A 45,765-nucleotide genomic window follows, 5' to 3' on the forward strand; every position below is an offset into this window, starting at 1 on the left:
TTGGCATTCCCCAATACAACTTCCTCAATTCGTTCCATTGGTAGTTGCGGATTACGATCTATTAGAGCCTTGATTACGATGGCACCTAAATCATCAGGACGAATATTTTTTAAAGCACCCTTATATCTACCAATTGGCGTTCTTAATGCGTCCACAATTACAACATCTCTCATTTTTTTACCATCTCGCTATCATTTGTATAATCATATACACCACGTCCTGTTTTCCTACCTAGACGCCCCGCCTTTACATATTGTTCTAACAACGGTGCTGGTCTAAATTTCTCACCTAATGTTTCGTGTAAGTACTTCAAGTTATTAAGTCGTGTATCGAGCCCAACAAGATCCCCTAATTCCAGTGGCCCCATCGGATAATTGAGACCGAGCTTAATAGCCTTATCAATATCCTCAGCTGATGCAACGCCCTCTTGAAGCATATAGAATGCCTCATTGCCAACCATCGCGCTTATCCTACTTGTTACAAAGCCAGGAAACTCATTTACTTCGACTGTTTCCTTTCCCATTCTTTCTGCAACTTTTCTAATTAGACCTACCGTATTAGCTGACGTTTCCAGTCCTTTTACAATTTCAACCAGTCTCATTCGATGAACTGGGTTAAAAAAATGCATTGCTGCAACCCGTTCCGGTCGTTTTGTATAGGACCCTAATTCAGTAGGACTAATAGTAGATGTATTGGAAGCAATCACTACTTGTTGAGGTGAAAAAACGTCTACTATTTCTAACACTTGTTTTTTTAAATCTCGTTTTTCGGGAACTGCTTCGATCACAAAATCTGTTTCTTGGACAACAGTTTGTAGGTCAGTGGAGGTATGTAACGAATGGAATAATTTTTCGACAGAGGTATGCGAAATTTTACCTCGAGCTACTGCTTTTTCTGCTATCGTATTCAATTCAGCTAAAGCATTTGCCAACTGTTCTTTGGAGACATCTACAAGAGTCGTCTGAAAGCCAGCAAGGGCAGAGACATAGGCAATGCCTCTCCCCATTACACCAGCTCCAACGACAGTAATTTTATCTATTGTCATTGGTCTGCATTCCCTTCTATCAATCTATAACACTTATACACCAAATGGGTTAATCGGTTTTGGTCCGTAATAAGAAAGGACACTCTTATCTTCCATATATAAATCGAGAGTTTCTACTGTTAGCTCACGGCCAAATCCAGATTGCTTATACCCTCCGAATGGTGTACCAGGGAAAGCAGAAAATGGACTATTTATCATCACGATACCTGCTTGGATTTGGTGTGCTACACGAGTTGCTCTAGCCTGGTTTGTTGTCCAAACGGCAGAACCAAGACCATATTCCGTATCATTTGCACGTTTGATAACGTCACGTTCATCTGTGAACTTCTCAACAACTACCACTGGACCAAAGATTTCTTCCCGAACAACCTTCATATCCGGTGTTACATCTGTAATAATGGTTGGTTCATACCAATGTCCATTTTCAAATCCTTCTATCTTCAACTCTTTTCCACCTGTAAGAATCGTAGCCCCCTCTTCACGGGCAGATTGTACATAGGAGTCAATTATTTCTAATTGATTTCGACTGATAATTGAACCGACATGGGTTTCCTTATCAAAAGGATCACCTAGTCTTAATTTCTGTGTTCTAGCAACGAATTGTTCCATAAATTCATCATAAATTGCTTCATGGACAAATAGACGAGATCTAGCCTCACACGATTGTCCGGTATTAAAGAAAATGCCGAATATAGATCCAGCAACAGCAGCTTCTAAGTCCGCGTCTTCAAAGATAATGCTTGGTGACTTTCCACCTAACTCTAGTGTTAATCGCTTCAATGTACTTGAAGCCTTTTCCATGATATCTCTACCTGTAGGTGTAGAGCCTGTAAAGGCAACTTTATTCACATCGTTATGGGTTACAAGATAATCTCCAACAACTGAGCCTGCTCCAGGAATCGTGTTCACTACTCCTTCTGGAACTCCTGCCTCATGACAGATTTCATTCAGAATAATAGCAGTTATTGGAGTTAAGCTTGCAGGCTTCACGACAACAGAACAACCAGCGGCAATAGCAGGTGCGATTTTCCATGCTGCCATCATCATCGGATAGTTCCAAGGAATAATCTGCGCACATACTCCAACCGGTTCCTTATGTGTATAGTTAAAGAAACCATTCGGCATATTATTGACGGTGCCACGGTGACCAACAATAGCTCCTGCATAGAACTCAAAATCCTCTATAGCCTGGTTTATTTGCACTTGAGCCGCTCCGATAGATTTCCCGCTATTCAGTACTTCTAGCTCTACTAACTCATTGAATCTATTCCGCATTATAGATGCTATTTTATTTAGAACACGTGCACGTCTTCCTACTGGATATTTACGCCACTTCCCATTTTCAAAAGCGTTCCTTGCAGCTTGCACTGCCTTTTCTGCATCTTCCACAGAAGCTTTAGCGATTGTAGCAATCACTTCCCCTTTCGCAGGATCAAAGGTTTCAAATACATCACCTGATACACTTTCCACACGTTCACCATTTATAATCATGGCATAATGCTTACGTTTCATTTCACCTACTGAAGCTATCTTCTCGGACAATAATTGTTCCATTGTAATTCCTCCTTATTTGCCAAAGTTCGGTTTTCGTTTCTCCATAAATGCTTTGAGTCCTTCTTGGTGATCAGCTGACATCCCAGCTATTCTTTGAGCGAAAGCTTCCCGCTCTAAAAACGTGTCAAATTCGGAATGCATACTATCCAACATATACCGTTTGATTAATGAAAAAGCTTTGGTCGGTAAGGATGCAATCTGCGCTGCAAATTCTGTTACTTGATTATCCCAACTATCTTCAGAAATCACTTTCGTTACTAGACCTAATTCCTGTGCTTCTTGGGCACTTATTGGACTACCTAGAACAGTGATTTCCATCGCTTTTGCATAGCCAACTATTCGTGGTAACAAATATAGAAAACCTGAATCAGGTATGAGTCCTATATTCATAAAGGCACTTACCAACTTGGCACTTTCCTTTATTAGGCGGAAATCACTCGCAAGTGCAAGCCCCATCCCAGCTCCAGCAGCAGTACCATTAATAGCCGCAATAATTGGTTTTGGGGTATCCTTTACTGCTTTTAACATTGGATGATATCGTTCACGAAGGAAGGCTGCATGATTGGTATTCTCATCCACACCAGCCAAATCCTGACCAGAGCAAAATGCCTTCCCTTCGCCAGTAATCACAATGCATCGAACAGCCTCATCCTTTGTTGCCTGTTTTAACGCCTTTATAATTTCCTTATTCATCTGTTCTGTAAATGCGTTGTAGGCACTTGGGCGGTTTAGTACAATGGTGGCAATATGATCATGTTCCTTATAAAGAATTGTCTCGTATCCCATCTACTCACACCCCCTTAAACGATGGTGGGCGTTTTTCAGAGAAAGCTTGCATGCCTTCTTTCTGATCCTCAGAAGCAAAGGTTAAATAAAAGTTTTTCCGTTCTAATGTTTTACCTTCTTTTAAGCTTTCATCAAGAGCAGTGTACACTGCTTCCTTAATCATCCGAATAGAGATTGGTGGCTGCTTTGCCAATTGGTGTGCCAGCCGCATTGTTTCCTCCACTACTAATTCTCTAGCTACAATACGATTGATTATCCCATTTTCAAAAGCTACACTTGCGGACATTTGTTCCCCTAACCAGATCCACTCAAGTGCCTTTTTAGTTCCAAGAGCCTTTGTTAAGAATTGTGTTCCTCCAGCACCAGGCATTACACCAAGCTTCACCTCGGGAAAACCAAAACGTGCATCATCCGCAGCAATAATTAGATCACAATGAAGGGCTAGTTCAAATCCACCACCAAGTGCAAATCCATTAACAGCAGCAAGTATAGGCTTTTTAATTAAGCTAATTTTGTCCCATTCTGCAAAAGGGTTTGCTAATTCTAAAGTAAGAGGGGTCTCTTCTATCATCTCGTCAATATCAGCCCCTGCAGCAAATGCTTGCTCACTTCCTCGCAATACAATGACCCTGACAGAAGGGTCTCTATCAAACATTTCAAGCTGCCCTACTATTTCCTCAACCATTTTCCGGTTTAGTGCATTGAGTACTTTGGGACGATTTAGTTGAATAATTCCTACACTTTCATCTATATACGATTGAATGTACTTATTCATTTACCTCTTCACCAATCATTAAGGTGACAATATCACCTGCAAATTTCATGACATCCCTACCGGAAGCCTTGCCTTCATCGGTTTTCATTGCCTGTTGTAATGCTTCATGACTTTCATAATACATCTCACATAATAAATAAAATTCACTCTCACCCATTGGAGAACCTACTATTCTAGTAACCTCCATTTTTTGTAGCCCAGGAATCTTACTTGTTATTGGTGCATGCGTGTTGAAATAATGCTCATCGAATGCATCCTTGTCTTTTGGTTGTTTGTATAAAGCGATTAATTTTACCATTTCTATTCCCCCTAATAATTTGTTGGAAGTGGTTTAACCACTGGCTTCATTGCTTCAAATGGATTTCTACAGGCACTGCAATATAAGATACTTCTACATGCGGTAGGACCGAATACATTTTCCATGGACGTATAATCGGATTCACAGTACGGACAATTAACGGTCCATTCATCCCCTGGACGATAATTTTCCGGTGGAGGTGCGATTCCATGTTTTTTTAGCTCTTCTTTACCTTTCTCCGTTATCGAATCCGTAGACCATTGGATTTCTAGGGTGAATTTAACATTGCAAGCCTCGACCCAATCTAGCTCTTCTATTGCCTTTTTCACATTTAATTCAATAAAGTCTAGTGCTGGACACCCTGCAAATGTCGGTACCATTTGGATATTCACTTGACCAGAATCAATACGCACTTCATGAACCATTCCTAAATCATAGACACTAACAGAAGGGAGTTCAGGGTCATCAACTGTTTTTAATACAGAATATAATTCTTCTATTAAATCTTTTTCTTCACGCAATGTCTCGCCTCCTCTCCTTCAATTCTATTCCGTTGTTTCTTTGTACATGCCTTTACCAAGCTGCAGATTTATCACTATTGTAGACTTCTGCTAAAGTGTCTAAAGCTTGAACTAAGTCAGCAGTGTGCTCACCATTCCTGCCGCTACCGTACCTTTTACCAAGAGTAGCGTTAGGCACATCTAATAAGACTTCTGTAATTTCCTTTTGCCATCTATCTAATAATTCCTCTTCGCCAATCGTTATAAGATGGTGCTTTCTCATATCTGTAGCTAGGGTTCCTAGTTCTAAAACATCTCCAAACTCCTCCCACGCTTCCAGCACACGTTGTTTTATTTTATTTTTTGCCTCTTCCGTAGAGGATTGCAGCTGCTGTATCCACAATTTCCAATGTGCTAAATGGTAAGGATGCTCCATTAACACTTTTCTAGCAACATATGCTAGAGGCTGATACGAGCTGTTTGCAATCGCTTCCAATTTTGTTTTTTTGAATGTTTCATAGAAGAAGTTTCGCACCACAGCCAATGCCCAATCATAATAAGGATCCTCTAAATATTTCCCTTCCCCATTACGCTTTTCAAGATACGTACCATTACGACGTTCCTCTACTTTTCTACCATGGGCTAAATCATCTGCCTTTCCATCACCAAGTTCTTCTAGCAGATTGTAATACATTACCGCATGGCCCATTGTATTTTGTGTAATAGAAGAGTAAGCTACATCTTCTTCGACATGGGGGGCTAGCCCTAACCATTCAGCTCCTCTAAAGGAAATTAACAAATCATCATCTGCTAATTGATAAAGTAGTTCCTTTAAGGCCTTTAAATATTCTGGATTTTGTTTAGCTTGTTCTGCTGTCTCCACTATTGGATTCATTTTCGCTTCACCTCTTTCCAAGACATGATTTCTTTCTCATCTAACATGCCTTGTTCCTTCTCCTTCCATTTCTGCCTGAGATAGCCATATCCTTTTGTTGTACGATATTCCTTATTATCCAAACGTTTAGTCCAATTCTGTCTTTCTTCACTAGACATTTTGCGAACATCATTTTGCTTTACTACCCATATATCAATTACTTCTTCTCGGCGCATAAAGTTTTCTTGGGCCATCATCATTGCCATTTCCTTATTTGGTGCCAATAAACTAAATTGGTGTTGCATCGGTGCTTTATTACCTCTTCTACTAAACACCTCATACACCTGATAGAAGTCGGATTCCTTCGCCATTTTTGTTCCTCCCAACTTTTTTAAACGCTAACTGGTTCTGTTGCTAAGGCAGTTCTTACCCAACGATTATTTTCATACGCAATCTCTCTAAGACGTAATCGCTCTTTTGAACGTGGGCCTTTATTACGAATGATTTCTTTAAAGACTTCCCAGTCAGGTTGCTTGTAAATCCATTTTTCCTGTTCTTGATCATAACGAATGGTCTCATCCGGTACTGTCAGACCCAGCGAAAATACCCTCGGCATATACTTAGAAAGAAATGCTTGTCGCAACTCTTCATTCGTACTCTTTCGAATTTTATATTGAATCATAATATCTTGTTTAGAAGATCCAGTTGTCTCAGCAGAAGCAGGGCCAAAAAACATGAGAAGTGCTGGCCACCAACGATTTAATGATTCTTGTAAAATGTCCCTTTGATATTGGTTGCCTTCCGCAAGTGCCATGATAATTGATTCCCCATGTTGAGCATGAAACACTTCTTCTTGGCAAATACGTTGTAACGCGCGTTGATATGGACCATAGGAGGCATCTAGCATATTGGTTTGGGAAATGATCGCTGCACCATCTACCAACCAACCGACCATTCCTGCATCTGCCCAAGTCTTTGTTGGCATATGAAAGACATTATGAAATTTCAGGTCTCCATTTAATAAGTCCTCCATAATATTCTCCCTCGTCTTGCCGTATGGCTTCATTAAGTCCTCAGCAACGCGTAACAGAAGCTGGCCATGCCCCATCTCATCCTGAACCTTCGCCATAATCCCTAGCTTTCTTCTTAATGTAGGTGCTTTTGGCACCCATTCCTTCTCAGGTAATGCACCCATAATTTCCGATATTCCATGCATAGAGATTAGCTTAATCAATGCTTGACGATAATCCTCTGGCATCCAGTCATCGGCTTCGATTTTCTCTCCTGCCTCTATACGCGCCATAAATGCATCATATTTCTCTTGATCCTGTTCCACGTAAGCAGTTGTCTTGGAATCCCCATCTTCCACATAGTTATACATGGTACCACCCTTTCATAACGTTTCTTTAACGTTATCATAACAAAGTGTTATACTAATGACAATATGATAATTTCAAATTTTCTCAACAATGTACCAGAATATTGTTGTGAAGCATATTTAGTTGAATATATTCTATATATCTCCAAGTAAAGAATAACGGTATTTTAAATGACGTTATATTTCTATTAGTTTATAGACTAATAGTCAAATTTGTTTATTCCACTAGAAAACTATTATTTTCGAACTATTTTTGTTAAAATTCTTACTAATGGTAGTACCATCGATAAGATACTCTGTTCGCTCATTTTTTGTGCGATCAAAAGTATTAGTAGAGAGAGAGGAACCCTTTCATGGAAAATCAATTTAATACAAGATCAATGATTTTCACCCTTTTCGGTGATTACATAAGGCATTATGATAACGTCATCTGGACGGGTAGTTTAATTCGTTTGCTGGAGGAATTTGGGCATAATGAACAGTCGGTTCGAGCAGCACTATCTCGAATGAGTAAACAAGGATGGATACAGGCTGAAAAGGTAGGTAATAAAAGCTATTATTCTCTTACTGAACGTGGTCAAGCACGAATGGAAGAGGCTTCGAAGAGGATTTACAAAACAGAACATCCTTCGTGGGATGGACAATGGAGAATACTGGTTTATACGATTCCAGAAAACAAACGACATCTACGTGATGAATTACGAAAAGAATTGGTCTGGAGCGGATTTGGGTTGTTATCCAATAGTTGCTGGATAACACCAAACCCATTAGAAGAACAAGTTAATCGCTTAATTGAGAAATACGATATAAGTGAATACGTGTCTTTCTTCAACGCTTCCTATATTGGCAAGAATAGCCAAGATGAGCTAATTCAAAAATGTTGGAATCTTGATGAGGTAAATGAGAAGTACCAGTTATTTATACAGGAATATAGCCAAAAATATGTAATTGATAAGAATAAGATTGAGAAAGGCGAGCTGACAGATGGAAGCTGCTTTGTTAAGTCAGCAATGCTCGTCCACCAATATCGTAAATTTTTATTTATCGACCCGAACTTACCACAAGAATTATTACCTGCGAAATGGCTTGGTGATTCTGCAGCATCCTTGTTTAATGACTACTATAAAATGCTAACAGAACCAGCAAAACGTTTCTTTAAAGAAGTATTTGAACTGGGTGAGATAGATAAAATATTGAAGTAAAATATTAAGCACTAGGATGCTTTTCTCTCCTAGTGCTTTAAACAATTTATCCATTCCATTCTTCGGCTAAAATTGCGTAATAATATTCGTCCCACCAGTCCTCACCGTTTGGGATACACTTTTTGAAAAAACCCTCCCTCCTCATACCAATCTTCTCCATAACCCGATAGGATACGATGTTCTCCGGTTGACAAGTCGCTATTATTCTATGTAACTTCATCACTTCAAACCCGTGTTTTAGTATTGCACTTGCAGCTTCTGATGCATATCCTTTATTATAATATTTCGGATTAAACACCCAACCTATTTCATAGGTATGTTCACCGAAATATTTGTGGAATATGATATGACCTATCAAAGCATGATTTTCTTTTAGAATTACTGGAAAATACTTAGCTTTTTCATCGACATTCTCACTCACGAATTTCTTCGTATCTTCTTCTGAAGACGCTCCGTCTGGTATATACCTCATGACGGAATCAGCTGATGTATACTCATAAACACTTTTCCAATCATCATATTTAAAGTATCTTATCTGCAATCTTTCAGTTGTTATGTTCAAATTCCGCTTCCCCCATACAATATTCTATGCACACGTATTTTATCTAACAGTTGCTGATCTATTGCACTTCATGATTCAATTTCTATCTCCACAAATAAAGAGCCCAAATTGGCTCTTTATTTAGGAGGAATTTATACATCTAATGAATACCTTTTAGCAATAGTAAGCCGCACCAACAATAATTAGTAAGATAAACAGTACAACAATTAACACGAAACTATCATTATAACCATAGTTACTCACGAAGAGCCACCTCCAATTAGCTAATGGATACTATAAAATATTCATTTTTCCGCTAATTGCCTGGGCATGAATCCTGATATTGTGTAATTTATATGATGCTGTTTTTCTTTATTATAGTATGTTTGTACAGTTACAATCACTCATTTTTGCTGAATAAGTACTGAAGATACACAAGTAGCAACCTTCTTATCCTGTTGTATAAGATCTGCTGTAATATATGCCAAGGTTCTCCCAATCTTTTCAACTTTAGCTATGATGTCAATTTCTCCTTCAAATGCTGGACGATGAAACGTTGTATCTAAATCAATCGAAACAAACCCCTGTTGTTCCGTTAGTTTTGATGCGATAGCATATGCCATTAATATATCAGCCGCAGAGGATAAAAACCCTCCCATTACGACACCTAGACCATTTATGTATTTATTATCTACTTTCCATATCCCATTAGCAACACCATTTTCCGCAGAAATCACACTTACTTGCATCGTTAGGTCACACGGAGGCGGAATTAGCCCCCCAGTAACAACTTCCTGTAAATCCGTAATTGAGTATTTCATTATTTTCCATCTCCAATACTTTTTTATCTTGATATAAAATTTTATCTATCGTTATTAAAACGTTATTATGATAGTAAATCCCACTAGCGTTATTGTCAATACTATCTGAATTTAATCGGTAGTTTGTCTATTTTAATCATTTTGTTAACATGGTGTTACATGACGGAAAATCCCGCATTTACTAACTAAAATGTAGGAGAAGGGACTATAAGACGTAATATTTTGAATTTATATTGACTTTCTTTCTGATTATTTTTATTATTTATATATCAAATAATTATATCCCGTTTCAATTTCGTTATATATATTATCGTTAATTAATTTGATTTAAATTTCTAAAAAGGAGACATACAAATGAAAAAAGAAGAAATAGTTGATATGTTGATTATCGGCGCTGGACCTGTAGGACTTTTCACCGCTTTTTACGCCGGCATGCGTGAAGCCACTGTCAAACTGGTTGATAGTATGCCTGAGGTTGGTGGTCAATTATCCGCGTTATATCCGGATAAATACATCTATGATGTTGCTGGATTTCCCGGTGTAAAGGCGAAAGATTTAGTTCAAGAGTTGTATAAGCAAGCATTAACTTTTACCCCTACTATATGTTTAAATGAACAAGTCCAACAGATAACACCATTAGAAGACGGGACATTTGAGATTTACACCTCAAAGGCTATTCACTTATCTAGAAGTATCATTATCACAGCTGGCGCAGGGGCGTTTGAACCTAGAAGATTGAAAAACGCTAATGCAAAGGACTATGAAAATAAGACATTACACTACTTTGTAAATGATTTAGAACAATTCAGAGGAAAACGAGTACTAGTGTGCGGTGGCGGTGACTCCGCAGTTGATTGGGCATTAGCATTAGAACCCATTGCACAAGATGTTACGCTCATCCATCGCCGAGAAGACTTTCGGGCTCACGAAAGTAGTATATCAAACCTAAAAGCATCCTCCGTTACAATCCGTACACCATTTGAATTAGCCGAGTTACTGGGAAGTGCCGGACAACTACACCAGGCCATTATTCAAGAAGTGAAAGGTGCCAGAGAGGAAATCCTTGAGATTGATGATATTATTGTAAATTATGGCTTTATCACGAACATCGGACCTATTAAATCATGGGGGTTAGAAACCACCAAGAATGCAGTCACCGTAAACGGAAGGATGGAAACCAATATAAATGGGATATATGCCGCTGGAGACATATGTGGTTACGATGGAAAACCTAAATTAATTGCAACTGGATTCGGTGAGGCTACGATTGCTGTAAACCATGCAAAATCCTATCTAGATCCTAAAGCCAAACTCAGCGTACATAGCACCCACTTGTTTGCCTCGCCAAGTTAATTAGGTCACTATAAAGCTTATGGTTCCTAACACATAAAAAAAAGAGGATGCCTTTTTTCTTAGGCATCCTCTCATGTTACTTAAATCGACGAGTATCCACCTCATACCATTCCTTAGAGGATAAATTAACCCGATCGGATATTTTTTTGAATTGCGCTTTTGGTATTTTGACTTTAATATAATTTGCTTCTTCCTCTGACAGTCTTAGTTCACGAATAGTCCTGCCATCCTTAAATGATTCGAGTAAGAATTCATCAAATGCCTTCTTATTGGATAACACGATTCTCCCCTACTCTCCCGAAAGTTTTAGTACTTACCAATCGGTAATTTAGAACATACTGCTTGATTCTTTAGTTCTTTTCCAGAGTACGTAATAGCTCGATTGACTAGTACTTGCATAGCATCAACACAATAAGGTAATAAATTTGCTCCTATTTCAATACAAGAAAGCTCCGTACAGCCTAAAATTACACAATCACAGTCTTCAGTAGCGAGCATATTCTGAATGATCCGTTCAAACTCTGGGATGTTAATAGGCTTATCTGCTTTAAAATCATAAATGGTTTGCATAACCTGTTTTTGTCCATGCACATCTGGGATATGAGCTTTCATATTATATTTATGAAGTTCATCCTGATATATACCTGTATTTATCGTTCCATCAGTCGCTAAAATACCAACCTTTGCATCAGGACCATAGTTACTACGGATATAGTTCGCAGTCTCTTCAATCATATTAATAATTTTGATGTTAGTCATTGCTTGCATTTCATCAAAATAGTAATGTGAGGTATTACATGGAATGGCAATGTTGTCTACTCCTGCTACCTCAAATAATTCAAAATCTTTTTTAACCGCTTCTAGAAAAGGCTCTTTATTATCCTCTAGAATAGCTCTTGTCCGATCTGGAATGGTAGCATGGTTAAGAATAACCATATCTATATGGTCTTGGTCCTTACCTGCTACAGTATTCTCGATAACTCGATCAAAGAACAACGATGTTGCTGCCGGTCCCATTCCACCTAGTACGCCAAGCTTCTTTTGATTCACTAGTCCCACCTGCTTCGTTTCATGCTGTAATACATTACTTGATTTCTACATTTTCTTTATTTAATGCTTCTAGTGCGATTCCAGCACCATAATCCATCCCTTGACAGCCAGCGAGTAATACCAAATCACCATCAGTAGCCTTTTCCAATGCCTCACCAATAGCATCTGGTAGCTCATCAAATAAGTGTACTTTTATATTTGCCTTATCCATTACGTCTAGGAATGCTTTTACTTCTTCTTCTGTTACCTCATCCTTTGAAGTGGTATGGGAAACACTACGAGTGGCAATAACCTCATTCATCTTTAACTTTTCTGCCCACTCTACCATAACCTCTGCATTTTCGCGGTTGATAGTTGCACCTCTTTGCCCTCTAATTGCGTATACGACATGAAGATTCTCGTAATCCATGAAATCCAACGTCTGTAATGTCACATGAATGTTTCCAGGGTTAGCAAAGTGGTCATCAACGACTTTAATACCTTCTTCATGGATAAATTCAAATCTTCTTGGAACACCTGAAAATTCCTTCAACGTCTCTTGAATAGTTGGTATTCGCACCCCACTTATAAGGGCAATAGTAATAGCAACCATTGCATTGTAGACCGAGTGAAGACCTGGTACAGCTAATTCCACCTGAAATTCACTTGGTTCATAGTGAATACCATTTGCTTCAAAAGGCTTCAGGATTTCGACAGTAAATCTCCCTCTACCAGTTGATAAATCTAAATCTTTACAATGGATATAGCCATTTTTATTATTGATCCCAAAAGAGATAACTGTTGCCTCTGTTTTATCCACTAATGAAGCAGAATACGGATCGTCTAGATTTAAGACAGCGTAACTATTTTTTGAGGCATTTCTAATTAAGCTCGATTTTACCTCAAAGTATCTCTCGAACGTTCCGTGCATTTCCATATGTTCTTTACTCATATTATTCAATGAAACAATATCATACTCTACATCTTCCACACGATGCAATTCTAGTGCTGCAGAAGAGACTTCCATGGTCACATGTGTGACATCGTTATGCACCATATCATTCAAATAACGTTGTAAATCTAATGACTCTGGTGTTGTCAATTCTGCTGGGAAAGAATGGTCACCATTTTTCACCATTACTGTACCAATTAACCCTGTTCGGCGTCCTTCATTCTCTAATATAGCATTCGTCATATAGGAGGTAGTTGTTTTTCCATTCGTTGCTGTAATTCCTACCATCGTTAGCTTTGATGATGGCTTACCGTAAAACTTCGCGCCTAACTTAGCAAGAGCGATACGACTATCGGTTACCACATATTGTGGAATATCGATACCTTCTTGAATTTCCTCTACCACTGCTGCTGCCGCACCACGGCTCTCTGCATCCTTTAAGTACTTATGACCGTCTGTTTTATAACCTTTTATACATACAAATAGATCACCTTGGGTAACCTGTTGGGAGTGATAAGAAATTTTTTCAATCGCAATCTCTTCCACCTCTGTCTTATTCACTAGTTCAATTGCATTTAATAACTCTCTTAATTGCATCTCAACTACCTCCTAACCTTTCCTACGGCCTCCGAATAATTTACCGACCCTTGTTTTCATAAAAGCTAGTGCTGGCTTTGGATCTTGAATACTCCAAATTGCATATGCTTTAGGTCTAAAAAATGATTTTACAACTTCTGTTGATTTTAATTGACCTGTTTTAATATAATCCTTTACTGCTAAAAAGTCTTCATAACCATACCAGAAGGCACGATTAGTTGTCTCTGTAACCGATTTTGGTTCAAGTGGATCTCCAATCATTTCTCTATAGGTAATATAAGGGAAGTTTAAGCCGACTTTATAGAGTAAGTGATTGAAATTCGTAATACGTGCATTAATCTCTATTAGATAATACTCTCCAGATTCTTCATCCTTCTTAAACTCAATTTCAGCAAATCCTTTATAATTAATCCCCTCTAAAAACTTCGAACCAATTTCATATAATTCGGGGGTATACTTCTGAATAGTGTATACGGATGCCCCAAAATTAATAGGGTATTGTCTTAACTTTTGACATGTCGTCCAATGCGTAATGTTTGAATTTTGATCGAGATAAGCATCAAACGTATACATATGATCATCGAAACCTGGAATGATGCGCTGTACAAATACCTCTAGCTCTGCACTTTTAGCCTTTTCTAATGCTTCCTCTAATTCCGTCATATTATATACTTTAAAAATCTTCTTGCGAAAAGTCCGGACAAAGGTTGGGGAATCAAATGGCTTAACTAAACAAGGAAATTTAATTTCATTCTCAATTCTCTCCTTAAAGTTGGCGTCATTGATTCTAACCGTTTCCGGAACACGAACACCATGTTCAACCGCTAGTTGATGCAGTGTATCTTTATTCATTACTTTGGTTGCTAATCCTTGCTCTGTCTGCGGGATTAAATAATACTCTTTTATTTGATCCAAATGAGCATCAATTACTTCCAAATACGTATCATGGCAAGGAATTAGTACTGGCTGTGCATCCTGCTTTTTCGCAAAATCAATTAATGCATAAATAAACCTTTCTGTTTCTTCTTTATAATGTGGAACAATGATTTTCTCCGAACAATATTTAGACTCCGCTCCATATCGGTCCTCTTCTGAATAATCGACTGCAACCGTATGTACGCCTTCTTTTCCAAGACTTCTTATCGCACTTAATCCTATATAATAATTATTTCCTAAAACAACCGCTTTATGTTTCATATCCGATACTCCTATAAGGATGTTATTATCCTATTCAAGAATTTGTATTTTTATTAGTTCTATGTGCCTTCTCCATTATCGAAGACTCACTATTTTCTTATACTATATACCCTCATTATACGCATGTACAGAATTTACTTCAATAAGTCCAAGTTGTATTTTCTTATAGCTTATACCTAATAAATCCAAATATAGAAGAACGAATATCCCCCCTACTTTAAATGTTTCGGAACCTGTTTATCATGACTGTTATTTGTAACTTCTGTGAACAAATTATCCTGTAACTTTAGCGATTCAAATTGCTGTGTTATTTCTTTTACTTGTTTGCTGAACTCGGCAATGTCTTGATGGGCCGTTAACCAGCTATGCATTAGATCGATTAACTGCTGGAATTCCTTTTTTGTTACAGGCTGCGCTTCCTGTTTAAGTATATAACCAAGCTGTCCATTCGGCTCCAGCGTAGCATATTCTACATCTGATAGGGTTCGAACGTTCTTCTGGCGTAAGTTAGCTTCCAATTGATCAACCGTTAATCTTACCTTCCTTAAATTCTTTTCATTGATTGTACCATTATGAATTAATACTTTTGACTTTCCAGTTAGAAAGGTCTCAAAAAAATTTCCCTTTAACTCGGAGTACTCTATTAAAATTAGTGTTAATACAAGAACCGCCCCAACTCCAAATGTTACCCACAGACTTTTATCTGAAACAGGTTGAATTAATAATGAGCCGATACCAATCATAATGACCGTTTGTGGGAGGGTCATTTGCGAAATAGATTTTCTACCAGCAAATCTCAATAAAATCGTACCGGCAATAACAATTAGAATAGCCTTCCATATCCAATCGAAGTCCATCTTATCTCTCCTTTGATTACTGGGCTTATATCGTAATCTTTTGTAAGAAGAGATGGTCTTATTCATTTGCTTCTCCTATTCTCCAACAATAACAAAAACAAATTTTAAAATCATAGTAAATTATTTATATAGAAAAGCACCCTATAAAAGTAATTCGATACTCTAATAGGGTGCTCTCCTTGATAGGCGTGTACAATATGTTAAATGATTTGTTGTTTCTTAATTTGTTTACTTCTTAATTGGCCGCACGCAGCGTCAATATCTGCACCATTTTCCCAACGAACCCCACTGTTAATACCTTTACTTTTTAATGTTTCATGAAAGGCTTGAATAACTGCAGTTTCACTTCGTTGGTATTGATTATGTTCTTCCACGGAGTTATAAGGTATTAAATTCACATAGGATAAATGGCGTTTCTTATGCAATAATTTAGCAAGCTGTAACGCTTCTCCCTTATGGTCATTTACATCCCTGAGCATAATATATTCATAAGTGATTCGACGATTAGACTTTTCTAAATAATAGTCTACTGCCTTCATTAGTTTTTCAATTGGGAATGCTCTATTGATTTTCATGATACTTGTTCGAAGCTCATCATTAGGAGCATGTAGAGATATTGCTAGGTTCACCTGTAATCCTGTATCTGCAAATTCGTAAATCTTATGAGCAAGCCCACTTGTAGAAACCGTAATATGACGTTGACCAATTTTTAGGCCTTTCTCATCATTTACGACACGAATAAAGTTAACTAGGTTAGTAAAGTTATCAAACGGTTCTCCAATTCCCATTACAACGATATGACTAACACGTTCATCTTTCCCTTGTTCATCTAAATGTTTTTGCACCTTCATAATCTGCTCTACAATTTCACCACTGTCTAAGTCTCTACTTTTTCTTAAAAGACCGCTAGCACAGAAGGTACAACCGATATTACAACCAACCTGTGTTGTTACACACACAGAAAGACCATAGTTAAAACGCATAAGCACCGTTTCAATTAAGTTACCATCAGCTAATTTAAAAAGAAATTTTACCGTACCATCTTTCGAGACCTGTTTAATCTCTTCCTCTAATGTTTCAATAACAAAGTTTTCTTGTAACAGTTCAATGGTTTCTTTATTCACATTTTTCATTTCCGAAAAATCACGAACACGCTTTTTATAGAGCCAATCCCAGACCTGTTCAGCACGGAATCGCTTTTGACCTTTTTCCATTAACCATTCTGTTAATTGTTCGATGGTTAATCCATAAATTGATGATTTTACCATTATTTATTCCTCATCTCCAAATCACTATATCGAACTAGATTTCTAGTATTATCATTCCCTAAATTACTTTACTATCATACTTGATATAGTGTTTTGAATCAAACTTATTTTTATGGCAAAAATCCAGATAAATCTCATATAATCAGGGTAAATCCGTCTCCCCCATTAAGTAACGGTCACATTCACGTGCTACTTCTCTCCCTTCATGAATAGCCCATACAATTAAACTTTGTCCCCTGCGCATATCCCCTGCACAAAAAACTCCCTCCACATTAGTCCTATAGTCACCATATGTTGCTTTAACGGTGGAGTTAACATTCCGTTCGACTCGTAACTGACTTAATAACGCTTGTTCCGGTCCTTGAAATCCAATAGCTATTAAAACTAAGTCTGCTGGCCAAATTTTTTCTGTTCCAGGAATCTCTTCCCTTATTCTCTTACCTTGTTCATAACGCGTTCTCACGTTCACCGTATGAACTTCCTTAATATGACCTTGTTCATCTCCAACAAACTTCTTGGTAAGAACGGCAAAAGCTCTTGGATCCTTCCCTAATTTACTTGCAGCTTCCTTATGACCATACTCGATACGGTGGATAATCGGATATTGCGGCCAAGGATTACCATGTTCATTTCGCTTAGTGCTCTTTTTTTCATAAATATCAAATTGAACTAGACTCTTACAATTATGCCTAATAGCTGTTGCAAGACAGTCAGTCCCGGTATCACCTCCACCGATCACAATAACATTCTTGTCTTCGGCAGAGATATAATTTCCATCTGTCAGATCCGAGTCGAGTAAACTTTTTGTATTTTGATGAAGAAAGTCCATTGCATAACATACACCCTCGAGGTTTCCCCCCTCTACCTCCATTTCACGGTGTACGGTTGCTCCTCCCGCTAAAATGACTGCATCGTAATCTGCACTCACTTTTTCCACTGGATAGTCTAAACCTACCTCTGTATTTGTCTTAAACTTTATACCTTCCTGTTTCAATAGGTTAACTCTTCGTTCGACAATATGATAAGGCAATTTCATTTCTGGTATTCCATACGTTAGAAGTCCACCAACACGGTCGTCTCGCTCAAACACCGTTACAGAATGTCCTACTTTATTTAATTGTGCCGCTGCAGCTAACCCAGTTGGCCCTGATCCCACAATTGCCACACGTTTACCAGTTCTACTTATAGGTGGGGTTGGTTTTATCCAACCATTTTCAAAGCCTTTTTCTACGATTGCTCTTTCAATTGTTCTTATCGCCACAGGAGGTTCATTAATTCCAAGGACACATGCCCCCTCACAAGGTGCCGGACAAGCAATACCAGTAAATTCTGGGAAGTTATTTTTATTGTGCGCTCTCTTTAAAGCTTCCTTCCATTGTCCCTTATATACAAGATCAGCCCATTCTGGTATTAAGTGATTTAGCGGACACCCCGTCGTAACACCATTTAACTCCATTCCTATATGACAGGTAGGAACACCACAACTCATACAACGTGCACCTTGAATCTGTACATCCTTGTCATTCATTGGAGCCGTATAATCTTCCCAATCACGGACTCGTACAGATGGTTCTCTTTCACCACGATCTTTTCGTTTATACTCCATAAATCCCGTCCTTTTTCCCATCTGTTTCCTCCCTTCTTTTCTATAAATCTATTTTGACACCCTGTTTTTCTCTTTCCTTTTTCTTCAGCAGCCCTTGATGCATTTCTTGAAAGGCTTGCATCTCTGCTTCGTCCTTATTTACTCCATTTCCTAGCAACTCTTTCAATCTCCCTTGAATCGTTGCATAGTTTCTAGGAATGACACGGACAAATTTGCTTACAGTATTTTCCCAATAAGTTAAAATACGTTCTGCATAAATACTATTGGTATACCGAACATGCTTCTCTAGTAACTCATATAGTTCGTCTACTTCTGATAAGTCTTGCAATCCTTGAGCATGAACCATTTCATGGTTGACCTTATCTAAGAAGGATCCATCGACATCCAGTACATATGCCACTCCACCAGACATCCCTGCAGCAAAGTTTTTACCAGTTGGTCCTAAAACAACAACTCTTCCGCCGGTCATATATTCACAGGCATGGTCACCAACACCCTCTACTACGACATTTGCACCGCTGTTCCGTACACAAAACCGTTCGCCTGCAATTCCTCGGATAAATGCTTCTCCTGATGTTGCCCCATAGAATGCTACATTTCCGATAATGACATTCTTCTCAGGTTGGAATGTAACAATCGGATCTGGTTGAACAATTACCTTCCCTCCTGATAAACCCTTACCGACAAAATCATTTGCATCACCAATTAATCGTAACGTAATGCCCCTTGGTACATATGCTCCAAAACTCTGCCCTGCTGACCCACTAAAAGTCAGCTGGATATAATCATCCGGTAATCCTTTCTCACCAAACTTCTCCGTCACCAAACTTCCCAGAAGTGTCCCTGTGGATCGGTGGATATTGCGGATAGCAGTAGTAAAACTAACACTGCCTAACCCCTCAAGAGCTTTTGTACAACTTGGAATTATCTCCTGAAAGTCCAGTGTCTTTTCGATACCATGATTCTGTTTCGTTTGTTGATATTTTGCTCTTTTCCCGTTCACTGGTTGATATAATAAAGCAGATAGATCTATATTCTTTGCCTTCCAGTGATTAATTTTTGGTTAGGTTCTAAGACATCAGTTCGACCTACCATTTCATTAATAGTACGAAAGCCAAGTTCCGCCATTATTTCTCGCGTTTGCCTTGCAATAAAACGCATAAAGTTCACAACATGTTCTGGTTTCCCAGCGAATCTCTTCCGTAACGCTGGATTTTGAGTAGCGATACCAACAGGACAAGTATCCAAATGACAAACTCGCATCATGACACATCCTAATGCTACAAGTGGGGCAGTTGAAAAGCCAAACTCTTCCGCACCAAGCAAAGCAGCTATGACCACATCTCTTCCGGTCATCATTTTTCCATCTGCCTCAATAGCAACCCTATCTCTTAAACCGTTTAACAATAAGGTTTGATGTGTTTCGGCTAACCCAATCTCCCACGGTAAACCGGCATGTTTAAGACTGGTATAAGGTGCAGCTCCTGTCCCTCCATCATATCCACTGATTAGAACATGGTCTGCGCGTCCCTTAACAACACCGGCAGCTATCGTTCCTACGCCAACTGCTGAAACTAATTTCACACTAATTCTCGCATTAGGATTTGCGTTTTTTAAATTAAAGATTAATTCCGCTAAATCTTCAATGGAATATATATCATGATGCGGTGGTGGTGATATTAACTCAACACCAGGGGTGGAACCTCTTACTTCCGCTACCCATGGATATACCTTATTGCCTGGCAAATGCCCTCCTTCTCCAGGCTTGGCCCCTTGTGCTACTTTAATTTGTATCTCCTCTGCATTCACTAAGTAATGACTCGTAACACCGAATCTACCTGAGGCAACCTGCTTAACAGCACTTCTTCGCAAGTCGCCATTTGAATCTGGTTGATAACGCACAGCAGATTCGCCACCCTCACCAGAATTACTTTTTCCGCCGATTCGGTTCATCGCAATAGCCAATGATTCATGTGCTTCTTTACTAATGGCTCCGAAAGACATAGCTCCAGTTTTAAAGCGGCGACAAATGGATTCTACGGATTCCACTTCATCAATTGGAATTGGATTTCGCTTTTTAAATTTTAATAATCCTCGCAGTGATTGTAGGTTTTCCTTCTCATCTGTAATTAACTTCGTATACGTTTTAAACAACTGATAATCGCCAGACCGTACGGCATGTTGAAGCATGTATATCGTTTTCGGATTATATTGGTGATCCTCGCCATTCGAGCGGTACTGAAAATCGTCACCTACTTCTAAAGATAAATCACTATCACGATATTCCTTAAAAGCTCTCTGATGTCTCATGATAACTTCTTGTTGGATAATATCTAAGCCTATCCCTCCAATGCGAGAGGCTGTACCAGTAAAGTATGAACCAATCACCTTATTGGAAATCCCTACCGCTTCAAATATCTGTGCACCTTGGTAACTCTGGATGGTAGAGATCCCCATTTTAGAAATCACCTTCACGATTCCATCTGTAACGGTATGAATATAATTCGTAATTGCCTGTTCTACCGTCAGCGCACCAAGTTGCCCCTTTTCTGCCAAGGAATCAAATGTATCGATTGCTAGATAGGGGTTAATTCCTTCTGCTCCATATCCAAGCAGTGTCGCAAAATGATGAACTTCTCTTGGCTCCCCTGATTCTAAAAGGATACTAACCTTTGTTCGTACACCTTGTCGCATTAAGTAATGATGTAATCCACTTACTGCAAGCAAAGAGGGAATGGCTCCTTTCGTTTTGGAGACACCGCGGTCAGATAAAATCAAAAATGTTACACCTTCTCGGATATGTTTATCAGCCTGAGCAAATATTTCCTGCAATACTTGCTCTAAATCTAAACCTGTATTCAAACCAAATAGGATAGAAATAGTGGCAGAGCGATATCCGTGAACTCTATTTTTACGGAGCTTTTCTAACTCTCTATTCGTTAGTATTGGGGTATGCAATCGAATCCTTTTACAGCTTTCTGGACCTGCTGAGACTAGATTGCCCTTAGGACCAATACTAGTCGTTGCCATCGTAACTATTTTTTCTCGAATAGCATCGATTGGAGGATTTGTAACTTGAGCAAATAATTGCTTAAAATAATCAAATAGTAGTCTAGGTTTTTGGGATAGAACGGCTAGCGGTGCATCATACCCCATCGAACCGATAGGGTCTTTCCTTTCTGTTACTAGTGGTATTAAAATCTTGTCTAGTTCCTCTTGAGAATATCCAAATGCAATTTGTTGTTTTAGTAATTTCTCGCCTTGAAAAGAAGGGGATTGATTTGGCGAATCTGGAATATCGTGAATATCCTTTAACTCCATTAACCACTCTTTATAAGGTTTCTGCGTTGCTATCTGCATTTTGATAGTTTCATCAGGAATAATAATTCCTTTCCCTATGTCTACCAATAGCATCTTACCTGGCTCGAGCCGACTTTTAAACAAGATATCATCAGCAAATATATCTAATGCACCAACTTCTGAGCCAAGAACGATCATGCCACTTTTGGTTACATAATATCTCGCTGGTCTCAAACCATTTCGATCCAGACAGGCACCAATTTGTACACCATCTGTGTAAACCAGTGCACTTGGTCCATCCCATGGCTCCATTAGAGTACTATGATATTCATAAAAATCTCTTCTTTCATCTGATAAATTAGGATTATTTGACCAGGGCTCCGGAATCATCATCATAGCTGTATGAGCTAAGGAAAAACCGGATAGATGTAAAAATTCAAAAGTATTGTCAAAAATGGAGGAGTCACTTCCATCCGCATCATTAACTGGCAAGATTTTTTCCAGTTCCTTTTCATCAAAAAAATCCGAACGACATAGTTTTTCACGTGCATGCATCCAATTAACATTTCCACGAATGGTATTAAACTCTCCATTATGAATGGTATACCGGTTTGGATGCGCTCGCTTCCAGCTCGGAAATGTATTCGTACTAAAACGCGAATGCACTAAAGCTAATGCGGATTTAAATTCAGGGTGGTTTAAATCAATGTAGAAGGAACCTAATTGCTCTGGTATTAGCATTCCTTTATAAACGATAGTTCGTGAAGATAAGCTACATATGTAAGTATCATGATATGTGGAGTGTTGATTTATTACGTTCTCAATTCTTTTACGAATAATAAATAGTTTGCGTTCAAAACTCAAGGGGTCGTTAAGGTCCTTTGATTTTCCAATAAAACCTTGTCGGATGGTTGGTTTACTTTCTGAAGCAACTCTCCCGATGAAGGAATCATTAAGTGGTACTGGCCGCCACCCGAGAAATGTCTGCCCTTCCTCTTCCACGATTGATTCAATGATGCTTTTGCATTCCATCCTTTTATCTAAATCATTCGGAAGAAAGATCATGGCAACAGCATAATCACCTTCCTGCGGTAAAGAAAATCCCTCTTTCATACACTGCTTTTGGAAAAATCGATCCGGTATTTGCGTAAGTATTCCTGCCCCGTCACCAGTACTCGTATCTGCTGATTGTCCGCCTCTATGCTCTAGATTACAAAGCATTGTAATGGCATTATGAACTATATTATGTGTTTTTTTCCCATTTATATTGGCAATCATCCCGATACCACAGGCTTCATGCTCAAATTCTGGACTGTATAACCCCTGTTCTACAGGGTATTCGCTTCTTGACATATATTAGCTCCTTTCCAATTGTCACCTTTAACTAAATAACGGTATTAAGTATTATAACAAAATTACAGTTAATACACAATATTCAGAAATCTATAATTATACAAATCCTTTTATATCAATAGATGTAAACGGTAACATTTCCTGACAAAAATTCTTTTTTAAGCGAAATATTGGACTATGATCATCAAAATAATTATCATTGCTTACTAAGAAGTACTTGAAGGAGTGAACTAATTTGATTACCAATCCAGCGAAAAAATTTCAACATATACCTCTTTCTGTTCTAGACCTCGCACCAATAACGGAAGGGAGTAATGCGAGTGAGTCTTTTAAAAACAGTGTAGAATTGGCACAACATGTGGAAAAATGGGGATTCAACCGTTACTGGTTAGCGGAACACCACAACATGCCGGGAATTGCCAGTAGTGCAACCTCTGTTGTCATTGGTCATATTGCAGGCGCAACGAATCATATTCGCGTAGGGGCGGGTGGGGTGATGCTCCCAAATCACGCAACATTAGTAATAGCTGAGCAATTCGGAACCCTAGAAGCATTATATCCGGGAAGAATTGATCTTGGCTTAGGGAGAGCACCTGGTAGTGATCAGGCAACTGCTTATGCCCTTAGAAGAACTTTGAACATGAGTGTAGAGGATTTTCCAATGCAAGTTACGGAGCTACAAGATTACTTCTCGGACGAACCCGTCTCTCGAGTTAAAGCCATTCCTGGACAAGGTGCTAGGGTGCCAATTTGGTTATTAGGATCAAGTGGCTTTAGTGCTCAATTAGCAGCACAAAAAGGATTACCATTCTCATTCGCAAGTCATTTTGCACCTGCCTATCTCTTCCAGGCATTGAAACTATATCGCGATAACTTTAAACCATCTGAAGTATTGGATAAACCATATGTCATGTTGGGCATTAATGTCATTGCAGCAGATACAAATGAGAAGGCGAAATTCATAGCAACATCTCAGCAGCAGCAATTCCTAAGCTTACGCCGAGGTAGCCCAGGGAAACTACAACCGCCTGTTGATAATCTGAAGGAACTATATTCTCCTATGGAGATTGCAGCGGTAAACGAGACTCTAGATTCGAAGACAACCATCGTCGGAGACCGGGAAACTGTCAAACAAGGACTAACAAGTTTTATTGAGGAAACACAAGCTGATGAGCTTATCATCGGCTCACAAATATTCCATCAAGTGGACCGCTTACGATCATTTGAAATAGTGGCTGAGTTGATGGATTGATGACGTTGCACACAGCAGACATATCTGCTGTGTGTTAACTCTTTATTCATCTTTAATCACTAAACCGAGTAACCTTGCAAATCCGAGTGCCTGTTGTGGAGAAACTATACATCCTTGCATACTTTCTAACGATGCCTGCAATTTATCAAACTTACACGTCGTCAAGTCTACTCCTTCTAATTTCGTATTAGCAAAATTAGATTCATCAATATCGCATGTGTCGAAATCTACCTTCTGAAACTTACATTCATAGAAATCACTATTTTTCATCATACATTCGGAAAATCTGACTTGCTTTAATTTCGAATAGCTGAAAGAACTTAAACTAACCTGACAATTATCAAATAGAACATTCCCCAAAGAAGACTCTGGCATCATAATACCAGTTAACTTAGATCGTTTAAATTCCACTCGGTGAATACTAGAATTGGTAAAGTCTACATTCGAAAAATCACAACGATCCATGACACAATCAGTGAATTCGACGTTGGTAAAGTCACTTCCTTCAAAAGTTACTCGCTCCAATATTACCTGGTCAAATGCGAGCCTATTCATATCATTCTTCGTAATCACGCAATCTCTAAATGTACAGGAATGATAATAGCCTGAGTCATTTAGCTCAAAATCTTCTTCTGGTAAATCTTCTGGAATCTTTGGCTTATCTAATTTAAATGGCTTCATCTACTTTACTCCCCAACTTGTTTTATTCCTTTAAGTATAGATGTTAACCAATAGCTTGTATAGTTACTAAAAACAGTCCTAGAACCACTAGGACTGTTTCTTTCTTAACTACCAGCAATCTTTTGAGCTATTTCAACTGTTCTTTTTGCCTGATGCTTGACAGCAGCTTGAACATCTTCTACCATTTTACCGTCTTGCCCCTGTGACACACTTGTTCCGTAAGGGTTACCTCCTGCGCCAAATAATACTGGATCTGTGTATCCTGGAGGAACTAGGATTGCACCCCAGTGCATCATGGAAGTATATAATGCAAGAATGGTCGCTTCTTGACCACCATGTGGATTTTGCGCAGAAGTCATTGCACTTACTACCTTATTTACTGTTTTACCAGAAGCCCATAGTCCACCTTGTAAATCAAGGAATTGCTTCATTTGTGATGGGATATTCCCAAATCGAGTTGGCACACTGAAGATGATTGCATCTGCCCATTCAATATCATCAGATGTTGCTTCTGGTACATCCTTTGTTGCCTCATAGTGTTCCTTCCAGGCCGGGTTAGAAAAGATAGCTGCTTCAGGTGCAAGCTCTGGAACTTTTACTACTTTCACCTCGGCACCGGCATCTTTCCCTGCTTCTTCAGCCCACTTTGCAAGCTGATAATTTATTCCTGTAGAACTGTAATAGATTACTGCAAGCTTTACCATTGTCATTCTCCTTTTCGAAGTTCTGCTTTTGCTATTACGCCCATATTATCTGTAAATAACCTGGAAATAAACACAAAAGGAAAATGTTATCTAATAGTCAATACTACCAATTATCGTATGCCTTTCCAGTTTCGATCCTTCTAGCCAATCTTTAAAAGGAAACTTAACTGCTTTAGCATTTCCCCCAATTCCAACCATTACTTCTAATGAATCTGGTATATATACTACCGTATAGAGCGTTCCAAAGTATTGATGATAATTTTTATAGAAAAGTGGAGAGTTCTCATGATTAAATTTCTTGAAGGCTTCTTCTGGGGTGTATGACTGTGATAGGAAACTCTGAAGATGAGCTTTTCGTTGACGTGAGCCACCAATATCGTTTCTGTTATACGCTGTCAATCTTACCGTTTCAAAATGATTCGTACACATAACTTCGCTTTCCTTCATGACTACTTGTTCTACTGGTGTCGCTTCAATTACACAGCTATGTCCCTCGCGATCCAATAGAGAAAAGTTATAACAGTGACTATGAGGTATGTCTGCTATTAATTGGATTGCTTCTTCTGTGTTTCGGCAACGTTCCAACACCAGCCTTACGATAGAAGTACCGATTATACCTTTTTGGGCGTGATTTTGATTAACTAGATGTAAGCCAATCACTAATCCATGTTCATTCATTCCATCCAATCTTCCAACAACCTGTTGACCAAAGCCAACACTAGCAAAACCAACTGTCGGTTTAGAAAAAATCACCCTAGCATCATATAATTCTGGAGAAAAGTCATAATTACGCACATAATAGCTATCCGCAAATGCTGTACAGCCCATCGAAGGGAAAGTTAGATGATACCCACTGTACATTTTTATAGCTGTCTCCATATCCATATTTAATCCTGTTGCAACGCCTTTTATTTCATCCAATAAACCAGTGGAGTACCTCTTTATTACAGATGTTGCCTCATTTACATCTACGTTAGTAGCCAAACTTCTAAGTAAGTGAAACTGCTTATCAAATGGAATGCGCTTTCCTAACTTGATTCCAATTGTTATATTGTCACCAACTAATTCAACGATATTTACTTTTAGTTTTTTCCTCACTTTACATCAACTCCACTTCATAACAGGTATTACAATCGTTGCACTATTCAGCTCATTCCCTGAATACCTTTCCAGCAAAGGACCAGTTGGAATGTATTGATTATCACTCATATAGTTGATAAGTCGCTGATAAGCTTTCTCGATCTTAAAAAAATCACCTCTAAATACTGTCGCAACACACAAGGATTTACGAATACTTTCTTCTTTGTCGAAAAATGTTATGTTGGTGTTAGCATCTAACTGTCCTACCCCAAAGCCTATCCACGCTTTAACAGTCTCTCTTCCTGATACATACTGCAAATAAAAATGTTGTACGCTTATCTGCTGCTTTTCTAGTTCTTCCTTCCCCTTTATGAAATACTGAGAAAATCCACCCTGTTTTCCTTCTGCATATACCCATAAGACCCTTTCTTCTTTCATTTCCATTAGAAATATCCTCTCATCTTCTATAGAACTTTTTATATACTTGATCTGAACGTCCAGTATATCTCTTTGTTGTTCTAGAGAAGTAATCCAGCCTTGTTTTATCTTTCTTTGTTTTACCTCGCTAGCAGAAAGATATGATTTTATCTCCGTTAATGGGACATTTGCTAGTCTTAAGCTATTAATAAAGCGAGCAAGGTCAACTTGTTCCTCCAAATATAGCCTATATCCATTTTCTTCATTTCTTCCTGGAATTAATAAACCCTTTTCCTCATAAAATCGTAGAGCACTTTTGGATAATCCCGTTTTTTTGGAAAATGTATCGATCGACATCATCATCACTTTACCTCCCTATAAACAGAATAAACCTTCAAGTAACTTGAAGGTCAATCGTTTTATACGCTATTTTTTTAGCTGTGAGGATTTTTATTTAAACCAGCCTTTTTCCTTAAACCGTGATATTGCCTCAATTCGATTGCTCACATCTAGTTTATCTAGAATAATGGATACATAATTCCGTACCGTACCTGTTGTGAGATAGAGCTGATTAGCTATTTCCTTTGTATTCTTTCCTTCCGCAATTAAGCGAATAACCTGTTCTTCGCGTTCGGACAACGGATTCTCCTGTTTACTATATGCAATATCAATCAATTCTGGTGCATAGATTTTCCTACCATCCATAATAATGCGAATAGAATTAGCTAGTTCTTCACTAGGACTATCCTTTAATAGATAACCCCCAACATTCGCATCTCGGGCCCGTTCAAAATAACCTACCCTTGCAAAGGTGGTTAAAATAATAACCTTACAGTCTGTGTCCTTTAGTTCCTCCGCTACATCTAATCCGCTTTTTATCGGCATCTCTATATCCATAATACATATATCTGGTTGATGCAATTTTACTAACTGTATTGCCTCATCACCGTTTTTGGCTTTTCCAACTACTTCTAAGTCATCTTCCAAGTCTAATAATGATCCTAATGCCCCTAGTAATAGTCGCTGATCCTCAGCAATAACAATCCGAATCATGACAACCTCTCCTCTGATAGTTGTTGAACCACATTTGGAATCCTTATAGAAAGAAGAGTACCGTTTTGATTGTTGATCCCCAAGCTACCATTAACAAAGTCTAAACGCTCTTCCATGCCACGTAATCCATTTCCTTTTTCTTATCACTTTCGTTAATTCCAACTCCATTATCTTGTATTTCTATCCGAACTTCGCTTTCCGATTGGTGAATAGCGATCCTACTGACACTCGCTTGACTGTGTTTTACAATATTGGTTACAGCTTCCTTCAAACACATACTAAGCACGTTTTCGACTAATAGTGGTGTGCGTTTTAATGCCGTGCTACCTTCCAGATGTAATGATATTTCTGCTGCCTCTAGCATCTGCTGTATATGTATAATTTCGTCTTCGAATCTTACACTTCGCATGTCTGTGACCATTTCTCGTACTTCCTTTAGTGCAGTTCTTGCTGTTTGGTGGATGTCTCGAATCTCTTTATGAACCTTTTCAGGATGTTTATGTAATAACTTACCAGCTAAATCACTTTTCAAACCTATTAAAGATAATTTCTGTCCTAATGTGTCATGTAAATCACGTGCGATCCTCTGCCTTTCCTCCATCACTAACAATTCTGCAATTCGATTATTTGCATCTTCCAGCTGATGTTCGAGCTTTTCACGTTTTAAACGATTATACATCGTAAACGGGAGAAGTATGACACCGATAATACTGATGATAATAAAAGGTAGTTGGGAAAAGAATATTTGACTTTGGATAAAGAATCCAATAGTCGTGGAAGTTATGGTTGTCACAAGATGTACGACATAGAGGGTTATAAATCCTGCCTTATTTTGAATATTACCTATAAAGAAAGCCAGAAACAGTGAAAAGTAAACATAGCCGAAGTACAATATCATTCCGATATTAATCGCAATCTCTATACTTACTGACACATAAAGAGTCCAGCCTCTTTTGATGAAGGATAACCGGTAAGTAGTAAAAAATAGTACAATCAAAGCTACTCCAATGAATACCTCGGCAAGACTGGAATACCTGATAATAAAATAGAAGGGGAGAATACAGAATACAATCCATATATAAATACTTAAACCTGTGTTTCTGGAAAATATATGGTACCATTTCTGCATTTTGTGTCTCCTCCTTCCTATGTTTCTCTGAGTATATCAGATAGCAAGTATTACATAAACACGTTTTCGCTCATCAATATGGAATAAATTAAGAATTCTTATACAGACAAAAGAGTTTTTTTACTTTCCTAATATCGTACAAAAACCCTTTCTAGAAGAATGAAAGGATTTTTGTGGTCATTTATTTTTCTTGTACACTAGCACTTCGTGGACTCATATGCATCTTTACCTCAAGGTTTTTCATTCTCTCTTTATATTCCTTAAAGCTAACAAAGGACTTGCTGGCTTGATCATATAGTCGGAATCGAATAGATTGTAAGCTAGTCTTTAACGTGATCGTTGTCGCTTTTTGTAATGGTGGTGTAGACTCATGCGCTTTCTCTAAATTGTAATTCGGAACTCTTGGACTTAAATGGTGAACATGGTGATAGCCAATACTCCCAGTTAACCATTCGATGATCTTTGGAAGTTTATAGTAGGAACTGCCATCTACAGCAGCTTTTACATAGTCCCATTCTTCTTCATTTTCAAAGTAGGAATCTTCAAACTGATGCTGGACATAAAACAACCATATGCCTGCTGCACCAGCTATAAACAGTATAGGAAGCTGTATAATCAAGAACGCCTGCCATCCAATAGCCCATATTAATAATGCATAGATTAGGACAATCGAGATATTAATTATATAAGTATTTATTCGTTCCTTCCGTTTTGCACCTTTTCGATTAAACCGATTGGAAATCAGAAATAAATACAATGGACCTAAGCCGAACATTACAATGGGGTTTCGATAAAGACGATACCCAAGTCTCTTCGTAAAAGAAGCAGATGCATATTCTTCAACTGTCATAACCCATACATCACCAGTACCACGTTTGTCCAGATTACTACTAGTCGCATGGTGGATGGAGTGGCTCCACTTCCATTTCTCAAATGCAAAATGGGTGATAATTCCAGTAATCGTTCCAATAATCCGGTTTGCCTTTTTGTTTTGGAAAAAGGACATATGTGTGCAATCATGAAAAATGATAAAGGTTCGAATGACAAATCCCGCAGCAAGTATAGTTAGAGGTATGGTCAACCATATCGAGATGCTTAAACTCTGATATGCAAAAAACCATAAAAGAAAGAAGGGGATAAGTGTATTCAAAATCTGAATGACACTTGCTTTTGTGTTAGATTGTGCAAATGGTAATACACTCTTTCGTAACTGCGCCTGCTTTTGCTTACTCATATTTTTCCTCCTAATATGTTCTTATTGTTTTCATATTAGGCGTTTTGATAGCGTTTTATAAGTCATAAACGTCAGTTATTAAATATGACAAATGTCATATTGATGAAGTAGACAAATTAGATCCATCTAAAATTCTTGTTCAAAAACTTATATTCTTGAATCATTTAATTGAGAATCGTTATCACTTGTTGTATAGTAGATAGTAAGGATTGATATACTTGACTGAGGAGATTAGATAATGCAAATATACTGGACTAAAATAAATAAGATCATTGAAGAAACGTCTGATGTTAAAACGTACCTACTCGATTGTCCTGAAGACTATACTTGGGAAGAAGGTTCCCACATTCATTTAGCATTAAAAGGTTTCAATTCCGGAGATAAACCAAACCGTAGTTTGATTCGTCATATGTCAATCTCCACTTTACCGCACGAAGATTCTATTGGCATTACAACAAGAATTAGAAAGCAATGCTCTGAGTTTAAGACGATTTTAAGTAATCTTCATGTCGGCGATGAAGTAGCAATTTTTAAAACTCATTCAAATATACCGCTTAGAAGAGATAACAAAAATATTTACCTGCTATCATCAGGTGTTGGCTTGGCAACATTCAGACCGCTCGTTCTCGATTATTTCCAGCGTGCTGATAATGTAAATCAAATCCATTCACTAAACATTGATTCAACAGGAGAATTCTTATTTACTCCTATTTTTAAATCTGCTCCCGAGAAGAATTTCACATCAATGTTCGTCGATAACCGCGATGACTACTATGAGGCAGTAAAGGAACTTGCCACAGACAAGGATGGGCTTTTCTATATTGTTGGCAGTGATGCATTCCTAGTTCAAAACATTAAATTATTGCGTAAGCAGGGTATTAAACCAGAACAAATTATGCTCGACAAGCGCGAAAAAGTATTACCAGAGTTTCTATCACCAATCGAGCCAGAGAACTTTATTGGTACTACTAAATAAATTTGTCTTTACGAGAACAAAAATTTAAAAAAGCAACGCCGATATAATCAGCGTTGCTTTTTTAATTGAATTAATTCTATACATAGCATCATATTTGCTATGAATGACACACTACTCTTCTTTCACATTGGATAAGTGAAGTGGAGGCGGTACTAGCCAGCCCTTTTCCTTGTTTAATCGTAAAAGCTTTGTCCCAAAAGCTGCCTTCTGTGTATGGATAGTACCGAATAATGTTGCAATATCCTCTCGAATACACTGTCCCATCATTGTACTCGCTGCTACTAATCCCGCTGCACAATCTGCGGACATTTTACCGGCAATCTCATTATCCATAAAACGGGCCCCAGGCGGAATTGCTTCTAAATCGGCAGCTGGTCTTTCTGGTGGCGTTGGAGGTAACCCAACCCCATTCTGTTTTAATACATTCTCAATATCCGCAACTTCTTGTTTTCCTAAGGCAATCGCCTCTTGAATTAGTTTGCGTAAATCTTCGTCACCTGCATGATTCATTAATGTTTGGTAGGCAGCAATTGCTGCTTTTCCTGTCGTAACTGCGGACCATGCTCCAAATACTTCACCGTAATGCATTGGCTCATCTTGTGGATTACCACTTAAAATACCCATCATAATCCTCCTCATTTTATTCACATTTGTGCCACCCTTCCGTTATTGCACATCCTTAGCTTGTCTATTTCCTGTAATTTAAAACCATAAATTGCAATTATTGATTGAAACCTTCCGCACAATTCCATTAAATATTGGTCTTCCATCTCAGATACTATGTATAATAAACAATAGAACACTAACTGGAGGGAGAGGAAAGCGTGAAAATAAACCAGATTATTACCACCTTACAAGCCATGAATCCTGGGATTATGGGGATTGAAAACTTTAAAAGATCTGCGGTTCTTATTCCACTAGTAGAAGTGAATGAAGAAACACATATTCTGTTTGAAGTTCGCTCCATGAACTTGCGTAGCCAACCTGGTGACATCTGTTTTCCCGGTGGAAGAATTGATCCAAGTGATTTATCACCAAATCACTGCGCTATCCGTGAAACGACAGAAGAACTCGGTATTTCCAAAAAGGACATTCTAGATGTCACACCAATTGACTATATCGTTTCAGACATGGGGCGAATTATATATCCTTTCGTAGGAAAAATAGAAAATATAGATCAAATCAAGCCAAATTCTATGGAAGTGGGTGAGATATTCACGGTACCACTTGACCATTTTAAAAATATAGAGCCTGAGTCCTACAAAGTTCACTTTAAGGTAATACCAGAAGAAAATTTTCCATTTGACTTAATAGTTGGTGGTGAAGATTATAATTGGCAAATCCGCCATGTTAATGAACTTTTCTATCGATATGAGAATAGAGTAATTTGGGGATTAACTGCGAAGATTCTAACACATTTTCTGAATTTACTAGAGGTATAACTAAATTCAGTTTTGTATCTATCCATACAAATGAGCCGTAGCCATGATACTTGGCTACGACTTACTAATCATTTTATTCTATCATTATGTTTACTGGCAAGACACTTTCCATTTCTTTACGATACTGTAAATGTTGTCCTTCTGTCATCCAAATGCGAACTATACCATGATCCTCACTAGTTCGAACCAATCTGCCAATTCCTTGACGAAGTCTTAATAGCATATAAGGTGCATCTACCTCTATCTCTGGATTTTTTGCATGAAGTCGTTTTGACTTAAACACTGGATCCTTTGGTGGGAATGGTAGGGAGCTAATGATGACCTGTGTCAAAGCTTCTCCAGGGATATCCAGCCCTTCCCACAAGTGATATGCACATAGGACAGAATCAGCATTATTCTGGAAGTTAGTGACCAATTCACTAATTTCCATATCCCCCTCATAATAAAGCTCAAAACCTAGTTGTTTATCCTTCATCCACTCTCGATAAGCGTCCATCTCTTCTTGGTTGGAAAATAACACAAGCGTACTACCTTGGTTTGCTTGAATTTGGTCCATAATTGATTGCCACTTCTCCGATTTTTCCTGTTCTACATGTCCAAACAGCTTCATTTGTTCCTCATAATTAAAAGGAGACTCGACCGAAAAGGAATCATAATGATCGATTCCAAGACTTTTAGCAAGATAACTAAAATCCCCACCTTGAGAAAGTGTTGCAGAAGAAAATACATAAGGGATTTTTTTAGAAAATACTTCTTTTTTCAATACATCCTCTACAAGTCTTGGCATTAACACCAAAGTTGTTGTATCTCTGTTTTCCTCAATCCAAACGATACCTTCATCTTCTTTTTTCAATATCGAGAGACCATAGTGATAGAACTCCAAATATTCCTCAATTATTTTAAGATGGTAACCATCAATCGTAAACATTTCCGCGTCAAATACGAGTTGATCTAATAATTTTTCAACCTTGTCATGAAGTGTTCCTACAAGTTCGGACATCCCAGTTGTGAATTCTACTTCCTTTCGATTTGACCCCGAAATCTCTATTGCATTCTCACTTAGATGATCAAACCAATCCTCGTGTAAGGTTAAAATGTCCTCAATCAAATATAGTGATTCTTCCCTTACATCTTGTCCCATATATCCAGTTAACACTTGACGAAGTGTCTCTGAGTGAAAACGATAGGTGAGTCCCTTTTGTGCGGAGAACTCTAACAAATGTCCCTCATCAAAAATAACTGCACTTGCCTCTGGAAGTAGTGGGATTTGCCCTTCCCTTTTTCGTGATTCCTTCGTCCAAACATGCTCCATATAAAAATCATGTGAACAAATGATTAAATCCTTCGCGTGACGGTAATATTCACGGTTCAAGGTCTGTCCACTTCGATGTCTTAGCTGACAAGTTGCACATTGTTGTAAAGGATCCCATGCAATCTGTTCCCACGTTTCATCAGACACCCATGGATATTCTTTACGATCTCCATACCGTTCAAAGGTTTTCTTAGCTGAGCTTGTGTCAAAAACAAACTCAGGAATCTCATCATAAACACGTTCAATGGCTTCATCAGCTGTTTCACTAATAAGGCTTTCTATTTTTCTTGCACAAACATAATTTTCTCTTGCTTTCGCTAATCTGACATCTACTTCAATTCCTAGAGCTTTTTCTAACTTCTCGATGTCTCCACCTTTTTTTACTAGCTGTTCAATTAACGTCTCGTCTGCACAAGAGATAATAGCTGGTTTCCCGATATAGCGTGCATAACAGATAGCATAAATTAAATAAGCAAGAGTTTTCCCTGTACCTACTCCTGCCTCAGCAAAAATGGTACGTTTATGCTTAAATGCATTTTCAAGTTGGAAAGCCATGTAAATTTGTTCATCACGAGTTTCGAAGCCTAATTCTGGTAGAATATCATAGAAAACATCTCCTACATAATCTCCAAGCTTATCAAAGAAGTTCTCTGTTTTAGCTACTTCAAATGGCAATACATTCATTTTTGTCATTCATTTCCCTCTTTTTCCTGTTCCATATCATGATGTTTATTCTACCACGGCTGTTACAATATATATAATGATAAAGTTTATATTATCTATCCAGTAAAAAAACCAACCTTCAGGAGTTGGTTCTTACAATATGCTTATTTTTTCACGAGTTCGGAATAATTTTTCATTTTGAGTTCGTTTTACTAATTCCTTCTTTAAGCGTGCAAGATTATCCTCCGATAACCATTCACCATGAAATTCAATCTCCTTATTATCCATTGTTTTAATGGTAATTAGTCTCTTGTCATTATCATGTACTTCCATACAATATTCGATATCTTGATAGTTCACATATTTGCGGGGGGTAAATGGCCCCTGATTAATGATAAGGGCATCTGGTAGAAGAGTTACATAATCATAGTTGGAACGATTCATATAGTACACACCTTGTAATACGCCAACTAATACTGGTATAAATCCGATGACAATAATCTCTAAAATAAAATCCTGCAAGCTAACCATTGCCATAAACAAAGAAAATACCGCTACAATTGCAGATATGAATGCGTTATTAGCTTTTTTATTCCAATTATATGTTTCATCAAAACTAAATCCCATTTAATCCCTCTCCTTATATATAGTTTATACGAAATTAACAGGAATCGGTTTCAATAAAATAACCGATTCTCCTCATTTGAAGAAAATCGGTTATACAATCTATTATAAACAAACCCCTAATCTCATGAAGCCCTTCAGTGTTATAATCCAGTTGCCCCAAGATTACAACTAACCTTATTACGCGAAAGAATGATATCCTATATTTCTAGAAAGATTATTGTAATACATTTTCTTTTTTAAGCATTGTCCCGGCTTTTGCATAGTTCTCGTGCCATGAGAAAGCTTTTTCTAGTATATGCGGAGTCTGCCCACCCCGTTCTAACGCTTCCTCATAGTATTCCCATAGTTGAGCTCTGTACATTGGATGTGCACAGTTTTCAATAATTAATGGGACTCTTTCTCTTGGTGCAAGACCACTTAAATCTGCATATCCTTGTTCCGTGACCACTACATCCACATCATGCTCCGAATGGTCTACATGCGATACAAAAGGAACTATACTAGAGATGTTTCCACCTTTAGCAACGGACTTCGTTACAAAAATCGCAAGTCTAGTATTACGCGCAAAGTCACCAGAACCACCAACGGCAATGGATATTTCGTCTGAAAAAATCTCTCCAATTATATCTAATATCTCCATTCGATAATCCCCCCCCGATGCTATACAAGACTATCAAGTATATTTTATCATGAGAAATATATAGATATGGCTCTAAGTCGCACCCAAAGCCATGCTGATTTTACTTCTCTAGTAAGACAAGTGTAAATTCACCGATAGAATTTTTCTCATATAAATTAGTAATAGAGGTATAATAGTTCTCTATTTCAGCTTCTATTTCCAATTCCATATGAGGTACTTTCACTTGAAAGTTATTCTTATATAATTCTGTTGTTACATCATGGTATATTTCATGATTTACTTTAAACACTAACTCCAATTGTTGTAACCCTCTTCCATGTTTCTCTACTACCTTGTAGTCGATTTTCTCTACCTTTAAAGCTAAGTCATTAATCCAGACTATTGAATCCATAATCTCACCTAAATTCGTATTAGTTTTTAAATGTATCCGGCATAACAACCGCTACAACCTCACCCTTTACACAGCATAACTCCTCAGCATAGACTTCAACCAGTACTCGAAACTTCTTCGGGTGGATTTCCTCTACGCTCCCTATCGCTCTTAAATCTACACCAAGTGGAGTTGGTTTTAAATAGTCCAGTTTTAGTGACGCTGTTACAAATCGTGGTGGTTCCACCCCATCCCCTGGTTCATGTCCATTTTTTCGATGTAATGCAAGTGCTGCAGATCCTGTACCATGACAATCTACTAATGATGCGATCAGACCGCCATACACAAATCCAGGGACTGCTGTGTGTTCAGTTCTTGGTGTATAGTGGGTTACAGTAAACTCCCCATCCCAACCTGTCCTTAAGTGAAGACCTTCATGATTTAATCTACCACAGCCATAACAATAGGAATAATCATCTGCATACTCATCTTGGATTGCATGAAACACGTTATCTTTCATAATTCGTCCTCTCCTCCTAAGAATATCTTGTACAACTTCACCATATATATATTCCAGATGACAATATAGCCTTTTATCTATATAATATACGTTATTAGATGTCGCAACAATTTTAAAAATTTAAACAATGAAAGGTGAGCGTATGGGAAAGCGAATTTTTTACTTTTTACTATCTAACGCCCTAGTATTACTTACAATTAGTGTTATTTTCTATGTATTTGGTGTAGGAAACTATATTACTAGTGATGGAATTGATTTGGTTGCACTACTAATTTTTAGTGCTATCATCGGTTTTACAGGTTCATTCATTTCACTAGCTATGTCTCGCTGGATGGCGAAAAGAATGATGGGAGTTCAGGTGATAGACACGAACGGTCCTATGAACGACCTTGAAAGAGCTGTTGTAGAAAAGGTTCATCGATTATCACGAGCTGCTGGATTAATGCATATGCCAGAAGTGGGAATCTATCATTCCCCTGAAGTTAATGCATTTGCAACTGGACCTTCTAAAAAGCGTTCTTTAGTGGCGGTTTCAACTGGTTTACTGGAAGAAATGGATGATGATGCTGTTGAAGGAGTTATTGCACACGAAGTTGCACATATTGCAAATGGTGATATGGTAACCATGACACTTCTACAGGGAATCGTGAATACTTTCGTTGTATTCCTATCTCGTATCGTAGCTTATGCCGTTTCACGTTTCGTTAAAGAAGAGCTAGCACCAATTGTTCATTTTATAGCGGTGTTTGTTTTCCAAATTATCTTCTCCATTTTGGGAAGCTTAGTAGTTTACGCATATTCACGCCATCGTGAATACCATGCAGACCGTGGCGGTGCTGACCTTGCAGGTAAAGATAAAATGCGTCATGCACTTGAAAGTCTAAAAGCATATACAAATCGCATTAAAGGTGGCGAGGACACATCCATTGCAACCTTAAAAATTAATAACAGACGGAAGTCATCTATCTTCTCTACACATCCGGATTTAGACGAACGTATTAAACGTTTAGCATAATAATTTTGGAATGTTCCCTTATACAAGGAACATTCCTTTTTTAGTTACACACTTTTAGGCCAATACATACATATATTTACCATATATAACGGAAACGAGGTGAAATAATGTACTTCCAACCCATCCCTTCCCAACGGTTTACCTATTCACAGAGACAATCACAAAATAAATTAAAAGTTTTTGGTGAAGCAACTATACTCGCGGAGCCTAATGAGGCAGTCGTCACTTTAGGAGTGATAACAGAAAATGAAAATTTACAGGAAGCACTGGCTACCAACTCGCAGACAATAAATAATGTTATCCAGGCAATACGTAATAGTGGTATCCCTCAAGAATCTTTCCAAACCACTGATTTCCATATTGATTTAAACTATGATTTTCAAGATGGTGTTCAGACATTTAGAGGATACCGTGTTACTCATCTACTTACAATACGTATTTCTAATATTGAAAAGGTTGGGGAAATTGTGGATATAGCTGTGGATAATGGTGCTAATACGGTTCGAAACGTCCAATTATCTCTAGCTAATCCACAACAACACTACAATGAGGCACTTACCTTAGCGATAATAAACGCCCAGGAAAAGGCGGCGGCAGTAGCCGATACATTAGGTGTCTCTATCCACACCATACCCACAAGTGTAAAGGAAATATCCACTATCCCACCAGATCAACCACGCCCATTTGTACTCGGGGTTTCATCTGAAAATATCTCTTCCACTCCAATTGAAGCCGGACAATTAGAGATTGTAGCAAGAGTAGAAGCAGATTTTCATTATCAGAAATAAACCCAGGGAAGGTGGTCTTCCCTGGGTTTACCCTAATCGTGATGTTAATGCAGATGCTCTAAATAGAATTTATCCTTATTATCTTCAAAAGGAAATACTTTTAGCTGTTTAGCTTCCTCTGCATAATTCGTAAAAATCTCATTAAGAATATCATTTGGATTCTTATCTTCTGTATCGATACCTAACTTTTCCGCTGATTCGTATATTTTTGCTTCATGAATTTCCATGACGATATCATGAGGCTTTTTCCCATTGGTTTCTACACCATAAGATGCTGCTTCTTCTTCCAAGATAGCCATTTTAACTTCCCTTAGAAGTTGCTTGGTTTCTTTCCCTTTGGTTTCAATGCCAAGTTCTTCCGCTTTTTTTGCAAGCTTGGCAACCATTACTTCCTGTGCTAATTCATCAGGATTCTTCCCTTCTGTATCAATCCCTAATTCGTCCGCTTCCTTTACAACCTTTTGATGATGGATTTCTTTTGCAACTTCTTTCAAATCCTTACCTTCTACATCTATTCCCAATTCCACTGCCTTTTTCAGTAATTTTGCTTGTTTTACTTCTTTAGCAATTTCCGCTAATTCTTTTCCTTCTGTTTCTATTCCCAATTCCTTAGCACTATACTTAATCCATGATTCGTGCTTATGTATTCCTTCTTTTGAATCATCTTTATTTTCATCGTTTTCTTCGGACTTCTTAATTAAATCTAACCAGACATTTCCTTTTTCTTGCTCTCCCTCCGATTCACCAAATACGAGAGAGGCTTGCCAAAAAATAGCTAGCAAAGCCGCTACGATGATCACCATAAATCTTTGCTTCATCAACCTTTTCATCCTTTCTATGTTAGTCTTCTTTATGACTTCAATTGTTACTATTTCCCAAAACTGAAAATCCATGTTTAAAAGTTGCAATTTTTGCGCCAAAAATCAGACAACATTTATTTTTCTACTAGTCTAACAATCATTTATTTGTTACTCTTAAAGATGGAAAGCGTTTCCGAAATAATATATCCCAAATACTAGCAATCTAGTTTTCTTCCAGGGGATGGGGGTAAAATAAAGATGAAAAACTTAGTAATCGTTGGTGGCGGGTATGGCGGTATTAAAGTCGCTCTAGGTTTAGTTGAGAAGGGGCTGCCAGAAGACGTTAACTTAACAGTAGTTGATAGAAATCCATATCAATCGCTAAAGACCGAATTTTATACGATTGCAGCAGGTACAGTTGCTGATCGTGATGTTCGTGTAGATTTTCCAAAGCACGAGCATATTCAGTACATTTATGGAGAAATCGATAAAATTGATGCTGAAAATCAGCAAATCGTATTCCATGACCGAAGTGATCACGTACCGTATGATTTCTTAGTTGTGGCTTTAGGTTGCGAGGATAATTATCATGGTATTGAAGGGGCAGATATGTATACGGAAAGTGTACAGACCTTTGCTAAAGCTCGAAAAACCGGAATGGCCGTTGGAAATCTAAAGGCTAATGGAAAGGTTACTATTGTCGGAGCAGGCTTAAGTGGTATTGAAGTAGCATCCGAGATTCGCGAGAGCAGAGAAGACCTTAATATACGGTTATTAGATCGAGGTAGTTCTGTTTTAAGAGCATTCGATCCACGTATTCAAGGATATGTGGCCGAGTGGTTTAATAAGAATGATGTTGAGGTTCTACACCACGCAAATGTAGAATACGTGGAAAAAGACGGCGTATGTAATAATGGTGTATGTTTTGTAAACGATGTCACCATATGGACTGCTGGAGTTCGACCTAGTAAGGTAGTTCGGGAATTGCCTTTTAAAAAGGATCGTCAAGAGAAAATAATCGTTAATGAATTCTTCCAAGTACCGGAACAGCCGAATGTATATGTCATTGGGGATTGTGCATCTTCTATACATTCTCCAAGTGCACAACTGGCGGGAATTCAAGGGGAACAAACTGCAGCAATACTTCATTGTATTTTACGTAACAAAGAACCGAAGAAACCAAAGGAAATTCGCCTAAAAGGAACACTTGGATCCCTCGGCAAAAACGATGGTTTCGGCAATATGATGAATCAGCCACTAACTGGTATTGTGCCTAGATTAGTGAAATCTGGTGTATTGTGGTTAAACAAACGCCATTAACTATTATTTAAATCACAAATGAAAATAGTGGCTTCTCATGGGGGATATATTTTCCACAAGAAGCCACTTATTTAATATAAAAATCAAAGAGCAACTTTACGATACCACTTATTCTATATCTTTATCATTTTTAGAGGGCTCTCTTTTTTGACTTAACATCATCCATGCTACTGGTTTTTCTGATCCAGTTAAAAATTTATAAATATAAGAAGATGTAAGCTTATAGCTCTCTTCAATCTTGTCTGCTATAAAACTTGTTCTCTCAAACAGAATGGAACGAAGATTATCCAATTGACGATTAGATTTTTCCATTAATGCCTCATGGTTTTCTAAGTGCTGGATAACATTATCATGATTATCGCTTTGTGTTGCTACCTTTTCAACCATTATATCCTGTTTATTAGCTAAATCACTCATCTTTCCTGAGAGTTCGCGATTTACCTTTTCATATTTCATCAATTGCTCCATAATCTCTCCATTCGATTGATGAATACGATGTATTTCATCTAAAATTTCCTGATTGATGGAGCTATTCTCTGTAACGATTCGGTGAAGCTCTTGACTATTATTCTCTAATATCGTGATCCACTCCCTCGTTTGCTTTTCAAATTGATAATGCCTGTTACTATTATCCTTTAACTCTACTACATCCAAAACAATTTCTTGCCATCTTTTCTCTTCATGTAATCGTTGTTCTTGCATGTTCGCTTTCATCTTTTTTAATGCTGTCTGAAAGGATTCATTAACCTTTGATTGTTCCTGAAGCATTTCTTTCCAATAATCCGATTTAAAATATTCTTGGTTTGGCTCTTGCATGGGATGACTATTTTTAAATAATGTTGGATGTGAATTAGTATTGATGTATAAACCCATGATTCCCTCTCCCTCATTCCAAAAGTTACGCTACTATATCTTATGCTTTCATGGAAAACTCGGGACATCATTTACAGTTATTAATAAGAAATTCGCAAATCTAGCGCTCAATTATTATCAGACTTTTTAAAATTAATGTTATAATTTATTTGAAATAAATTTACAATTCCGAGCCTTTCCCCATTATTTATTACATCTAAACGTCTATTTTTATCCCTTATTTTTTCTTTCTATGTTTTATTTGAAGGGTGGTCATATATGGATAATATTAAAGAAACAATTAAAGAAGTTGTATTATCAATTGTCCCAATTACAATCATTATTACCTTGCTTCAGTTCACCTTAATTTGGCTTCCAATGGAGGTGTTTTTCCAATTTCTTATTGGGGCTGTAATGGTAGGAGTAGGACTCATCTTATTTTTATTAGGTGTTAGTGTAGGGTTACAGCCTGTTGGAGAACTAATTGGATCTGCACTTTCAAAAACCAAAAAGGTATGGTTGATTGTGTTATTTGGATTTATATTAGGGATTGTCGTTACGATTGCTGAGCCGGATGTAAGAGTATTAGGGACTCAAGTAGATACAGTTTCTGGCGGGGAAATTCCTCAGAATATATTAATTATGTCTGTTGCACTTGGAGTAGGTATCTTTGTAGCACTAGCAATGCTACGGATTATCCTGAATGTAAATATCGTTTACTTATTAATAGTTGGCTATGCTATTGTATTCACTCTAGCTGCATTCACACCACCTAATTTTGTACCAATATCATTTGATTCAGGTGGGGTAACTACAGGACCATTGACAGTTCCTTTCATATTGGCTTTAGGTGTAGGGGTAGCTACTGTAATTCGCGGAAAGACTTCGACTAGTGATGGGTTTGGGTTAGTTGCACTTGCCTCTATTGGTCCAATCATATCCGTTCTAACGTTAGGGGTGATTTACGGATGAACCTAAATGTTTTTCACGGCTTTGGACATGTCATGTTAGAAGTATTCAGTGCATTAGCTCCCCTAGCCCTCTTATTTTTATTCTTTCAGCTTTTCTTTTTAAGATTACCAATAAAACGATTATTGGATATTGGTGTTGGATTTATTCTCGCCTTCCTTGGATTATCGTTGTTCTTACAGGGGGTACATATTGGATTTCTACCAGTTGGCGAATTAATGGGTCAGAAACTAGGAACGCTATCGAACAAATGGATTCTTTTACCTATAGGCTTTATAATAGGGTTCTTTGTCATATATGCTGAACCAGCTGTTAGTGTGTTAATTAACCAAGTTGAAAAAGTATCTGGTGGATATATTCCTGGGAAGATTCTTTTATACACACTATCTATCGGTGTTGGTTTTGCTATTGTTGCAGCATTTATCCGGATTTTTCTTGGTATTTCCCTATGGTATTTTATCGTGCCAGGTTATATAATAGCACTAATCATGGTTCGGTTTTCATCTAAAACATTCACTTCAATTGCATTTGATTCCGGTGGAGTAGCAACTGGACCGATGACAGCAACCTTCTTACTTGCATTGTTTGTAGGAGTGGCATCCGTTACAGAAGGCAGGGATCCACTGCTTGATGGATTCGGAATGGTTGCCCTAGTTGCTCTTGCCCCAATATTAAGTGTTCTAACACTTGGAGTCCTATTCAGTAGGAAGGAGAAGAAACAAGATGCCGCAAACCAAGCAGAATCAAAAGCTCATCATCACGATCGTTAAAAAGGAAAAAGCAAAAAAGGTCGTTCAAGCTTCCAGAAAAGCTGGTGCACAAGGCGGAACTACTCTCCTTGGGAACGGTTTTCGAGCGGATGAAAAAATGCGATTTATGGGAATACCTGTCGAGCGTGAACGGGAAGTTATCTTAACACTCGTTACAGATGATATCTATCCACAGGTACTTGATTCTATTATCTCCACAGGAAAATTAAACCAACAAAAGCAAGGTATAGCATTTGTTGTGAACACCAAGAACGTGACGGGAATTTGTCATATGCTAGGAATAAATATAGATACCGAATTTGATGTTCATGAGGAGGGGGCTTCAGTCACCATGAATGAGGAACGAATTTTTTATGATTTAATCGTTACCATTGTGAATAAAGGCGACTCAGAGAAGGTGGTTGATGCTTCAAAACAAGCTGGAGCGGAAGGTGGAACCATTATCAACGGAAGAGGTACTGGAATCCACGAACAAGCAAAGCTCTTCAACATCTTAATTGAACCTGAAAAAGAAGTCATATTAACTTTAATTACAAGAGATAAGACAACTGATGTACTAGAAGCTATTAATCAAGGTGCCGAGCTAAACACACCTGGTAAAGGAATTGCTTTTGTGCTTGAAGTTGAAAAAACAGTTGGAATTAACCACCTTTTAAACAATATGGTCAGCCAAAAGATGAATGATAATAACTAGGCATTCGCTAGAGTAGCGAATGCCTTTTTTTAATCTTTTTTGGATAGGTACTCATCAGGCTCGTCCCCGCCATGTACAGAGCTATTTTTATACTGACTCTTTCTCCCGTTACGATGTTCACCGTGATTCTTATTTTCTTTAAACATATTATTAAATTCTTTTTCCTTATTAACCATTTTACTTCCCTCCTTTTTACTATCAGTATAGTTTTTGAACAATGTAGTAAGTTATACACAATTATCCTAGACTGCATGCTTAGATAATGGATTGGTGATTTAATTTCTAGGTAATGAACTCTCCTCAATCAGATTCATAAGATAATTAGACGAATGAATTAGTAAAGGGAGAAATGCAAATGCCAAAGGAACTATGGGGAGTGGACTCGGCAGCCCGTGTGACAGAGGACCTGTATAACTGCGCGATAAACAACTTCGGAAAACCACTATATTGGGGACGTTACTTATCCACGGTGGAAAATGTTGCAGATGGTTTAACAGAGAATGAGATAAACTTTTTAAGACAAAACGGAGTGAGGATAATACCAATTTACAACGATTTTAATCGTGCAACTGGATATAGAAACGGTAGAGTAACCGCCTCTAACGCTATTTTTCATGCCCAACGCTTAGGATTTCCTAAGGGCAAGTTTTTATTTGCTAACACCGAAAAGGATTATGCCATCGACGAAGCATGGATTAGGGGTTGGGTAGATGCCATGTATCCGAGTGGCTATAAGCCAGGAATTTACGCAGACCCAAGTACGACAACCTTTAATGAAGCATACTGTACAGCCGCCTCTAATAATCAAGAAGTAAGTAACCAGCTTGTTATTTGGAGTCAGGAACCCACGCCTGGAACAACAAGTAAAAACGATGCTCCCGCCTACGAACCAATTGCACCTCCATGCTTAGCAAATGTATGGGGCTGGCAGTACGGAGAAAATGCAGAAGAATGTCCAATTGATACAAACCTAATTGAGCCAAGATTATATGAGAGTCTATGGTAATGATTGCAAGAGGCTAGGAAATAAACTAGCCTCTATTTTTGTATAGGGTTTTACGGTGCTGCTGTTTTTGCTTACCGTGAGAAGCTTTCTCTCGGTGGGGTTTTGCGATTTTTTGCTATTCTCCACCGTGACAAGCTCTCTCTCGGTAGGGTTCTATGATTTTAT

46 protein-coding genes and 3 pseudogenes (1 of these 49 running past the window's edge) are annotated in these 45,765 nt (G+C 38.0%); 12 read left to right on the plus strand and 37 right to left on the minus strand.

Annotated elements, in window-relative coordinates; translation table 11 throughout:
* The 10 genes in view from G5W_RS0114545 to paaA are tightly spaced (at most 52 nt apart) and all read right to left on the minus strand, a layout consistent with a single transcriptional unit that may run on beyond the window.
* Nucleotides 1–173, minus strand: partial view of an acetyl-CoA C-acyltransferase gene (locus G5W_RS0114545; RefSeq protein ID WP_010097785.1) — the start only. Its footprint begins 1,027 nt before the window's first position; 173 of the gene's 1,200 nt are visible here — the first part of the coding sequence; its start codon is at nucleotides 171–173; its stop codon lies beyond the left edge, outside the window.
* A complete protein-coding gene (locus tag G5W_RS0114550; protein WP_010097787.1) occupies nucleotides 170–1,045 on the minus strand; it encodes a 3-hydroxyacyl-CoA dehydrogenase in 876 nt (291 codons plus the stop codon). Before G5W_RS0114550 ends, G5W_RS0114545 begins: the two co-directional genes overlap by 4 nt.
* A gap of 33 nt (nucleotides 1,046–1,078) precedes the next feature.
* The gene (locus tag G5W_RS0114555; RefSeq protein WP_010097789.1) at nucleotides 1,079–2,599 is read right to left on the minus strand and encodes an aldehyde dehydrogenase family protein; all 1,521 of its coding nucleotides are present in this window, start codon (nucleotides 2,597–2,599) and stop codon (nucleotides 1,079–1,081) included.
* Between the two features lie 12 nt (nucleotides 2,600–2,611).
* Nucleotides 2,612–3,385 carry an enoyl-CoA hydratase-related protein gene (locus G5W_RS0114560; protein ID WP_010097791.1) on the minus strand — a complete coding sequence of 258 codons (774 nt, stop codon included), beginning with the start codon at nucleotides 3,383–3,385 and terminating at the stop codon, nucleotides 2,612–2,614.
* A gap of 4 nt (nucleotides 3,386–3,389) precedes the next feature.
* On the minus strand, nucleotides 3,390–4,160 hold the full coding sequence (locus G5W_RS0114565) for an enoyl-CoA hydratase/isomerase family protein (RefSeq protein WP_010097792.1): 771 nt from the start codon (nucleotides 4,158–4,160) through the stop codon (nucleotides 3,390–3,392).
* Nucleotides 4,153–4,458, minus strand: coding sequence for an EthD family reductase (locus G5W_RS0114570; protein ID WP_010097793.1), 306 nt, complete (start codon nucleotides 4,456–4,458; stop codon nucleotides 4,153–4,155). Before G5W_RS0114570 ends, G5W_RS0114565 begins: the two co-directional genes overlap by 8 nt.
* Before the next feature lie 11 nt (nucleotides 4,459–4,469).
* The gene (gene paaD, locus G5W_RS0114575; RefSeq protein WP_010097794.1) at nucleotides 4,470–4,979 is read right to left on the minus strand and encodes a 1,2-phenylacetyl-CoA epoxidase subunit PaaD; all 510 of its coding nucleotides are present in this window, start codon (nucleotides 4,977–4,979) and stop codon (nucleotides 4,470–4,472) included.
* Nucleotides 4,980–5,031: 52 nt separating this feature from the next.
* Nucleotides 5,032–5,853: a 1,2-phenylacetyl-CoA epoxidase subunit PaaC gene (paaC, locus tag G5W_RS0114580; RefSeq protein WP_010097795.1), complete on the minus strand. Its 822-nt coding sequence runs from the start codon at nucleotides 5,851–5,853 to the stop codon at nucleotides 5,032–5,034.
* Nucleotides 5,850–6,203 (minus strand): 1,2-phenylacetyl-CoA epoxidase subunit PaaB, encoded by a 354-nt coding sequence (gene paaB / locus G5W_RS0114585; protein WP_010097796.1) that lies wholly within the window; start codon nucleotides 6,201–6,203, stop codon nucleotides 5,850–5,852. The genes paaC and paaB overlap by 4 nt, the downstream gene beginning before the upstream one ends.
* Before the next feature lie 20 nt (nucleotides 6,204–6,223).
* Nucleotides 6,224–7,213 carry a 1,2-phenylacetyl-CoA epoxidase subunit PaaA gene (paaA, locus tag G5W_RS0114590; RefSeq protein WP_010097798.1) on the minus strand — a complete coding sequence of 330 codons (990 nt, stop codon included), beginning with the start codon at nucleotides 7,211–7,213 and terminating at the stop codon, nucleotides 6,224–6,226.
* Between the two features lie 350 nt (nucleotides 7,214–7,563).
* Between paaA and paaX the strand changes: the two genes are divergently transcribed.
* On the plus strand, nucleotides 7,564–8,412 hold the full coding sequence (gene paaX / locus G5W_RS0114595; RefSeq protein WP_010097799.1) for a phenylacetic acid degradation operon negative regulatory protein PaaX: 849 nt from the start codon (nucleotides 7,564–7,566) through the stop codon (nucleotides 8,410–8,412).
* A gap of 46 nt (nucleotides 8,413–8,458) precedes the next feature.
* Here paaX and G5W_RS0114600 read toward each other — a convergent pair whose 3' ends face one another.
* The 3 genes from G5W_RS0114600 to G5W_RS0114605 all read right to left on the minus strand — a co-directional run bounded on the left by G5W_RS0114600 (nucleotide 8,459) and on the right by G5W_RS0114605 (nucleotide 9,774).
* Nucleotides 8,459–8,974, minus strand: coding sequence for a GNAT family N-acetyltransferase (locus G5W_RS0114600; protein ID WP_010097801.1), 516 nt, complete (start codon nucleotides 8,972–8,974; stop codon nucleotides 8,459–8,461).
* Between the two features lie 153 nt (nucleotides 8,975–9,127).
* Nucleotides 9,128–9,217 carry a YjcZ family sporulation protein gene (locus tag G5W_RS23380; RefSeq protein ID WP_081472475.1) on the minus strand — a complete coding sequence of 30 codons (90 nt, stop codon included), beginning with the start codon at nucleotides 9,215–9,217 and terminating at the stop codon, nucleotides 9,128–9,130.
* 140 nt (nucleotides 9,218–9,357) lie between these two features.
* Complete coding sequence (locus tag G5W_RS0114605; protein WP_010097802.1) at nucleotides 9,358–9,774, minus strand: PaaI family thioesterase; 417 nt, start codon at nucleotides 9,772–9,774, stop codon at nucleotides 9,358–9,360.
* Nucleotides 9,775–10,128: 354 nt separating this feature from the next.
* Between G5W_RS0114605 and G5W_RS0114610 the strand changes: the two genes are divergently transcribed.
* Complete coding sequence (locus G5W_RS0114610; RefSeq protein WP_010097804.1) at nucleotides 10,129–11,127, plus strand: NAD(P)/FAD-dependent oxidoreductase; 999 nt, start codon at nucleotides 10,129–10,131, stop codon at nucleotides 11,125–11,127.
* A 76-nt stretch (nucleotides 11,128–11,203) separates the two neighbouring features.
* Here the strand turns inward: G5W_RS0114610 and G5W_RS0114615 are convergent, their stop codons facing one another.
* From G5W_RS0114615 to gltB, 8 genes and pseudogenes are all read right to left on the minus strand, one after another.
* On the minus strand, nucleotides 11,204–11,407 hold the full coding sequence (locus G5W_RS0114615) for a hypothetical protein (protein ID WP_010097806.1): 204 nt from the start codon (nucleotides 11,405–11,407) through the stop codon (nucleotides 11,204–11,206).
* Between the two features lie 26 nt (nucleotides 11,408–11,433).
* Entirely contained in the window at nucleotides 11,434–12,177 is a 744-nt protein-coding gene (cuyB, locus tag G5W_RS0114620; protein ID WP_010097808.1) for a cysteate racemase, read from the minus strand.
* 34 nt (nucleotides 12,178–12,211) lie between these two features.
* Nucleotides 12,212–13,705 carry a Mur ligase family protein gene (locus G5W_RS0114625; protein ID WP_010097810.1) on the minus strand — a complete coding sequence of 498 codons (1,494 nt, stop codon included), beginning with the start codon at nucleotides 13,703–13,705 and terminating at the stop codon, nucleotides 12,212–12,214.
* Between the two features lie 12 nt (nucleotides 13,706–13,717).
* A complete protein-coding gene (locus tag G5W_RS0114630; protein ID WP_010097811.1) occupies nucleotides 13,718–14,902 on the minus strand; it encodes a carboxylate--amine ligase in 1,185 nt (394 codons plus the stop codon).
* 212 nt (nucleotides 14,903–15,114) lie between these two features.
* Nucleotides 15,115–15,759, minus strand: coding sequence for a DUF421 domain-containing protein (locus tag G5W_RS0114635; protein WP_010097812.1), 645 nt, complete (start codon nucleotides 15,757–15,759; stop codon nucleotides 15,115–15,117).
* Between the two features lie 200 nt (nucleotides 15,760–15,959).
* Entirely contained in the window at nucleotides 15,960–17,027 is a 1,068-nt protein-coding gene (gene rlmN / locus G5W_RS0114640) for a dual-specificity RNA methyltransferase RlmN (protein ID WP_010097813.1), read from the minus strand.
* Between the two features lie 142 nt (nucleotides 17,028–17,169).
* Nucleotides 17,170–18,654, minus strand: a complete 1,485-nt coding sequence (locus tag G5W_RS0114645; protein WP_010097814.1) for a glutamate synthase subunit beta — start codon at nucleotides 18,652–18,654, stop codon at nucleotides 17,170–17,172.
* 19 nt (nucleotides 18,655–18,673) lie between these two features.
* Nucleotides 18,674–23,286 (minus strand): annotated as a pseudogene (gene gltB, locus G5W_RS22360) (glutamate synthase large subunit).
* Nucleotides 23,287–23,521: 235 nt separating this feature from the next.
* On the opposite strand from gltB, the gene G5W_RS0114655 reads away from it, so the two are divergent.
* On the plus strand, nucleotides 23,522–24,538 hold the full coding sequence (locus G5W_RS0114655) for an LLM class flavin-dependent oxidoreductase (protein ID WP_010097815.1): 1,017 nt from the start codon (nucleotides 23,522–23,524) through the stop codon (nucleotides 24,536–24,538).
* Between the two features lie 42 nt (nucleotides 24,539–24,580).
* On the opposite strand, the gene G5W_RS0114660 is transcribed toward G5W_RS0114655, so the two are convergent.
* From G5W_RS0114660 to desA, 7 genes and pseudogenes are all read right to left on the minus strand, one after another.
* Nucleotides 24,581–25,219, minus strand: a complete 639-nt coding sequence (locus tag G5W_RS0114660; protein ID WP_010097817.1) for a pentapeptide repeat-containing protein — start codon at nucleotides 25,217–25,219, stop codon at nucleotides 24,581–24,583.
* 104 nt (nucleotides 25,220–25,323) lie between these two features.
* Entirely contained in the window at nucleotides 25,324–25,929 is a 606-nt protein-coding gene (gene wrbA / locus G5W_RS0114665) for an NAD(P)H:quinone oxidoreductase (protein ID WP_029191148.1), read from the minus strand.
* An 84-nt stretch (nucleotides 25,930–26,013) separates the two neighbouring features.
* A complete protein-coding gene (locus G5W_RS0114670; RefSeq protein ID WP_010097821.1) occupies nucleotides 26,014–27,021 on the minus strand; it encodes a C45 family autoproteolytic acyltransferase/hydrolase in 1,008 nt (335 codons plus the stop codon).
* 6 nt (nucleotides 27,022–27,027) lie between these two features.
* Nucleotides 27,028–27,783 (minus strand): MerR family transcriptional regulator, encoded by a 756-nt coding sequence (locus tag G5W_RS22895; RefSeq protein WP_010097822.1) that lies wholly within the window; start codon nucleotides 27,781–27,783, stop codon nucleotides 27,028–27,030.
* 87 nt (nucleotides 27,784–27,870) lie between these two features.
* Nucleotides 27,871–28,473 (minus strand): response regulator transcription factor, encoded by a 603-nt coding sequence (locus G5W_RS0114680; protein WP_010097823.1) that lies wholly within the window; start codon nucleotides 28,471–28,473, stop codon nucleotides 27,871–27,873.
* Nucleotides 28,470–29,602, minus strand: a pseudogene (locus tag G5W_RS22365) (sensor histidine kinase). The gene G5W_RS0114680 and the pseudogene G5W_RS22365 overlap by 4 nt, the downstream one beginning before the upstream one ends.
* A gap of 181 nt (nucleotides 29,603–29,783) precedes the next feature.
* Entirely contained in the window at nucleotides 29,784–30,836 is a 1,053-nt protein-coding gene (gene desA / locus G5W_RS0114690) for a Delta(5) desaturase DesA (protein ID WP_010097825.1), read from the minus strand.
* 238 nt (nucleotides 30,837–31,074) lie between these two features.
* On the opposite strand from desA, the gene G5W_RS0114695 reads away from it, so the two are divergent.
* Nucleotides 31,075–31,812 carry a hypothetical protein gene (locus tag G5W_RS0114695; RefSeq protein WP_010097826.1) on the plus strand — a complete coding sequence of 246 codons (738 nt, stop codon included), beginning with the start codon at nucleotides 31,075–31,077 and terminating at the stop codon, nucleotides 31,810–31,812.
* Nucleotides 31,813–31,923: 111 nt separating this feature from the next.
* On the opposite strand, the gene G5W_RS0114700 is transcribed toward G5W_RS0114695, so the two are convergent.
* Nucleotides 31,924–32,436 carry a DUF3231 family protein gene (locus tag G5W_RS0114700; protein WP_010097828.1) on the minus strand — a complete coding sequence of 171 codons (513 nt, stop codon included), beginning with the start codon at nucleotides 32,434–32,436 and terminating at the stop codon, nucleotides 31,924–31,926.
* A gap of 200 nt (nucleotides 32,437–32,636) precedes the next feature.
* Between G5W_RS0114700 and G5W_RS0114705 the strand changes: the two genes are divergently transcribed.
* Entirely contained in the window at nucleotides 32,637–33,254 is a 618-nt protein-coding gene (locus G5W_RS0114705; RefSeq protein ID WP_010097830.1) for an NUDIX hydrolase, read from the plus strand.
* 73 nt (nucleotides 33,255–33,327) lie between these two features.
* Here G5W_RS0114705 and G5W_RS0114710 read toward each other — a convergent pair whose 3' ends face one another.
* From G5W_RS0114710 to G5W_RS0114730, 5 genes and pseudogenes are all read right to left on the minus strand, one after another.
* Nucleotides 33,328–35,259 carry an ATP-dependent DNA helicase gene (locus tag G5W_RS0114710; protein WP_010097832.1) on the minus strand — a complete coding sequence of 644 codons (1,932 nt, stop codon included), beginning with the start codon at nucleotides 35,257–35,259 and terminating at the stop codon, nucleotides 33,328–33,330.
* 123 nt (nucleotides 35,260–35,382) lie between these two features.
* A complete protein-coding gene (locus G5W_RS0114715; RefSeq protein ID WP_010097835.1) occupies nucleotides 35,383–35,856 on the minus strand; it encodes a hypothetical protein in 474 nt (157 codons plus the stop codon).
* A gap of 214 nt (nucleotides 35,857–36,070) precedes the next feature.
* Nucleotides 36,071–36,484: pseudogene (locus G5W_RS0114720) on the minus strand (acetyl-CoA hydrolase/transferase C-terminal domain-containing protein); the annotation flags it as partial.
* Between the two features lie 112 nt (nucleotides 36,485–36,596).
* On the minus strand, nucleotides 36,597–36,887 hold the full coding sequence (locus G5W_RS0114725) for a DUF3219 family protein (RefSeq protein WP_029191149.1): 291 nt from the start codon (nucleotides 36,885–36,887) through the stop codon (nucleotides 36,597–36,599).
* 19 nt (nucleotides 36,888–36,906) lie between these two features.
* A complete protein-coding gene (locus G5W_RS0114730; protein WP_010097841.1) occupies nucleotides 36,907–37,386 on the minus strand; it encodes a PaaI family thioesterase in 480 nt (159 codons plus the stop codon).
* 142 nt (nucleotides 37,387–37,528) lie between these two features.
* Here G5W_RS0114730 and htpX point away from each other — a divergent pair, with 142 nt between their 5' ends.
* Nucleotides 37,529–38,401: a protease HtpX gene (gene htpX / locus G5W_RS0114735; protein WP_010097844.1), complete on the plus strand. Its 873-nt coding sequence runs from the start codon at nucleotides 37,529–37,531 to the stop codon at nucleotides 38,399–38,401.
* A gap of 107 nt (nucleotides 38,402–38,508) precedes the next feature.
* Entirely contained in the window at nucleotides 38,509–39,189 is a 681-nt protein-coding gene (locus G5W_RS0114740) for an SIMPL domain-containing protein (RefSeq protein WP_010097846.1), read from the plus strand.
* A 44-nt stretch (nucleotides 39,190–39,233) separates the two neighbouring features.
* Here G5W_RS0114740 and G5W_RS0114745 read toward each other — a convergent pair whose 3' ends face one another.
* The gene (locus G5W_RS0114745; protein WP_010097848.1) at nucleotides 39,234–40,007 is read right to left on the minus strand and encodes a hypothetical protein; all 774 of its coding nucleotides are present in this window, start codon (nucleotides 40,005–40,007) and stop codon (nucleotides 39,234–39,236) included.
* A gap of 240 nt (nucleotides 40,008–40,247) precedes the next feature.
* Here G5W_RS0114745 and G5W_RS0114750 point away from each other — a divergent pair, with 240 nt between their 5' ends.
* Nucleotides 40,248–41,309, plus strand: a complete 1,062-nt coding sequence (locus tag G5W_RS0114750; protein WP_010097850.1) for an NAD(P)/FAD-dependent oxidoreductase — start codon at nucleotides 40,248–40,250, stop codon at nucleotides 41,307–41,309.
* A 108-nt stretch (nucleotides 41,310–41,417) separates the two neighbouring features.
* On the opposite strand, the gene G5W_RS0114755 is transcribed toward G5W_RS0114750, so the two are convergent.
* Nucleotides 41,418–42,182 (minus strand): hypothetical protein, encoded by a 765-nt coding sequence (locus G5W_RS0114755; protein ID WP_010097852.1) that lies wholly within the window; start codon nucleotides 42,180–42,182, stop codon nucleotides 41,418–41,420.
* Between the two features lie 258 nt (nucleotides 42,183–42,440).
* On the opposite strand from G5W_RS0114755, the gene G5W_RS0114760 reads away from it, so the two are divergent.
* The 3 genes from G5W_RS0114760 to G5W_RS0114770 are packed head-to-tail and all read left to right on the plus strand — an operon-like array spanning nucleotide 42,441 to nucleotide 44,594.
* The gene (locus G5W_RS0114760) at nucleotides 42,441–43,133 is read left to right on the plus strand and encodes a DUF1538 domain-containing protein (protein ID WP_010097854.1); all 693 of its coding nucleotides are present in this window, start codon (nucleotides 42,441–42,443) and stop codon (nucleotides 43,131–43,133) included.
* Nucleotides 43,130–43,900 carry a DUF1538 domain-containing protein gene (locus tag G5W_RS0114765; protein WP_010097856.1) on the plus strand — a complete coding sequence of 257 codons (771 nt, stop codon included), beginning with the start codon at nucleotides 43,130–43,132 and terminating at the stop codon, nucleotides 43,898–43,900. The genes G5W_RS0114760 and G5W_RS0114765 overlap by 4 nt, the downstream gene beginning before the upstream one ends.
* The gene (locus G5W_RS0114770; protein ID WP_010097858.1) at nucleotides 43,854–44,594 is read left to right on the plus strand and encodes a P-II family nitrogen regulator; all 741 of its coding nucleotides are present in this window, start codon (nucleotides 43,854–43,856) and stop codon (nucleotides 44,592–44,594) included. Before G5W_RS0114765 ends, G5W_RS0114770 begins: the two co-directional genes overlap by 47 nt.
* A gap of 29 nt (nucleotides 44,595–44,623) precedes the next feature.
* Here G5W_RS0114770 and G5W_RS23990 read toward each other — a convergent pair whose 3' ends face one another.
* On the minus strand, nucleotides 44,624–44,770 hold the full coding sequence (locus G5W_RS23990; RefSeq protein ID WP_010097859.1) for a hypothetical protein: 147 nt from the start codon (nucleotides 44,768–44,770) through the stop codon (nucleotides 44,624–44,626).
* A 179-nt stretch (nucleotides 44,771–44,949) separates the two neighbouring features.
* Between G5W_RS23990 and G5W_RS0114780 the strand changes: the two genes are divergently transcribed.
* Nucleotides 44,950–45,600 (plus strand): glycoside hydrolase domain-containing protein, encoded by a 651-nt coding sequence (locus G5W_RS0114780; protein WP_010097860.1) that lies wholly within the window; start codon nucleotides 44,950–44,952, stop codon nucleotides 45,598–45,600.
* Nucleotides 45,601–45,765: the final 165 nt, after the last annotated feature.

It is taken from the genome of Ornithinibacillus scapharcae TW25 (assembly GCF_000190475.1).
Taxonomy (GTDB): Bacteria; Bacillota; Bacilli; order Bacillales; family Amphibacillaceae; genus Ornithinibacillus; species Ornithinibacillus scapharcae.

Excerpts from the sequence above, each read along its gene's own strand:
- G5W_RS0114550 (WP_010097787.1), bottom strand. The coding sequence starts at position 1,045 with ATGACAATAGATAAAATTACTGTCGTTGGAGCTGGTGTAATGGGGAGA.
- G5W_RS0114555 (WP_010097789.1), bottom strand. The coding sequence starts at position 2,599 with ATGGAACAATTATTGTCCGAGAAGATAGCTTCAGTAGGTGAAATGAAA.
- G5W_RS0114560 (WP_010097791.1), bottom strand. The coding sequence starts at position 3,385 with ATGGGATACGAGACAATTCTTTATAAGGAACATGATCATATTGCCACC.
- G5W_RS0114565 (WP_010097792.1), bottom strand. The coding sequence starts at position 4,160 with ATGAATAAGTACATTCAATCGTATATAGATGAAAGTGTAGGAATTATT.
- G5W_RS0114570 (WP_010097793.1), bottom strand. The coding sequence starts at position 4,458 with ATGGTAAAATTAATCGCTTTATACAAACAACCAAAAGACAAGGATGCA.
- paaC (WP_010097795.1), bottom strand. The coding sequence starts at position 5,853 with ATGAATCCAATAGTGGAGACAGCAGAACAAGCTAAACAAAATCCAGAA.
- paaB (WP_010097796.1), bottom strand. The coding sequence starts at position 6,203 with ATGGCGAAGGAATCCGACTTCTATCAGGTGTATGAGGTGTTTAGTAGA.
- paaA (WP_010097798.1), bottom strand. The coding sequence starts at position 7,213 with ATGTATAACTATGTGGAAGATGGGGATTCCAAGACAACTGCTTACGTG.
- paaX (WP_010097799.1), top strand. The coding sequence starts at position 7,564 with ATGGAAAATCAATTTAATACAAGATCAATGATTTTCACCCTTTTCGGT.
- G5W_RS0114605 (WP_010097802.1), bottom strand. The coding sequence starts at position 9,774 with ATGAAATACTCAATTACGGATTTACAGGAAGTTGTTACTGGGGGGCTA.
- G5W_RS0114610 (WP_010097804.1), top strand. The coding sequence starts at position 10,129 with ATGAAAAAAGAAGAAATAGTTGATATGTTGATTATCGGCGCTGGACCT.
- G5W_RS0114625 (WP_010097810.1), bottom strand. The coding sequence starts at position 13,705 with ATGCAATTAAGAGAGTTATTAAATGCAATTGAACTAGTGAATAAGACA.
- G5W_RS0114630 (WP_010097811.1), bottom strand. The coding sequence starts at position 14,902 with ATGAAACATAAAGCGGTTGTTTTAGGAAATAATTATTATATAGGATTA.
- G5W_RS0114635 (WP_010097812.1), bottom strand. The coding sequence starts at position 15,759 with ATGGACTTCGATTGGATATGGAAGGCTATTCTAATTGTTATTGCCGGT.
- rlmN (WP_010097813.1), bottom strand. The coding sequence starts at position 17,027 with ATGGTAAAATCATCAATTTATGGATTAACCATCGAACAATTAACAGAA.
- G5W_RS0114645 (WP_010097814.1), bottom strand. The coding sequence starts at position 18,654 with ATGGGAAAAAGGACGGGATTTATGGAGTATAAACGAAAAGATCGTGGT.
- G5W_RS0114660 (WP_010097817.1), bottom strand. The coding sequence starts at position 25,219 with ATGAAGCCATTTAAATTAGATAAGCCAAAGATTCCAGAAGATTTACCA.
- wrbA (WP_029191148.1), bottom strand. The coding sequence starts at position 25,929 with ATGACAATGGTAAAGCTTGCAGTAATCTATTACAGTTCTACAGGAATA.
- G5W_RS22895 (WP_010097822.1), bottom strand. The coding sequence starts at position 27,783 with ATGATGATGTCGATCGATACATTTTCCAAAAAAACGGGATTATCCAAA.
- G5W_RS0114680 (WP_010097823.1), bottom strand. The coding sequence starts at position 28,473 with ATGATTCGGATTGTTATTGCTGAGGATCAGCGACTATTACTAGGGGCA.
- desA (WP_010097825.1), bottom strand. The coding sequence starts at position 30,836 with ATGAGTAAGCAAAAGCAGGCGCAGTTACGAAAGAGTGTATTACCATTT.
- G5W_RS0114695 (WP_010097826.1), top strand. The coding sequence starts at position 31,075 with ATGCAAATATACTGGACTAAAATAAATAAGATCATTGAAGAAACGTCT.
- G5W_RS0114700 (WP_010097828.1), bottom strand. The coding sequence starts at position 32,436 with ATGGGTATTTTAAGTGGTAATCCACAAGATGAGCCAATGCATTACGGT.
- G5W_RS0114710 (WP_010097832.1), bottom strand. The coding sequence starts at position 35,259 with ATGACAAAAATGAATGTATTGCCATTTGAAGTAGCTAAAACAGAGAAC.
- G5W_RS0114715 (WP_010097835.1), bottom strand. The coding sequence starts at position 35,856 with ATGGGATTTAGTTTTGATGAAACATATAATTGGAATAAAAAAGCTAAT.
- G5W_RS0114725 (WP_029191149.1), bottom strand. The coding sequence starts at position 36,887 with ATGGATTCAATAGTCTGGATTAATGACTTAGCTTTAAAGGTAGAGAAA.
- G5W_RS0114730 (WP_010097841.1), bottom strand. The coding sequence starts at position 37,386 with ATGAAAGATAACGTGTTTCATGCAATCCAAGATGAGTATGCAGATGAT.
- htpX (WP_010097844.1), top strand. The coding sequence starts at position 37,529 with ATGGGAAAGCGAATTTTTTACTTTTTACTATCTAACGCCCTAGTATTA.
- G5W_RS0114740 (WP_010097846.1), top strand. The coding sequence starts at position 38,509 with ATGTACTTCCAACCCATCCCTTCCCAACGGTTTACCTATTCACAGAGA.
- G5W_RS0114745 (WP_010097848.1), bottom strand. The coding sequence starts at position 40,007 with ATGAAGCAAAGATTTATGGTGATCATCGTAGCGGCTTTGCTAGCTATT.
- G5W_RS0114750 (WP_010097850.1), top strand. The coding sequence starts at position 40,248 with ATGAAAAACTTAGTAATCGTTGGTGGCGGGTATGGCGGTATTAAAGTC.
- G5W_RS0114755 (WP_010097852.1), bottom strand. The coding sequence starts at position 42,182 with ATGGGTTTATACATCAATACTAATTCACATCCAACATTATTTAAAAAT.
- G5W_RS0114760 (WP_010097854.1), top strand. The coding sequence starts at position 42,441 with ATGGATAATATTAAAGAAACAATTAAAGAAGTTGTATTATCAATTGTC.
- G5W_RS0114765 (WP_010097856.1), top strand. The coding sequence starts at position 43,130 with ATGAACCTAAATGTTTTTCACGGCTTTGGACATGTCATGTTAGAAGTA.
- G5W_RS0114770 (WP_010097858.1), top strand. The coding sequence starts at position 43,854 with ATGCCGCAAACCAAGCAGAATCAAAAGCTCATCATCACGATCGTTAAA.
- G5W_RS23990 (WP_010097859.1), bottom strand. The coding sequence starts at position 44,770 with ATGGTTAATAAGGAAAAAGAATTTAATAATATGTTTAAAGAAAATAAG.
- G5W_RS0114780 (WP_010097860.1), top strand. The coding sequence starts at position 44,950 with ATGCCAAAGGAACTATGGGGAGTGGACTCGGCAGCCCGTGTGACAGAG.